Origin of the sequence: Gottfriedia sp. NPDC057991 (assembly GCF_042886615.1) — a bacterium.
Lineage (GTDB): Bacteria > Bacillota > Bacilli > Bacillales > Bacillaceae_G > Gottfriedia.
The window spans coordinates 115343-173013 of record NZ_JBHVQN010000008.1 but is presented as its reverse complement, the minus strand read 5'-3'; the positions used below and the strand labels follow the sequence as shown (position 1 = coordinate 173013).

At 31.6% G+C, this 57671-nt stretch carries 59 protein-coding genes and 3 pseudogenes (1 of these 62 cut by a window edge); 18 read left to right on the top strand and 44 right to left on the bottom strand.

Features of this window, described 5'->3' with window-relative positions; all coding sequences use genetic code 11:
* From ACFVR2_RS23040 to ACFVR2_RS23005, 8 genes are all read right to left on the bottom strand, one after another.
* A protein-coding gene (locus ACFVR2_RS23040) for a hypothetical protein (RefSeq protein ID WP_387367327.1) crosses the window boundary here: on the bottom strand, positions 1-56 show its beginning. The gene continues 214 nt to the left of window position 1, outside the view; 56 of the gene's 270 nt are visible here — the first part of the coding sequence; the start codon lies at positions 54-56; its stop codon lies off the left edge, out of view.
* 3 nt (positions 57-59) lie between these two features.
* Complete coding sequence (locus ACFVR2_RS23035; RefSeq protein ID WP_387367324.1) at positions 60-446, bottom strand: hypothetical protein; 387 nt, start codon at positions 444-446, stop codon at positions 60-62.
* Positions 446-817: a DUF2089 domain-containing protein gene (locus tag ACFVR2_RS23030; RefSeq protein WP_387367321.1), complete on the bottom strand. Its 372-nt coding sequence runs from the start codon at positions 815-817 to the stop codon at positions 446-448. The genes ACFVR2_RS23035 and ACFVR2_RS23030 overlap by 1 nt, the downstream gene beginning before the upstream one ends.
* A 317-nt stretch (positions 818-1134) precedes the next feature.
* On the bottom strand, positions 1135-1983 hold the full coding sequence (locus ACFVR2_RS23025; protein WP_387367318.1) for a MerR family transcriptional regulator: 849 nt from the start codon (positions 1981-1983) through the stop codon (positions 1135-1137).
* A 77-nt stretch (positions 1984-2060) separates the two neighbouring features.
* Complete coding sequence (locus ACFVR2_RS23020; protein WP_387367315.1) at positions 2061-3227, bottom strand: MFS transporter; 1167 nt, start codon at positions 3225-3227, stop codon at positions 2061-2063.
* Between the two features lie 242 nt (positions 3228-3469).
* Positions 3470-3769 (bottom strand): hypothetical protein, encoded by a 300-nt coding sequence (locus ACFVR2_RS23015; protein ID WP_387367312.1) that lies wholly within the window; start codon positions 3767-3769, stop codon positions 3470-3472.
* A gap of 132 nt (positions 3770-3901) precedes the next feature.
* The gene (locus ACFVR2_RS23010; protein ID WP_387367309.1) at positions 3902-4294 is read right to left on the bottom strand and encodes a cupredoxin domain-containing protein; all 393 of its coding nucleotides are present in this window, start codon (positions 4292-4294) and stop codon (positions 3902-3904) included.
* Between the two features lie 114 nt (positions 4295-4408).
* Entirely contained in the window at positions 4409-5458 is a 1050-nt protein-coding gene (locus ACFVR2_RS23005; RefSeq protein ID WP_387367306.1) for an LLM class flavin-dependent oxidoreductase, read from the bottom strand.
* A gap of 287 nt (positions 5459-5745) precedes the next feature.
* Here ACFVR2_RS23005 and ACFVR2_RS23000 point away from each other — a divergent pair, with 287 nt between their 5' ends.
* Positions 5746-6729 (top strand): glutathione S-transferase family protein, encoded by a 984-nt coding sequence (locus ACFVR2_RS23000; protein ID WP_387367303.1) that lies wholly within the window; start codon positions 5746-5748, stop codon positions 6727-6729.
* Positions 6730-6751: 22 nt separating this feature from the next.
* Positions 6752-7273 (top strand): GNAT family N-acetyltransferase, encoded by a 522-nt coding sequence (locus ACFVR2_RS22995; RefSeq protein ID WP_387367300.1) that lies wholly within the window; start codon positions 6752-6754, stop codon positions 7271-7273.
* A gap of 107 nt (positions 7274-7380) precedes the next feature.
* Here the strand turns inward: ACFVR2_RS22995 and ACFVR2_RS22990 are convergent.
* From ACFVR2_RS22990 to ACFVR2_RS22980, 3 genes and pseudogenes are all read right to left on the bottom strand, one after another.
* Positions 7381-8208 (bottom strand): annotated as a pseudogene (locus ACFVR2_RS22990) (tyrosine-protein phosphatase); the annotation flags it as partial.
* Between the two features lie 38 nt (positions 8209-8246).
* A pseudogene (locus ACFVR2_RS22985) lies at positions 8247-8498 on the bottom strand (DUF4158 domain-containing protein); the annotation flags it as partial.
* 4 nt (positions 8499-8502) lie between these two features.
* Positions 8503-9069: a recombinase family protein gene (locus tag ACFVR2_RS22980; RefSeq protein WP_387367297.1), complete on the bottom strand. Its 567-nt coding sequence runs from the start codon at positions 9067-9069 to the stop codon at positions 8503-8505.
* Between the two features lie 540 nt (positions 9070-9609).
* On the opposite strand from ACFVR2_RS22980, the gene ACFVR2_RS22975 reads away from it, so the two are divergent.
* Positions 9610-9900 (top strand): hypothetical protein, encoded by a 291-nt coding sequence (locus ACFVR2_RS22975; RefSeq protein WP_387367294.1) that lies wholly within the window; start codon positions 9610-9612, stop codon positions 9898-9900.
* Between the two features lie 319 nt (positions 9901-10219).
* On the opposite strand, the gene ACFVR2_RS22970 is transcribed toward ACFVR2_RS22975, so the two are convergent.
* From ACFVR2_RS22970 to ACFVR2_RS22940, 7 genes are all read right to left on the bottom strand, one after another.
* On the bottom strand, positions 10220-11059 hold the full coding sequence (locus ACFVR2_RS22970) for a hypothetical protein (protein WP_387367291.1): 840 nt from the start codon (positions 11057-11059) through the stop codon (positions 10220-10222).
* Between the two features lie 276 nt (positions 11060-11335).
* Positions 11336-11851, bottom strand: coding sequence for a hypothetical protein (locus tag ACFVR2_RS22965; protein WP_387367288.1), 516 nt, complete (start codon positions 11849-11851; stop codon positions 11336-11338).
* 20 nt (positions 11852-11871) lie between these two features.
* Positions 11872-12234 carry a hypothetical protein gene (locus ACFVR2_RS22960; protein ID WP_387367285.1) on the bottom strand — a complete coding sequence of 121 codons (363 nt, stop codon included), beginning with the start codon at positions 12232-12234 and terminating at the stop codon, positions 11872-11874.
* Between the two features lie 743 nt (positions 12235-12977).
* On the bottom strand, positions 12978-13307 hold the full coding sequence (locus ACFVR2_RS22955; RefSeq protein ID WP_387367282.1) for a hypothetical protein: 330 nt from the start codon (positions 13305-13307) through the stop codon (positions 12978-12980).
* Between the two features lie 9 nt (positions 13308-13316).
* Positions 13317-20024, bottom strand: a complete 6708-nt coding sequence (locus tag ACFVR2_RS22950; protein ID WP_387367279.1) for a DNRLRE domain-containing protein — start codon at positions 20022-20024, stop codon at positions 13317-13319.
* A gap of 317 nt (positions 20025-20341) precedes the next feature.
* On the bottom strand, positions 20342-20584 hold the full coding sequence (locus tag ACFVR2_RS22945; protein ID WP_387367407.1) for an RHS repeat-associated core domain-containing protein: 243 nt from the start codon (positions 20582-20584) through the stop codon (positions 20342-20344).
* 644 nt (positions 20585-21228) lie between these two features.
* Complete coding sequence (locus ACFVR2_RS22940) at positions 21229-21393, bottom strand: hypothetical protein (RefSeq protein WP_387367276.1); 165 nt, start codon at positions 21391-21393, stop codon at positions 21229-21231.
* A gap of 740 nt (positions 21394-22133) precedes the next feature.
* On the opposite strand from ACFVR2_RS22940, the gene ACFVR2_RS22935 reads away from it, so the two are divergent.
* The 3 genes and pseudogenes from ACFVR2_RS22935 to ACFVR2_RS22925 form a co-directional block, all read left to right on the top strand.
* Positions 22134-22883, top strand: a complete 750-nt coding sequence (locus tag ACFVR2_RS22935) for a hypothetical protein (protein ID WP_387367273.1) — start codon at positions 22134-22136, stop codon at positions 22881-22883.
* Positions 22884-23193: 310 nt separating this feature from the next.
* Positions 23194-24084 (top strand): CPBP family intramembrane glutamic endopeptidase, encoded by an 891-nt coding sequence (locus ACFVR2_RS22930; RefSeq protein ID WP_387367270.1) that lies wholly within the window; start codon positions 23194-23196, stop codon positions 24082-24084.
* Positions 24085-24741: 657 nt separating this feature from the next.
* Positions 24742-25395 (top strand): annotated as a pseudogene (locus tag ACFVR2_RS22925) (IS110 family transposase); the annotation flags it as partial.
* A gap of 313 nt (positions 25396-25708) precedes the next feature.
* Here ACFVR2_RS22925 and ACFVR2_RS22920 read toward each other — a convergent pair.
* The 3 genes from ACFVR2_RS22920 to ACFVR2_RS22910 form a co-directional block, all read right to left on the bottom strand.
* The gene (locus ACFVR2_RS22920; RefSeq protein ID WP_387367267.1) at positions 25709-26146 is read right to left on the bottom strand and encodes a hypothetical protein; all 438 of its coding nucleotides are present in this window, start codon (positions 26144-26146) and stop codon (positions 25709-25711) included.
* A gap of 99 nt (positions 26147-26245) precedes the next feature.
* On the bottom strand, positions 26246-26977 hold the full coding sequence (locus ACFVR2_RS22915; protein WP_387367264.1) for an amidase domain-containing protein: 732 nt from the start codon (positions 26975-26977) through the stop codon (positions 26246-26248).
* Positions 26978-27550: 573 nt separating this feature from the next.
* The gene (locus ACFVR2_RS22910; RefSeq protein WP_387367261.1) at positions 27551-27766 is read right to left on the bottom strand and encodes a hypothetical protein; all 216 of its coding nucleotides are present in this window, start codon (positions 27764-27766) and stop codon (positions 27551-27553) included.
* A gap of 74 nt (positions 27767-27840) precedes the next feature.
* Between ACFVR2_RS22910 and ACFVR2_RS22905 the strand changes: the two genes are divergently transcribed.
* Entirely contained in the window at positions 27841-28524 is a 684-nt protein-coding gene (locus tag ACFVR2_RS22905; RefSeq protein ID WP_387367258.1) for a hypothetical protein, read from the top strand.
* Between the two features lie 97 nt (positions 28525-28621).
* Here the strand turns inward: ACFVR2_RS22905 and ACFVR2_RS22900 are convergent, their stop codons facing one another.
* From ACFVR2_RS22900 to ACFVR2_RS22870, 7 genes are all read right to left on the bottom strand, one after another.
* Positions 28622-29296, bottom strand: a complete 675-nt coding sequence (locus ACFVR2_RS22900; protein ID WP_387367255.1) for a hypothetical protein — start codon at positions 29294-29296, stop codon at positions 28622-28624.
* 262 nt (positions 29297-29558) lie between these two features.
* Entirely contained in the window at positions 29559-29732 is a 174-nt protein-coding gene (locus ACFVR2_RS22895) for a hypothetical protein (RefSeq protein WP_387367252.1), read from the bottom strand.
* A gap of 25 nt (positions 29733-29757) precedes the next feature.
* On the bottom strand, positions 29758-30480 hold the full coding sequence (locus tag ACFVR2_RS22890; RefSeq protein ID WP_387367249.1) for a hypothetical protein: 723 nt from the start codon (positions 30478-30480) through the stop codon (positions 29758-29760).
* A gap of 450 nt (positions 30481-30930) precedes the next feature.
* Positions 30931-31884 carry a hypothetical protein gene (locus ACFVR2_RS22885; RefSeq protein WP_387367246.1) on the bottom strand — a complete coding sequence of 318 codons (954 nt, stop codon included), beginning with the start codon at positions 31882-31884 and terminating at the stop codon, positions 30931-30933.
* Positions 31885-31949: 65 nt separating this feature from the next.
* Positions 31950-32486 carry a hypothetical protein gene (locus tag ACFVR2_RS22880; RefSeq protein WP_387367243.1) on the bottom strand — a complete coding sequence of 179 codons (537 nt, stop codon included), beginning with the start codon at positions 32484-32486 and terminating at the stop codon, positions 31950-31952.
* A gap of 644 nt (positions 32487-33130) precedes the next feature.
* A complete protein-coding gene (locus ACFVR2_RS22875; RefSeq protein ID WP_387367240.1) occupies positions 33131-33625 on the bottom strand; it encodes a hypothetical protein in 495 nt (164 codons plus the stop codon).
* A gap of 92 nt (positions 33626-33717) precedes the next feature.
* The gene (locus tag ACFVR2_RS22870; RefSeq protein ID WP_387367237.1) at positions 33718-35208 is read right to left on the bottom strand and encodes a beta propeller repeat protein; all 1491 of its coding nucleotides are present in this window, start codon (positions 35206-35208) and stop codon (positions 33718-33720) included.
* A gap of 556 nt (positions 35209-35764) precedes the next feature.
* On the opposite strand from ACFVR2_RS22870, the gene ACFVR2_RS22865 reads away from it, so the two are divergent.
* Positions 35765-36577, top strand: coding sequence for a hypothetical protein (locus ACFVR2_RS22865; protein ID WP_387367234.1), 813 nt, complete (start codon positions 35765-35767; stop codon positions 36575-36577).
* A gap of 28 nt (positions 36578-36605) precedes the next feature.
* A complete protein-coding gene (locus tag ACFVR2_RS22860; RefSeq protein WP_387367231.1) occupies positions 36606-37031 on the top strand; it encodes a hypothetical protein in 426 nt (141 codons plus the stop codon).
* 79 nt (positions 37032-37110) lie between these two features.
* Here ACFVR2_RS22860 and ACFVR2_RS22855 read toward each other — a convergent pair whose 3' ends face one another.
* On the bottom strand, positions 37111-37632 hold the full coding sequence (locus ACFVR2_RS22855; protein WP_387367228.1) for a carbon monoxide dehydrogenase: 522 nt from the start codon (positions 37630-37632) through the stop codon (positions 37111-37113).
* A gap of 784 nt (positions 37633-38416) precedes the next feature.
* Here ACFVR2_RS22855 and ACFVR2_RS22850 point away from each other — a divergent pair.
* From ACFVR2_RS22850 to ACFVR2_RS22840, 3 genes are all read left to right on the top strand, one after another.
* Positions 38417-38932 (top strand): hypothetical protein, encoded by a 516-nt coding sequence (locus tag ACFVR2_RS22850; protein WP_387367225.1) that lies wholly within the window; start codon positions 38417-38419, stop codon positions 38930-38932.
* A 25-nt stretch (positions 38933-38957) separates the two neighbouring features.
* Entirely contained in the window at positions 38958-39239 is a 282-nt protein-coding gene (locus ACFVR2_RS22845; protein ID WP_387367222.1) for a hypothetical protein, read from the top strand.
* Positions 39240-39475: 236 nt separating this feature from the next.
* Positions 39476-40243 carry a hypothetical protein gene (locus ACFVR2_RS22840; RefSeq protein ID WP_387367219.1) on the top strand — a complete coding sequence of 256 codons (768 nt, stop codon included), beginning with the start codon at positions 39476-39478 and terminating at the stop codon, positions 40241-40243.
* Between the two features lie 43 nt (positions 40244-40286).
* Here the strand turns inward: ACFVR2_RS22840 and ACFVR2_RS22835 are convergent, their stop codons facing one another.
* Together ACFVR2_RS22835 and ACFVR2_RS22830 are read right to left on the bottom strand one after the other, a co-directional pair.
* Positions 40287-40871 carry a cell wall hydrolase gene (locus ACFVR2_RS22835; RefSeq protein ID WP_387367216.1) on the bottom strand — a complete coding sequence of 195 codons (585 nt, stop codon included), beginning with the start codon at positions 40869-40871 and terminating at the stop codon, positions 40287-40289.
* A 567-nt stretch (positions 40872-41438) separates the two neighbouring features.
* Entirely contained in the window at positions 41439-41576 is a 138-nt protein-coding gene (locus ACFVR2_RS22830; protein WP_387367213.1) for a hypothetical protein, read from the bottom strand.
* A gap of 569 nt (positions 41577-42145) precedes the next feature.
* Here ACFVR2_RS22830 and ACFVR2_RS22825 point away from each other — a divergent pair.
* Positions 42146-42670 carry a GNAT family N-acetyltransferase gene (locus ACFVR2_RS22825; RefSeq protein WP_387367210.1) on the top strand — a complete coding sequence of 175 codons (525 nt, stop codon included), beginning with the start codon at positions 42146-42148 and terminating at the stop codon, positions 42668-42670.
* Positions 42671-42844: 174 nt separating this feature from the next.
* On the opposite strand, the gene ACFVR2_RS22820 is transcribed toward ACFVR2_RS22825, so the two are convergent.
* A complete protein-coding gene (locus tag ACFVR2_RS22820; protein ID WP_025569137.1) occupies positions 42845-43039 on the bottom strand; it encodes a hypothetical protein in 195 nt (64 codons plus the stop codon).
* A 114-nt stretch (positions 43040-43153) separates the two neighbouring features.
* Between ACFVR2_RS22820 and ACFVR2_RS22815 the strand changes: the two genes are divergently transcribed.
* On the top strand, positions 43154-43768 hold the full coding sequence (locus ACFVR2_RS22815; protein ID WP_387367404.1) for a LysE/ArgO family amino acid transporter: 615 nt from the start codon (positions 43154-43156) through the stop codon (positions 43766-43768).
* Positions 43769-43825: 57 nt separating this feature from the next.
* On the opposite strand, the gene ACFVR2_RS22810 is transcribed toward ACFVR2_RS22815, so the two are convergent.
* The 6 genes from ACFVR2_RS22810 to ACFVR2_RS22785 all read right to left on the bottom strand — a co-directional run bounded on the left by ACFVR2_RS22810 (position 43826) and on the right by ACFVR2_RS22785 (position 47762).
* Positions 43826-44521, bottom strand: a complete 696-nt coding sequence (locus tag ACFVR2_RS22810) for a helix-turn-helix domain-containing protein (RefSeq protein WP_387367207.1) — start codon at positions 44519-44521, stop codon at positions 43826-43828.
* 218 nt (positions 44522-44739) lie between these two features.
* Positions 44740-44934 (bottom strand): protein tyrosine phosphatase, encoded by a 195-nt coding sequence (locus tag ACFVR2_RS22805; RefSeq protein ID WP_387367204.1) that lies wholly within the window; start codon positions 44932-44934, stop codon positions 44740-44742.
* 142 nt (positions 44935-45076) lie between these two features.
* A complete protein-coding gene (locus ACFVR2_RS22800) occupies positions 45077-45592 on the bottom strand; it encodes a YfiT family bacillithiol transferase (RefSeq protein WP_387367201.1) in 516 nt (171 codons plus the stop codon).
* Between the two features lie 75 nt (positions 45593-45667).
* On the bottom strand, positions 45668-46600 hold the full coding sequence (locus ACFVR2_RS22795) for a manganese-dependent inorganic pyrophosphatase (protein WP_387367198.1): 933 nt from the start codon (positions 46598-46600) through the stop codon (positions 45668-45670).
* A 240-nt stretch (positions 46601-46840) separates the two neighbouring features.
* On the bottom strand, positions 46841-47002 hold the full coding sequence (locus ACFVR2_RS22790; protein ID WP_387367195.1) for a hypothetical protein: 162 nt from the start codon (positions 47000-47002) through the stop codon (positions 46841-46843).
* Between the two features lie 67 nt (positions 47003-47069).
* Positions 47070-47762 carry an SDR family oxidoreductase gene (locus ACFVR2_RS22785; RefSeq protein WP_387367192.1) on the bottom strand — a complete coding sequence of 231 codons (693 nt, stop codon included), beginning with the start codon at positions 47760-47762 and terminating at the stop codon, positions 47070-47072.
* A gap of 106 nt (positions 47763-47868) precedes the next feature.
* Here ACFVR2_RS22785 and ACFVR2_RS22780 point away from each other — a divergent pair, with 106 nt between their 5' ends.
* A complete protein-coding gene (locus ACFVR2_RS22780; RefSeq protein WP_387367189.1) occupies positions 47869-49218 on the top strand; it encodes an MATE family efflux transporter in 1350 nt (449 codons plus the stop codon).
* 49 nt (positions 49219-49267) lie between these two features.
* On the opposite strand, the gene gpmA is transcribed toward ACFVR2_RS22780, so the two are convergent.
* Positions 49268-50059, bottom strand: a complete 792-nt coding sequence (gene gpmA / locus ACFVR2_RS22775; protein WP_387367186.1) for a 2,3-diphosphoglycerate-dependent phosphoglycerate mutase — start codon at positions 50057-50059, stop codon at positions 49268-49270.
* A gap of 152 nt (positions 50060-50211) precedes the next feature.
* Positions 50212-50946 (bottom strand): GntR family transcriptional regulator, encoded by a 735-nt coding sequence (locus ACFVR2_RS22770; RefSeq protein WP_387367183.1) that lies wholly within the window; start codon positions 50944-50946, stop codon positions 50212-50214.
* 395 nt (positions 50947-51341) lie between these two features.
* Between ACFVR2_RS22770 and deoD the strand changes: the two genes are divergently transcribed.
* Positions 51342-52055, top strand: a complete 714-nt coding sequence (gene deoD / locus ACFVR2_RS22765) for a purine-nucleoside phosphorylase (RefSeq protein ID WP_387367180.1) — start codon at positions 51342-51344, stop codon at positions 52053-52055.
* A gap of 215 nt (positions 52056-52270) precedes the next feature.
* Here the strand turns inward: deoD and ACFVR2_RS22760 are convergent, their stop codons facing one another.
* On the bottom strand, positions 52271-53716 hold the full coding sequence (locus ACFVR2_RS22760) for a DEAD/DEAH box helicase (RefSeq protein WP_387367177.1): 1446 nt from the start codon (positions 53714-53716) through the stop codon (positions 52271-52273).
* A gap of 474 nt (positions 53717-54190) precedes the next feature.
* On the bottom strand, positions 54191-54697 hold the full coding sequence (locus tag ACFVR2_RS22755) for a GNAT family N-acetyltransferase (protein ID WP_387367174.1): 507 nt from the start codon (positions 54695-54697) through the stop codon (positions 54191-54193).
* 189 nt (positions 54698-54886) lie between these two features.
* Here ACFVR2_RS22755 and ACFVR2_RS22750 point away from each other — a divergent pair, with 189 nt between their 5' ends.
* On the top strand, positions 54887-55303 hold the full coding sequence (locus ACFVR2_RS22750; protein WP_387367171.1) for a hypothetical protein: 417 nt from the start codon (positions 54887-54889) through the stop codon (positions 55301-55303).
* Between the two features lie 46 nt (positions 55304-55349).
* Here the strand turns inward: ACFVR2_RS22750 and ACFVR2_RS22745 are convergent, their stop codons facing one another.
* On the bottom strand, positions 55350-55925 hold the full coding sequence (locus ACFVR2_RS22745; protein ID WP_387367401.1) for a class I SAM-dependent methyltransferase: 576 nt from the start codon (positions 55923-55925) through the stop codon (positions 55350-55352).
* A 371-nt stretch (positions 55926-56296) separates the two neighbouring features.
* On the opposite strand from ACFVR2_RS22745, the gene ACFVR2_RS22740 reads away from it, so the two are divergent.
* A complete protein-coding gene (locus ACFVR2_RS22740; RefSeq protein WP_387367168.1) occupies positions 56297-57364 on the top strand; it encodes a pyruvate kinase in 1068 nt (355 codons plus the stop codon).
* 45 nt (positions 57365-57409) lie between these two features.
* Here the strand turns inward: ACFVR2_RS22740 and ACFVR2_RS22735 are convergent, their stop codons facing one another.
* Positions 57410-57640, bottom strand: coding sequence for a hypothetical protein (locus ACFVR2_RS22735; RefSeq protein ID WP_387329316.1), 231 nt, complete (start codon positions 57638-57640; stop codon positions 57410-57412).
* Positions 57641-57671: the final 31 nt, after the last annotated feature.

Sequence of the window (57671 nt, the reverse complement as noted above, 5' to 3'; positions counted from 1 at the left end):
TAAGGAACGGGAATGGAGAATCGCTTTCCATCTATTTTCAACTTGACCTTTAACATAATTTACTCGATCACAACAAAAACTTTATCACCGTTAGATGAAGTGATGTCAACGATTTGTCCGACCATTTCGTTTTCGATCGCTTCGATTAGCAGATCAATGTTAATATCTTTTACATATTTTTCAGCCTCTGGAATTTTTTCAGCAATATTTGTACCTACTTTTAAAACAGCCTTTACAAGATTAATCGGTACATTCACATTAACATTATCTCCTACTTCAGAGTTAACACGAATCTTTAACATTTTATTTCCATAGGCTTCTTTTTTTAGTGATACGCGTTCTGGCTGATCTTTATCTTGTAAAATATTAATTAATTCACTTGCTTTATCCTTATCAATCTTACCATCTTCCATCAACGTTAAGATTCTTGAAATCTCGTCTTTCATTATAAGTCCCCCTCTTTTAATAATTGAATGGCTTTTTCAGCCGTAATTTCGCCTTTTTCTAATAACGTTACAATTTTTGATTTATCTATTTCTGGTTTCTTTTGAGTGGAATATCCAAGAGTAGAAATAATTTCATCTAATTTCCCTCTGACAGTCGGATAAGAAATTCCTAGTTCCTTTTCGACCTCTTTGATATTTCCACGACATTTAAGAAAAATCTCAATAAAATGAAGTTGTTCTTGACCTAGAGCCGCTAATCTTGATACTTCAAATTCATTTTCGATCGTTGTCTGACAATGATTACACTGTAGCTTAGTAATTTTAAGTGCCTTGCTACAAACAGGACAATTAGTGAGTAAAGGATACGACATACTGTTCTCCTTTCTTTTATTTAATCATATCATACACTATATATTTAATTTTTCAAACAAAAATTTAAAATTATTTATAAAAATTTATATTTAAATTAAATAATTCAATTTTTATATTAAATAATTTGATTTGCCGATCGTATAAATTAAATTTCTCTATAAACCTTTCACTTTTTATTCAATATTTCAATTTGTATATTAAATAAATTTATTCTTGGATCATAAAAGTAAAAAAAAGACTCTTTAAGGAGTCTGTCTAAAATCTTTAATAAGCTCGTCATTAATCTAAGAGCTTTTAAGATCGTATTTTATTCTATCTATTCTCTTTCATCATCGACCAATACTCTCATTTCAATCAAAAATTCTTCTTTTTGATTCGGTGAATAATTATTATGTATTAATGACTCATATATATCACTTTTTATCGTTATTTGATGTTTGTCTATATAGTTAATAAGTCTTTGTAAGTTTGTAAAATAATCATCAGATGATACGCTTTTATAGGTAATGCATATGAATTTTCCTTCGGGGATTGTTGAAACCTCTGTACCCGGCAAAAGTAGTGTAGTTTGTTTTTTTGTTAAAACGGGTGTAAATAAATATTGATATGATACTTCATTAACATGTGTATAAAATTTATATGGCACAATGGCACCATACCCATTGTTCCTAAAACCTTCTGTAGATGCAGCAAATTTCTTCAATTTACTGTATGAAGCATTTAAAATATTTTTCGGGTCAATCCCATTAGCTTTCGTCTGAATGATTTGCATTTCTTCTTCATACGAAAAAAACACTTCACCAAAATGTGGATAATCCTTTTGTTTTAGTAATCCCTTTTTTGCATTTGCGATGATTTTTTTAATTTCGATTAATGAATCAATTTTTTCTCTTACAATTTTTTCTTGTTCTGTTAAAAAGGAGAAAAATTCATCTCTTTGTAGCCCCTGTACTTCTTTCATCTCTTCTAAAGGAGTACCAATATATTTGAGTGATTTTATTAAATCGAGAAGATGAATTTGTGAGTCTTTGTAATATCGATAATTCGTATCTGGATCGACATACGCGGGTTTAAATAAGTTGATTTTATCATAATAACGGAGTGCTTTAATCGAAATATTAACTAATTTAGATACCTCACCTATTGTATATAGTTTTTCCTTCACTTCAATCACCTCCACATTCTTATTTTAGCAAAAGAAGCATATTCTTTATTCGAAAATATAGAATATGCTTTGTTAATTTATTGTGCTGTTCGATACACTGGCATTTTCCAAGCGATTGTTAAACCAACGCCACTCGCTAATAAGACTGTTGCAAAATAAAAAGGATAGTTTAAGTCTATATCAAATAGGATTCCACCTATTATTGGTCCTATTACATTCCCAAAACTAGTGAACATTGAATTCATTCCACCCACAAAGCCTTGTTCATTACCTGCAATCTTAGATAAATAGGTTGTAACAGCTGGACGCATTAAGTCAAAGCCTAAAAATACTGTAATCGTCACTAGTAAAATCATAAAATATGAGTTTACTAGTGTCATCATAAACACTAGTATTGTAGAAAGGATTAAACTATATCGAATTAATCGTATTTCTCCCATCCATTTTGTTAATCGATCAAATAATGCTAATTGAGCAATCGCACCAATAATCCCACCACCAGTAATCATGATTGCTATGTCTTTCGGTGTAAAACCAAATTTATGATTAGTGAACAGTGAAAATAATGATTCAAAAGCAGACAAACCAAATTGTGAGATCAATATGACCATAAACGAGATAAAATACATCGGTGCAAAAACACGTTTAAATCCTGGTTTTTGTCCTTTTTCTTGAATACTTTCTTGATTTCGTTCAGGCTCAGGAAGAACTGTAATAGATAAGATCACTGCGAAAATGGCCAATCCTGCCGCAAAGAAAAACGGAATGCGTGGACCATATTCTGCTAAAAATCCTCCAACACCTGGTCCAACAATAAAACCTGTTGAAATTGCAGCCGACATATAGCCGAGTGCCTTTGCTCTTGTGTCGACCGTTGTAACATCTGCTATAAATGCTGTTACAGCTGGCATAATGAACGCCGCACTTATTCCGCCTAACATACGTGAAATAAAAAGGACCTCAATCGTTTTACCCATTCCGAATAAAAACTCTGAGATACTAAAGATTAATAAACCAATTATAATCATTTTTTTTCGTCCGAACTGGTCTACCCAGCGACCTGCAATTGGTGAAAAAAATAATTGTGTAATAGCAAATGCAGCTACCATATATCCCACAATTGTACCTGATATATTTAACTCATTCATAATTGATGGTGTTACTGGAATTACTAATCCAATCCCTAAAAAAATAATGAATAAATTCATTAATACTAAAGATAACATTATGTTTTGTTTTTTCATTTTAACTCAACTCCTTTTAAAACTCTACAAAACATAATGTAAAGCCTCCTCTGAGGGGAGAGTCAATCGTTTTTTTTTATCACTTTTATTACTATTTTTATGAATTCGCTTTCTTAAATTTATTTATTTCTTGAAATATAAAAAAGAGCCTCTTTGAGAGAAGCTCATAGTTATTGGTACTTTGCATTCAGCTATATAAAACCATTGATAGCTTTTAAAATGTTCATATAACAAATGATGTCTTATTTAACGTGAGGAGTTTTTTGAAACACTCCGAGTATGCTCGATGTGGCAAAACCAAGGATTAGTGCAAAGGTTATATGTTGGTACAGCCCAACGTTATCAACTGCACCCATATGATGCCATATATCATTTGGGAGCGTTTTCCAAATAAACCACAAACATGAAGTTACGATAACTGTAATAATTGGTATAGTAGGGCGTTTCCCAAGCGATGATGCAATAAACATCATTAATGTTAAACCAAGAATCGGTGTACTACCGAAAAACCATTGAAGTATATGAAAATCGATATTCTCCATCCATATCCCTCCTCATTTTAAGTGTATGAGGAAGTAGTAATGAAATACCTTCTTAAGTTGGAATTTATGGCATTTCTTTACAGTGTAAAATTAGCATTACATAAATAAAAGCAAGGCCCTGTGGCCTTGCTTTTATTTGACGATTACTTTTCCTACCATTCCAACATTGAAATGGTATTTACAAGTAAGATCATATGTATTTGCTTGTTTTGGTTGAACGGCAATGGATGTTTCTTTTCCCGGTTGAAGTTCTACATCAATATTGAGCATTTTCACAGTAAAAGTATGTGGTTTACTCCCTTTATTTTTCAATAATAAAGTTGTTTTTGTTCCATTTGGAATCGTGATGTTTTTAGGATTAAAGTAATCATCATTCAATTCTACTACGATTGTTTGTGCGCGATCATTTGCATCTGATCCCTCAGATTCAGCAAAAGCTTTAAAATTACCTGGTGTTGCTATCAATACAATCGTTGCCAAAATAACAATTAGACCTGATAACCAATTTCTTATTAACACTCGCATACCCTCCTTTCCTACGTTCTATTCTTTTCCATTTGATGGAATATTATCACGATTTTTTATTTGGTATAAAAAAACTGTCCTCTTTATAGAAAACAGTTTTTCATTTATTTCAACTTATTGATTTGCTTCCCACTTAGAGATCTCTTCCCGAACGATTGGTGCAACTTCTTTACCTAATAGATCAATTGCTTTCATTACGTCTGCATGTGGCATTGAACCAACTGGTACGTGAAGCATAAATCTTGTAATACCTACATTTTTTCGAAGGTGGATGATTTTTTGTGCTACAGTTTCGGAATCCCCAACATAAAGTGCACCTTCAAAGCTTCTTGCCGCGTCGAATGCAGGTCGGTCATAAATCCCCCAACCTCGTTCTTTTCCAAGCTTATTCATGACCTGCTGTGTTGATGGGAAAAATTTATCAGCTGCTGTCATTGTATCCTCTGCAATGAAGCCATGTGAATGGGATGCAATTTGTAGTTTGTTTACATCATGACCGGCATGAGCAGCTGCTTTTTTATAAAGTTCAACAAGTGGTGCGAACTGAATTGGGCGTCCACCAATAATTGCAAGTACTAGTGGAAGTCCTAATAATCCAGCTCGAACGACTGACTCACTGTTTCCGCCACTTCCAATCCAAATTGGGAGGGGCTTCTGAACTGGACGTGGATAGATTCCTATATTGTTAATAGCTGGTCGATGTTTTCCACTCCAAGTTACGAATTCAGATTTTTGCAAGGTTAAAAGTAAATCCAGTTTTTCTTCAAACAATTCATCATAGTCGTTTAAATTATAACCGAATAAAGGAAAGGATTCGATAAAAGAACCACGTCCCGCCATGATTTCTGCTCGTCCATTCGATATACCATCAAGCGTAGCAAAATCTTGAAATACTCGTACTGGATCTGCCGATGAAAGTACAGTTACGGCACTTGTTAACCGAATTCGATTTGTTTGTGATGCAGCAGCTGCTAGTACGACAGCTGGCGATGATGCTGCAAAATCATTACGATGATGTTCTCCTACTCCAAATACATCTAATCCAACTTGATCTGCAAGAACAATTTCCTCCACAACTTCACGCAATCGTTCCGCATGACTTATTACTTCACCTGTCTTTGCATCAGGTGTTGTTTCAACAAAAGTACTGATTCCTATTTCCATTAAGCTATTCCTCCGAATTTCTGTCATTTTTGAAGTGAATTTTGAATCGACTTACAAGGTTCTATTCCTATATTTATTAATCAACTTAAATATACCTCAAATTCGAGATAAATTCTAACAAAGTAGTTTAACAGTAGTTAAAGATATAGTATTATCATCATTTCTATTTCCAGAAAAAATACATTTTCTGAATTTTTAGAGTATAATAGAGTATTAGAATTACTTCTATATACCCCATTCTGAGCAAAAGAAATATTATCCAAATTAGTGAGAAAGGAAGTTTAAGTATGAATCAAACTAAACCAACTGAAATATCAGTTGATGGTTTCTTTAAACGCCAGTTAAATCGTTTTTCTACACCATTTGGAAATAAGCCAGAAGAACTCCCTGTTGAAGCAGGTCGATATCGACTCATTTGGTCAGCTACTTGTCCATGGGCCCATCGTTCTGTTATTGTACGAAAAGTTTTAGGGCTAGAAAATGCGATTAGTTTGGGAACCGTCAGTCCAATGCGACCAAGATTGCCTCACGTCGATTGGGAATTTTCTTTGGATTCAGGAGGAGTTGATCCAATATTAGACATCCGATATATGAGTGAAATTTATCATAAATCTGATCAAAACTACTCCGGACGTCCGACAGTGCCTGCAATGATCGATATTCGTTCTGGTAAGGTAGTTAATAATGATTATTTTAGACTAACAAATTATTTCGAAACTGTTTGGAAGCCTTATCACAAAAAGAATGCACCAGATTTATACCCAGAATCAATCCGCCAAGAAATTGATGCCCTAAATGATATCATTTTCACTGATGTAAACAATGGCGTATACAAATGTGGTTTTGCACAATCTCAGAAAGCTTATGAAGATGCTTATGAAACATTATTTAATAGATTAGATGAGCTAGAGCAGCGCTTATCTAAACAACGTTTTTTATTTGGTGATAAAATTACTGATTCAGACGTTAGGTTATTTACAACACTTGTACGGTTCGATGCTGCTTACTTTACGGCCTTTAATACGAATCGAAATTTAATACGTGAGTATAAAAATTTATGGGGCTATGCACGAGATTTATATCAAACACCAGGGTTTGGGGATACGACTGATTTTGATGCGATTAAGCGACATTACCATTTATCGATTACCATTTCGCCCGATAAGAAAGAGCCAAAAGTCCTACCAAAAGGTCCAGAAGTTACGATTTGGAATTCGAAGCACAATCGCGAAGATTTAAGTGGTCAAAAAGAAAAATTCCTCATTCATTGAAGCAAAAGGAGATGCCATTGAAATGGTAAGAATAGAAATTTGTAATGCTGAAAAAGAGATGTTTCAGTCAATTCGAGAACAAAGAATTAACGCTTATTATGAATACGGAAACTTGTTACCAGTTAATCATTGGAATGCTTTAAAGAAGTCCCTCTCTTCGAATGTTGATGAACAAGAAGGTGTGGAAATAATTGTTGCGACGGTTTTAGGAAAAATTGTCGGAAGTGTCGCTTTATTTCCGGCTAAAATAAATGCCTATGGAGATTTTATCGACGAGCTTGATTACCCAGAAATCCGGATGCTTGCTGTAGAGTCAGACTGCCGCGGTCAAGGAGTTGCTTCTGCGCTAATTTCAGAATGTATTAATCGTACGAAGGAAAAAGGTTTCGATGCGATTGGATTACATACCGGTGAATTTATGAAAAATGCCATAAGTTTATATGAAAGATTAGGATTTAAACGATTGCCAAAGTTTGACTTTGAACCAGCAAATGATGGGATTATCGTCAGAGCTTATCAGATGAAAATTACTGAGCAGGACTAAATTTATTAATAAATAAAAATAAACTTTAAAAGGCTGTCCGAAGTTTTATTAACTTCAAACAGCCTTTTTAGTTAAAGCAGAATTTTCTTTCAGAACGCTCTTTCGTTCTAATATAAATACATATCTTTTAATTTTTGGCGATCTTTTGCAGTCAATCCAATAACTTTTTTGAAATAATTATCATATGATCCATAATGTTCTTTAATTTGATTTAATGAAGCTTGTAGCCATTCTTTTTTTACACCATATATTGCAGTAACAACTTGTCTTTGTTCATCTGTTTTCAATAATGGTTCGAGGGCAGCCAATTGTTTCTCAATATAAGTTGGGTTGTTACTTAACAAGTAATCATTAAGTACAGTGTTTTCTGGAACTCCCAGTGCTAGTAAAACTAGTGCCGACCCAACCCCAGTTCGGTCTTTCCCCGCTGTACAATGCTGTAAAACAGCTTCATTTTTTGAATTCAAAAGTAACTGAAATAACGTTCGATACGCATCTACATGTGGGTCCTCAACCATTTCTCTTTGCATCTGTTGGAAAGTTTTATCCAATCCTGTCATATCTAGATTAAAGATATCTAAGCTAGTACTACCAGATTTTATAACCGGATCATTGATATTTTTTACTCCAGGTATAACAGGATCTGAACTTTTCTCGATTTCATCTGCACTACGATAATCAAGAATGGTTTTTAAACCTAAATTTTGCAGGTATGAAATATCTTGCTTAGTTAATCCTCCTAGGGCATCCGAACGATACAATTTCCCACACTCAACAGTTCTTCCATCTACTGTTTCATATCCACCCAAATCTCGAAAGTTAAAAGTTCCTTGCAGTGAAATTTTACGTTCTGCAACTACTGTATATATACCATTTTCACTAATTAGATGAAAATAGGGTCTAGTATTTGGACTTGGATCATCAATTGTTATCGATGTACCTGAATTTACTTTAACAAGTAATTTGCCGATTTTTGTCTAGCTATGTATTCGATTATGTAATCTGGAATAGGCCCAACATCTGAAAGGGACCATCCTGGATAGCGTAGAACACATAATTGAACAGCAAAGCCCAGTCGATTGTGCTCTCTTCTGTGTCGTTTAATAATTTCAAGGTCATATTGTGAAAAAGTATAATAAGTTTCTAGTTCACTTTCGCTCATATCAGCTGGAATTCGTACAAATTCCGTTCTTTGATCATCTGTTAGTAATTCTTTCCCTCTCATGCTATTACTCCTTGCTAGGTATCTTTTTCTTTTCTAGATAACGATATAAGGTTGTCGCTCCAATTCCTGTTGCCGTCTTAATTTGAGATAACGAGTAATCTTTGCTTTCATACATTTTTATAGCAAGTTCTACTTTTTTAAAATCAACCTTCGGTCTGCCTCCGTTTCTTCCTCTAGCTCTAGCAGCCGTCAATCCATCTTTCGTTCGTTCACTAATAATATCTCGTTCTAATTCTGCTATGCTGGCCAACATTCTAAAAAAGAATCGTCCCATAGCAGTTGTCGTGTCAATCTTGTCTTGTATGGAGACAAAATGAATATCCTTTACTTCAAAATGTTCCATAAGCTCAATTAAATGTTTGGTACTACGACTGATACGGTCTAATTTATAGACAACTACCGTGTCGCCTTTACGCAAAACTTTAAGAAGCTCGTCAAGCTGTGGACGGTTTTTTCTCTTGCCTGACTCCTTTTCTTCAAAAGTCTGGTCCACTCCGTAGTGAGTCAATGCATCTAGTTGTAACGATAATGACTGATCTTGTGTACTGACACGTGCATATCCAAATTTCAACAAGAATCCCCCCTTTTTTAATATCCTAACTATACCAAAAAGGGGTTTGTAATAGATATATTGGTATTTAGATTTTGGTTATATTTTTGGTTATGTATTTTAAGTAGTTTTTGAGGTTTTAGAGAAGTTCCCTGTTTTTAACCAAAAACGGTCGTTTGTGGTATTTTTTAAAAAAGGAAAATGGAAAGTCAAATCGTATAAATTGGAGCAAAAAATGTAAGTCCCCCAATAGTTGGGGGATTTTTTTTGTACCAATTTCTCCAATTGAAACGCTAATTCCAGTGTAGGGACAATTAAAGCTTGCATTTTCTGAAATGAATAGCTTACGTTGTGTCTGTAATCATAGAAAACTCTGTTTAAAGGTTATAGGGATTAATTGCGCGCGCTTAAATTGGTCCGTGTCATACCTAATAAGTGGTTTTTACAAGCCACTGAAATTCATTTGCGAAAAAAATAGGACTACATCCGGCTAAGCTTGATGCGTTTTTTGCATCTGGTCTATTATCATCCGGAGAGGAATTATGGTCTGGAAGTTTGATAATGGATGTTACAGATGAGGTTATGTTATCCAAAACGGTATCTCAATGTAGAAACGGTATTACGCTTGTTTGGGCAACGACTTCAAATACGGATTTTGCATATGTGAACGTTCCAAAATACCCTACAAAGCAATTTCCAGGTGAAGGTGTATGGAGTGTGTTTGGGAATTATTCGTCGGATCGGTTAATCAAAAAATATGTGCGTGTATTTAATGATAAGGTAAATGGTGATAGTTTAAATATAATTGGAACTAGAGTTGGATTTGCATTAGTGCGTATATTAAGTTATTAAGAAGCCCCTACCTAAAAAGGCAGAGGCTTTTTTTATGGAACGGTGTTAATTTACAAAAAGAATAATAATTCCAATATAAGCTACTATGTTAAAAATTATAAATTTTGTTTTTCGAGTAACGTAGAACATATAGAAATATAATAGAGTCAGAAAAATAAATAAGGCTTTTTCTATGAAACTGCCACTGAATGAATGTAGAGAATGCAAATTAAGGAAAAGCAAGGTAAACGCAAAACAAACCAATGGAAAAACTGAATTCTTTTTCATGATGTCCGCCTTTTTCGTCTTTTATTTCTATTATATAAAGATTTACTAAATTTTACAGGTCCCACAACCAAATGCGGTTAGCAGCGCCTACATCATATGCTAAAGTCATCATAGGTAATACTGCACTTAAGCTAAGACTTACAGCCGTACAAAACGTAATTGCAAGACTTTTCATAGCTGCAGCTCCGGTATTTGGTGCAGCCATTGATTTAATAGTACCAATAAAAGTAGCACCTGCTATGACTGGGGCTAATGCAGCTGACATCGTATCCTTAGCGATATCATCAACTTGGTTTTTAAAGTTTGTAATGTCACCATAGTTATCTTTTGTTTGATAACGTTGTTTCGTTGCACCATAAGAAGTCATGTCCCACCTAACTTTTCCATTAACGACATATCTTTTCCACATTGCAAAATATGGTAAACCCTCTTTACCTGTTAAATATGTACCGGTAGTAGGATATCCACCGTCAGTTGCAATAACTTCTGTTGGCGGTTCCGGAATTGGATTAACGATTTCACCACTAGATTCAGAATCATATGCTTGGTCACCTTCTACATAAAAAGATTCCCCACCATCAATAGAGTAATCAAGGCTATTGCTTCCTACCCATTGAACAGCTGTTACATCTGGTACACTTATATCACTTAAATTTTTTACAGTTATTGTTGTAGAAAGGGCATCTTTAGTCTTCGTGATTTGATAGACTTCTCCATCAACTGTTTGTTGCCAAGTCCCATTATTAAGGCTCATAGGATTAATTGAGACTCCTCCATTTTCTGTGCTTGTGTTTGTAGGTTGTTTTACTTGTGCATAGGATGAAATAGGTGCAGCTAATAATGATCCGGCTAATGCGATTGTAGTTGCTCTAGCTAATGGTTTTTTTAACATGATGAACCTCCGGTTGTAGTAGTTTATGAAGTCTTCTATTGGACTTGCATTTATTAGTGTAATATGTCGAATAATATAATGTCCACAATATTCAGAAAAATAATAATATTGTCACGATTTATTAATGAAAAAGAGTAGTTTGGACTTTTATTTATAAAAACTAACAAAAGCTTTATCATTTCATAATCATTTTAATAAAACTCTATAAGTAACATTGTCCCTTTGCTTTTTTAAGTAGGGGTATTTGAAAAAGCTCCTCTAAATGGGGAGCTTTTGTTATTCTTCAGTGGATTGATTTGCTTTTTGCATTCTGTTAATTTGTTCTTGCAGTTTCGTGATTTGATCCGAACTTTTTGCTAATTGTTCCTGCAGATTGGTTATTTGCTGTGAACTGGTTGTTACTTGATTATTCAACTGCACTTTGTCATTTTTCATTTCGTCAATTTGTGCTAGTAACTGTTTGATTTGTTCCTCAAATCCATTCTTCTGGAGGTCGAGTGCGTTTTTATGTGCTTTTTTCGAATCGGTGTTAACTTGCTCTAATTGCTTTTTCTCTTGTTCCAGTAATTTGCATTTAGTTTCTTCTTTACCTAATTTCTCCTTTAAATCTTCGTTTGTTTCTTCAAACGCTTGCAGCTCGGAGATCCGTTTATCTTTTGTCAGATTTAAGTCTTGTAATTGCGCTTTATCAGCTTTTAGTTCCTCAATTGTTTCTTTTTTTTCCGTTTCTAACTTGATGTAACTTGTTTCGATTTTCTCTTTTTCAGCAATCGCGTTTGTAGCATCTTTCAATAGACGTTCGTTTTCATTACTTATCTTTGTGATTTCTTCAATGCTTTCACAGCCTCTTCAGCCGTTTCGAGATTCTGATTTGAAGAAGTTAGTCTTTCTTGAAGCGTCTGAATGCGTGCTTCATACCCAGCAACTATACTTTCTTTTTCCTTTTCAAAATCCTTTGTGACATTATCGACTCTCATTCCGACTGTGTTAAATATGTCTAAAAATTTGTGTTTAATCGTTGAAATTGCAACCTCTACGCTCTCGTAATCGGATTCGAACGATGAACGGATCGCAGGAGAAGCTTCTGCTAAGATCGAACCGACTGTGTTTTTTTCTTTTAGTACATATAAATAATATAGAAGGCAAATGGGATTGTAATTTGTACAATTGTACAAAACATTTAAATTAACTTAACTCTTTTTCTTATTCAACAAGCAAGATTATGAAGGATTATACTTAAACTATCGAATGCGTTAGCTTAACAAGCCAGATTAAAAAGTCGGTTCCTTAGCGTACAGGAATTCGACTTTTTTTAGATTGGAATTTGCTTAGCGTATGTTTTACGCGTTTTGTTGGTAGGACCCCGTATGAAGTCTGTCCATTTAGTCGGAAATTTAACACCACCGACTTCCTTCAGATTTCGCGTCGCCACAGACACCCTCATTTTAGGCTAACACTACCCGGGACTTGCACCCTATGGATTATGCACATGATGAGTACACTAGAAAAAGGAGCAAAACCGTAATGGTCAGCTCCTTTTTTTTAGATATCCATAATCATTTTTAGTAATAATTTTTTGCAAATCATAAACAAAGCTACTTTATTCTAATAATTGATTTTACCTTTAATATACTGAATACAAGTATTAAATAATTATTAGAAGATTTCTATATTTTTTAGTCACCTAAAGTAATAATTTTAATGTATCCCTTATTTTTATTAGATAACTATTCAATAAATAGATACTGTATCAAAAAATATAACCTCATCCTTATAGATACCTATTTTTTTGATTGCCATCAAAACTAGCAATAATCTGATTTTCTTTAAATGTAGTCTTCATTTCATACTCACTTGCCCAACTATATCTCCAAGGCTTAATTTTTAAGTCCATATTTGAAAACATTTTATTTGTTTGCTATATGTTGAATTTTTTTTTTATATCCTCATAAATATTTCTATCTTCTCTTTTTATAAGTCCCATAGCCTCAGAAAAGGCAATTCCCTTAAGTGATGACAATTTGTTATACTCGAATACTTTTCTAGATAACCATATTTGTGCTAGAGACTCTCCACAGCTTGCTCTAATCATCTCATCGGTGTTTTGGTTATTCGCTATTTGTAACAATGCGTCTTCTACAAATTCATCATTATATATGTAGCCTAATTCAATAGCTGCATCATCTCTTTCAGCATCACTACAATTTAAATCTAGTAAAATCTTTATTAAAAAGTCAGCTTTTTTCATTTAAATACCTCACAATGGTAAATGGGTTCCGACAGATTTTCCACCTACATGCCCTGTAAAAGGATTTACATAAACCCCTTCTTTTAGACGAGCGTCAAACCTTGGCTTATTACTACCTTCTTGTAAACCTGGTCTATTACTTGCTTCTGGTTTTAACTTAAGCCTCCACTTAAATTCACCATGTTTCTTAACACCCCACATTTCTACACCACCATCAGTGTACTTTCTAATCCACCCTTTACTTTTTGCCCATTTTCTTAAAGTTCGCATATTTTTATATACACTTTTAGAAAATTTAAGGGGTTTAGCTATTCCCTCATTAGAAGAGGTTTCTTCACTAGTATTTTTAAAATTTACAGGACCTTCTAATGGTATTTCTCCACCATATTCCTCTTCTTCAGGTAGCTTCCTAACATTACCATTTGGATCAACATAGGTTACAGGATTATTACTTACATAAATATACTCATGTTGTCCTAATACATCGTCTATATCACCTGAAATTGGATCTATAGAAAGAAAATTCCCATTTAATGAATTATAATATCTAGCTATTAAATAATATAATCCAGTTTCATTATCAAAATAGTATCCTGCATATCGAATTGGATTTTCATCAGCGTATGCTCCAGATTTCTGTACAACATTCCCCCAAGCATCGTATTCATACGATGCCACAACAGATCCATTATTATCAGTAACTGCAATTACATCACCATGCTTATTTAATTGGTAATAGTACTTTTTAGGATTATTAGGATCAGTTACATTATATCTTGCGATTAATTGTCCATTCGCATTATAAATATATTTAAACGTTATATTTCCACTTTCATCAGTTTCATAGATTGGTTGAATACTATTTCTATCATAAACAAATTTCGTAATCTTACCATCTAGGTTTTTATAAATACGTCGATTTTGATCGTCATATTTATAATTTGCAACGTCCGACGAATCTGATGCTTTTTTTACAGTAATTAGGTTACCTAAAGCATCCCAGACATAGATAAATTGACCATCATTTGTTAAATTACCATTTTTATCATACATATAATACTGCCCATCAACTTTTGTTAATTGATTTGCTGCATTATATTCGTAATTAATTGTTTGGTTTGTAGAACCAGAGACGCTTTTTTTAATACGATTACCTACTTTGTCATAGTCGTAATGAACAGCTTGACCAGTCGTTGGAATCGTTTCATCTGTTAATTGATTATCTTGATCATATTGAAAACTTGTTATGTTACCATTATCATTTGTGATTGTTTTAATGTTATTACGCTGATCGTAATCGTATTTATATCCGGCAATCTTCGTTCCATTATTATCGGCGATTACTAATTGCGTCATTCGATCTAAGTCATCATATTCCATCGATGCTCCTACTGAGTTTGCAGATACAAACGTGTGAAGAGTACCAGAATCATTATAACTTAGATGAAATTCTTTTAATTCATTATCAGTGATTAAAGTATTACGTCCACCCGAATCGTAAGTGTAACTTACTCCATTGTTTTCATTATTTTTTCCATCATCAATTTTACGATTACTTAATTGATCATTATCGTAAGTCCAACTAGTTTTTATTCCATTCACCGATTGACTAGTCATTCGATTCGCAAGGTCATACGTAAAACTTTTTGTCTGGCTTGCTTGAACATCTTGGATGCTAGTTTTATTACCATTTTTATCTAACCCATATTTGTACCAACTAACATCATTCACTTTCAGTTCCGTTTGTTTGTTAGTACTATCGTATGAATTCGTAATTTTATCTCCATTTGGTGCCGTCACAGTATCAAGATTTCCATTTTCATCATATGTTGACTTTGTTTCATTATTTAAAGGATCTAATACAGATACCAACTGATTTAATTCATTATAAACATAAGTAGTTTTATTATAAACTGTTGTGCCATCTTCATTTGTTAATTTCTTTTCAATGACATTTCCGTTATTATTATACTGATAAACAGCCTTTGTACCACTTGGTAAAGATGAACTTGTTAATTGATTATTATCGTTATATTTAAAATTATTTGTGTATCCTTCGCCGTCTGTCGATGATAATACATTTCCATTAGCATCATAAGTAGAAGATGTTTTTATTCCTAATGGATTCGTCGTTCCAGTTACAAATGTTTTTGAACTATCATAATCATTTTTTGTCCAGACGCTTCCATCTTGAATTCGAAGATTATCAAACCAAACACTTCCAACTTTCCCACCTAATTGTGCCTTTAATGTAATAATTTTAATTGGTTTTGCAGTACTTGGATTATCATTTAAAGTCGATGCATTCCTTTGCCAATCATGAGTTCCTTTCGCAAAAGAAACTATACCATTGCTTATTGTATTATCCGTATAAGTAACATCATAATATAATCCGTAAACAGTTGAGCCTGTTCCTTCATTCGTAATATTACTCTTACTCATCCCAGAAATTGTTAGTGGTTTTGCTTTTGTTTGGTAGACTGGAATTGTTTGGCTATATGATGTTGTTGTTAAATTCCCCGTCTTTTTAGTAATTTTTAGAGATTGTAACCCTTCAAAGTATACATCAGTGTCAAATAATGCATCGGTAGCATTTGTAGCTGTCCAACTTGATGCACCCTTTTCAAAATTGCTATTTTCAACAGGATTATAAGCTGAAAGTGTTTCATTTTCTTCAAATTGAACATCATCAAACCATGCAGTTCCACTTGCTGAATCACTTGTATGATCCATTTCTAAATATAATACGACGTTTTTAGCGTTTGGGCCTGTTGTAAATGATATTTCTCTTCTTGACCAATCAGCTGTTCCCTTTACTGGATAATATTTATTGTTGTACCAGAGTACTGTAGAGTCTTCTGTATTTGTCTCTCCTATATTTAAAAATGCTCTTGAATTTTTAATGTCATTTGATTTGATATAAGCACTAAATGTATAAGTTGTATCAGGTTTAACAATAATTGACTGTGTTAAAGCATGATAACCAAAAGTTGCATTTGCGGAACTAATATCAATTCTCTCGGATTGTTTTCCACTATGAAATTGATTTGTATCAAGTGTATGTGTACCAGTGCTATTATTATTTGCAAAGCCCCAACCATCTAAAGTTGTATGTTCCATACCTGGATTACTTAATAAATTGTTTGAAACTGAAATCTCAGATGAAGCGCTAATTAAATTTCCAGTCGCAGTATCATAAACATTAGCTGAACTCGATGTATCCGGGTTTACAGACGATACATTTTGATCATCCTCTTGTGTATATCGAAATACTTTTTGGTTTTTCTTTTGATAAATTGTAGAATTATTTAAATCTGGACATATAGACGAGTCACTAGCATCTTTAAATGTATCCGTTAGTTTCGTTAAATTGTTATCCTCATCATATTGATAGCAACTTTCTTCATTAGTACTAGTATTAACTTCGTTTGTTTCACGGGTTACATTTCCATTATCGTCATATGAGGTATTAGTATCTACTGAATTTGGATCGGTTGTTTCTACTAATTTATTTTGTTGATATACAGATTTTGTAGTAATATTTACCCCATTCGGATCAATCGTTACTTTAGATGGGCTCGTATATGAATCATAATAATAGTCTGTAGGGACTCCTTTATAATCTGATATGCTAGCCTTTAGATTTGAAGGATCATAAGAAATATTGATTACCTTATTAAACGCGTTTGTGACGTTTGAAATTTTGCCATTTACGTACGTATATTTCGTTACATAAGGCTTTGCAGCTGTATCATTTGGTTCTCTTATTTCAGATATTAAATTGTTTGTATAATTATATTTTGTTACATTTCCAAGCGAATCTTTTACTGAGTTTAGTAAGTTATTCGTATATGAATAAGTCCATATTATTGAAGAGCTTCCAGTTAAATATGTGATTGTATCTACCTTACCATTCGAATTATAAGCATACTGTATTTTTTTAGTTCCATTTAATGAAACGGAATTTAAATGACCACCTGTTTGGTCTAGTGTAATATCAATATGCTTCTCACTATCGTTAATTTCAATTAATTTACCAGTTGTATTAAACGTCCTTAATGATCCAGATGGATCTTTAAGTGTATATGTCCCATTATTTTGTAGTTCTAGGTCATCAAATTCTCCAACAGGTGCTTGATACAAATCCTTACCTGCAACTTTTATTTTACTATATCGAAGTTGTGTACCAACATCGTCAGTCAAAATTAAATCCCCATTTGTATCAACGGTTATTGCCTGTTCATACGAAGAAGTCCAACCATACCCGAATATACCTTCTTTGTTTGATTGACTGTTATAAGTTCTGGTTGTCCCCAAGCTCTCACTTCTTGTTTGCAGAGAATAATCAGTATTACTAATTACAAAGTTTCCATTTGATAAATTGACCTGTCCACCTGGTATTTCTCCCATTGACCAATACTCTTTAGTACCTAATTGAAGATTCGTAGCTTGTGAAGGCATTGAAACCTTAAAAACATCTGATATATCACTCATTATACTGTGGTCATCGTCATAATACGCTGTTACTCTAAACCAAAAGTATGGACTATTTGCATACATAGTTGAGCCAGCGTTACGATAAACCGGCGAAGGATCTCTTGGTAACTCTACTCCTTTGTTATCATTTAAATGAAGTAAATACCTACCAGATGCTATTTCTTGTTCTGTTGGCCAAATCTTCATGTTTTGACTACTCCATGATAAAGCATTACCAACATCGATTCCCTCGTACCCTTTACCATTAAACGCCCAAATAAAGTATCCTTTTGCTTTTGGATCTTGTCTCCAATTAAATTTTACATAACCACTATCTGGATCTGTCGGAGTAGTATCAACAATACCAGTTGGCTTTTCTATTGGAAGAATTGGAGTTAAATTTGTTGAACAATCTGATTCTCCTCCATCAAAATATGCACTAATGCTCACAAAATAATTTAATGTATCTGCATTAGTTACACTTTTTGCAGCTGTATATGTTGCAGATGGATCTCTTGGTAATTCTGCACCGGTTTTATCTGTATGAAGATTTACTATACCGTTACTAATTTCACTTGGTGTTGGCCAAATTTTTTGACCATTTGTACTCCAAGACGTAACATTTTTCACATCAATTGACTGGTATGTCGCTCCATTATAAAACCAAACTTTATATCCTTTTGCTCCAGGAACAGCAGTCCAAGATAAGTCCATATAATTTGTATCAGTTCCATCGTTATGTGAATATGTTTTTATCGTTGGTTGACTAGGAGTAGGATAACTATAATTAATTGTTAATTTAGGTTGATTTGTACTATTTTCTTCTGAATAAAACTTCTTCCAGTAAGTACTTCCTTGTCCATTTTCATGTACCTTAAATCCATAATTTGGTATTGAGCCATTTACCCAGCCTTTAACTGTATTTGTTACATTAAAACTTGCAGTATCCCCCTTAGCAACACTGTCGGTTGCTATATTCGTAGAACTAGGTTGATTATTCCAAGTTATTGTACTAGCACTCCAATCTGCACTTGTCACTTTATCTAGCCATACAGTAGTAGCCGAAGAAGATGCTGAATGTCCAGTATATATATCAAACGTAGCACTACTAATGTTTGCACCTGATAAACCAGATATTGAAGGTTTAATAAACGAATAATTTGTTCCTGAAGATGCATCATAGTACCCAGATTTTAAAGCGTAAAATCCATAAGTAGAATCCCAAAAATTATCATAATTTGTAGTTTTATATGCATCTGAAGTAAAACTATCAGTAAATGTATAATTACTTTGCTTATAAACTGTCGGATCAATATAAACAGGATATTTGCGAGAATCATCCTTTAACCATTTATCATCTGCAACCAATGATAAATTATATCCGTCATCAACTTTTTTTAATTCATAACTAACACCATATGAGGTAGCGGGTTCACCTGATTCCTCGTTTAAATTTGAGTCACTCATATGAGGTGCCGGAATATAAAATAATTCATTATTATTTTCATCAGAGAAAATAACTTTTTTATTATCATCAATCTTTGCATTCAAATCAGTTTTAATAAAGAAATTAAATTTATTAACTCCATTATATTTTGATAGAATAATATCCTCTTTAACTGATTTATTAAAAACAATGTTTCTAATATCAACATCATCAATGATATTTTCATATGTAATTCGATTTTCAACTACATTAGGTTTTATACCTTCATGCGGTTCTAAAGTATTAGCTTCCCCCTCAGCACCCAATAAAGAATAATCAATTTGGTGATTATCTATTAAAAATGTTGAATACAATCCTTTTTCTACAGAGTCTTTAAAAGTTACATCTAAATCGGTATTCACTGGTTTTGCATCTTCATCACTAGTGGTACTATCAACTAGTCTTGTAGAAACCGGTTGCAGCTTATTTGAATCTGACTCGTTGAAAATTGGTTCACTGTAGACTTGTTTACTATAATTACCATTCCCTAATGAGAAAGATTTAGTAAATTCAGTCCTTTTGTCGGTTAATTCTTTAGTGCCTTTTGCTTCATTAGACGGTGGAATCGCAATCTTAGTAGCAATTTGTTTCTGAAACTCCGAATTCATTTGTTGCGCTTTTTCAGCTTCAGTAAGTTCTGAAGTTGATGCATGCCCAATTATCTGATTAAAAGGTATTGAACTAATAATCAGAGTTGAAATTAAAGAGGCACTTAAAAGTCTTTTAAGGTCGTTACTTAGTTGTCTTAATCTCATCTTCTCCTCCTATGTATTTATTTTTATGTATTCGCTACTTTATGAGTAAAGCAACTCTTTAATTTTACAATATATAATTTTAATAACAATTTAAAATTTTCTGATAATTAACTATATAAATTCTAATTATTGGATATTTTCTCAAACAGTAATAAAAACACCGGATTAACAATTAAAACTAATTTTTAACCCAGTATTAATAAAAATGATCATTTCTTATAACCTTATTCCAGTTGAACCATTTAGTGCATGAGCAACTGATGAGATTGTTCCTGTGGGATCGCCAAATGATGCAATATCGAATAACAACATACCTGCTAATGCAACTGTTGATGCTTTATATATTTAGCTATGTCCCAAGCTAAAAAAGCAGCATCAACAACCCATTTGCCATTTGAATCAACATGGTTTACTGGATTGTTTCGAGCATAAGCAAAAATATTATGAGAAAGTAATTCACCTGTTTTCCCCACAATATCATCAGCACTAATTAATCTTCCCCAGTCAGCGTTATAATAACGACTTTGTAAATAATATAAGTCTTGTAGCTCTACATTTATTTTGGGTAGGCTTTTTGATTACTACCATTCTTGCCAAGTGCAACCTACGATAAGTAAAATGGAGCCGTTTCGTTCATTATGACTATACTATGTTTTTTGTATCGTAAAAGGAGACAGATTAGAATATTTTCTTTCCAATCAAAAAAAATGACCCTCTCTTAAAAAAGGATCATTTTAAGTTTACTTTTAAGTTTTCAGGAAAAAATCGTTTCTTTCTTCTTTTTTAGTTACCAATTTGTTATGGTTCATGATTGACCGAATTTGGCTAATAACAATCAACGTACAAAATAAAAAACGATAACAAGAAGCCACTGGTATCCATTAAAATTTGCGAAAGTTTGTTGGACCTTTTCGAACGTATGAGAGAAGACCTACTAATAAGATTCCTTCGATATATGGTAGACTTGAAGATTTTTTTCTCGATTTTCTACGTCCCATATTGAATCCTCCTAGAACTTAGCCCTTTATAAAAACCGCCTAAAAGGCGGTTTAAATATATTTCCGATGCATGTTCTTACCATCATAACTAAACAATACGTTTTTCCCCTCAATCTTTCCAAACATAGCTGACTAAACTATGAATCTTTGAAACTTCATTTTCATTAATCTCAGAAATTTCAACAGTATGTTCTATATTTTTGCCTTTAGCATAAGGCAAGAAACACATCTCTATCCTCATTTGAGATAAAGGAAGCTGCTAAATTTTGTGCATCTTCTGGGCATTTAATACTATAATTTACAAACGGTGCTGATACTTCTCTAATTTCTTGTTTGATACTTACAACTTCAAAGATTGATGTTAATTCCATGTTTCAAAACTCCTCTTCACTTAGTATTTTTTTCTTTTGATTCACGAAGCGAATAGGTTCCCCAAAAGGAGGGGATTTTTCCCTTTTGCAAGTAGAACGAAAACTACACATAGGCAAATGGTCAAGGGAGTTCTTCGCACAAAAAGTTTTTTACGTTGCGATAGCACTCTTAAAAAAAATTTTTTACCCCTTGACCGATTGACCAGCTGCTAAGGTACTTATTCAGTACCATCGATTAATCGAGTTACATAATTGATACAGGAGCTCATTCTTCTCCCATCAACTAAATTAGCTGATAAGAAAAGTTTACTTTTTATGGTAAATCAAAACTTCCCCTGAAATATCTCCATTTTATCTAAATTATGTCAGTATATTTTCGAAAAAATTATAAATATATATTCCAAGTTAAAAAATATTAGTAAAATGCAAATTCTTTCATTCTTTATTTTTTATAAATTCTTAATATTATACTAATAATTATATTGGGTTATTTTAATACTGATTTAATAACGTTTTGGTTCACATTCGACAACAATCTACAAAAATAACCATAAAAGTAGCTCAATATTACCCAATTATCTAGAAAATAATATCACTTTACCCTCTTTAACTTTAGGCTCAGAAAAAATTACTTTGACATAAATAGTTTGAAAATTCTAGAATTAGTTATGCGCATTTAAAATTACCAAAAAATGGAAACAGGTAACGATATCGAACTGTAATATTAGGAGGAAAACTTAATGAAAAAGAAAATTTGTTCAATTGCATTAGCAGCAACTATAGCAGGAACAGGTATCAATGGAACTGTGGCTCAAGCAGAAACAAAACCTTTAAACGATTCGTCACTAAGTGGTAATTATGTATTAAATAAAAGTACAGAAGAAAATACAGTAGGGGTTGTTACTAGAACAGTAGGACCAGAAGAGTATTGGATATATAGACAGAATATCAATGGAATCATAACTGAGACTGTATTGGGTTCAGTTGCAGATCAACCTGTACCTCCTTCAATAGAGCCAGAAGTCATTGAAGAAAACACTGCATCAACTCAAGCCTTTATGAACACGATTCAGTCAATCCCTGATACTGGTGTAACTGATCAAGTAGAAACTACATCTATCCCGGTAGAAGGCGGAGGAACAATAATCGCTACTTACAACAATACTTTTAGTAATGTAGCCAAGGATGTACTCAATGCTGCATTAACCTCAGCTGTTATAGCTGTTACTGACGCTGCTGGAAAACTAACTAGAGCATCTGCTATAACATACAGAGCTTATTTAATTGCAGCTGCTACAAATTACATCAATACTCAAACAGCACCAGAATATACAAAAACATACATAGTTCGCTCTTGGAGTAGTTACTATAATAGATATGTATATAACTGGTATACTACTACTTACACAGATTCTTCAAGATCAACAGTCAAAAAGGTTCATATTTCTCATCTTTTGTTTAACGATTCTTCAGATTACTTATACTATTAAAATAAAATAGCATGAAAAAGTTAATCTTTATTATTGTCCTCTCATTTTTAATATTTAAGAGTGATGTAATTGTTCATTACACAGAGAAATATATGCATAACTCAATGGTTTCATCAATCTTTGTAGCTCTTATGTTTGGAATCACTATTGAAATACTTAACAAAATTAATTCTAATGAGGATAGTAAAACACTGCATTAATTAAAAAGTAAAAGTACATCTAGCATGTACTTTTACTTTTTTCCGTATATAAAAATAACTAGTATATTTTTAGTTCTTTTCTTTCTACTTTTTCCTTTGGAGGTCTTAAATTGAAAATCATTAATGCTAATCTAACTTTGAAATTTTTGCTATTAATGTATTTAGCCATTGAATTAAGCCAAATACTAGTGTTTATGTTATTAGCAATGGTAAATATAAATATAAATAATGGAATAATGTTGTTTACTCAATCACTTCTTTTAATTCTCCCTACTCTTTATTTATTTAAAAAATATAAAATTGATTGGAGAAAGGATTTAAGTTGGAGTAAAATTCCTTATTATCAATATTTCTACTTGGCAATATTTGTAATTTTATTTCAACCCTTTGCATACAAATCAGTGACATTAATTGAAAATATATTGAATATTCATACTTCACCTGAAAATGGCTCATTTTCGTATGGTTTTTTTGTATATGCCTTAATTTTTGTAGGACTACTTTCACCATTATATGAAGAAGTATGGTATCGAGGTGTATTGTTTGAGAACACTAAACATATGGGGGTAAGAACGGCAATTATATGGAATGGGCTAATATTTGGATTAATACATTTTGATATAACAGCCCTTGTTTATACATTTTTATTTGGGATGCTATGTTGTTATGTAGTGCATAAAACAAAATCTTTAATTTCCTCTTTATTCATGCATGTTTTATATAATTGTTTACAACTGATCCCAAAAAAAACTTCAACAGAATCATATTTTCAGTTTATAAATAATTATACTACCATTCTTTTTTGCACTTTACTCTTAGTTTTAATTATCTACTTATGGAACACTAATTTTAATAAAAATAAGAAAGATAATTCCATAAAGGAATATAACGATTTTGTAAAACCCACTAATAAAAAAACTATACTAAAAGAAATAATAAACATCTATTCTATTACAATAGTTATATTGTTCATTTTAATTAACTTTTTCATACCAAACTAACTTTGACTATTGAATATGCTATGGACCGATTATTTGTGCTATCTCTTCTAATTAATAAGCACTCAAACAATGTTGAGTGCTTCGGCAATAGAAAAAATAGCCTGCTTTTTTTATTCGTAAAATTGGTCCTTAGTTTAATCCAAGTTCTGGAAAAATATTAATATCTTTTACCTATTTGGAGACAAGTATTTCTTTTCAATTATTTCACGTTCAATATCATCTAATGCATATTCCTTTTGCTTGACTTTAATTCTCTTTTCCTTTTCTTTATCAACGATCTTAGGAAAATCACTACACCTTCAGCAATTTGTTCATCTTTATTTTGTATTGCAACCCTTGATGCCTTAAATCGTTTTAACTATTTAATAACTACTTTTCTAACCTTCTTCTCATCTATTTCATCAATAAATGAAAGTTGTTCAAAGTTCATGTTATGCCTCCTTCAACTTAGGAGTTGTCATTTATGTTGGCATTAGCGAACTGTGTCGATTGTATTGGTTTACTTGTTTAGGATACACCATTTGATATGACTGAGTACATGTTTGAGGCTGGTTGGGACTTGATCCCGAATAACAAGCGAAGTTATGAAACTATAAGAAGAGCTAGAGGTTACTGGTGTAAAAAAGAGTGAAGGAGAGATGTTAATGAATCCAGTAGTTGGATATTTCCAAAGGAGAAAGTGAAGTACAAGCCTTTTTAAATAAGAGTATTCCTTACGGAAAAAGCTTCAAAATTTATCACACAAGCGAGGGTTTAAATTTCTTTCTACAATTTTTAAAGGATTTAGAAAACAAGACGTTAGTTAAACCTACTATCATTCTAGAAGCCACAGGACATTATCAAGCACCTGTCATTCAATTCTTAGAGAAATACAATTACTTGTATATTATGATTAACCCTTTAGTGTCTCATCAGTCTAAAAAAACAAGCTTAAGAAAAGTAAAAACTGATGCCATGGATGCCTACAATTTGTGCAAAATGTTTTATAAAGAAGAATTAGAGTCCTATAAAAAGCGAGGAATTAATCTTTTAAATCTACGCCATTTAACAAGACAACATGAGGCTGTAACTGGTCTGTATATTCAAGCAAAGCTACAATTTCATACTATGTTAGATCAAGTATTCCCTGAATATAGACGTGTATTTGGTGATATATTTTCTAAGGTTTCTTTAAATCTATTAAAAGAATTCCCTACCTCTGAAAAAGTTCTGGAAGTATGCGAAGAGGTGTTAACTGATAAAATTCATACTTTATGTAAAACACGATCATATCAATTGGCATTAAAAAAAGCAGCATTATTAAAAGAATCTTAGGAAATGGATTGGCTACACCTTCAGCTAATTGTTCATACGCAGACCAGCTACTAAGGTACGTAGTACCATCGATTATTCGATTTACATAATTGAGACAGGAGCTTATGCTTCTCCCCTCAACTCAATTAAGCTGATAAGAAAAGTTTACTTTTTATGGCAATTCAAAACTTCCACTGAAATATCCCTAGTTTTGTCATCACTTTCATCTAGTTTTTGTCGGTTTTTTGTCGAAGAAAAAATAAAAAAAGTCACTCTCAACGAGAATGACTTAAATCCTTAATATATTTTGGACTACATGTATTTTTACCTCTTATGCATATCCAGAATCTTTAACTCTCCATTTTCCATTTTTATTATCTCTAACCAGAGTCCAACTAAAATCATCCATTGTTTTATTCGGTTCCCAACCTCCAACAACAGAAGGACCTGTTTTAATAGCACCAAAGACCACAATAACATTTTCATCATGCATATAATCTTCAGTCGTTCCAATCGCTATCGCTTCTTTCTCTGAATAACGTAGATCCGTAATTGTACATCCTTTGTTGTCTTCATTCTTCTTGAATTCTTTCTCGACGGTATCAAATGCTGTGTTAATATCATTCTTAGTCAACTTTTCAGATTGTCCTATTTTTTCCTTTACCGTTTCAGCATTTGTATTAGTATCCGTTTGATGCTGATAGATTAAAACTGAGATTCCTACAACTAGCAATAGAAAAAGTGCGAGAAAACGTTTCTTATTTTTCATAAACAGAACCTCTATTTTAATTTTTATTTTTTTAAAAGCGACTTTCCCAATTTAATTAATTAGGGTTTCCTACTACCCGAACTTGTGGGAAATCTTTAACTAAAACTTAATTACCCTATAGTCATTATTTTCATCACTAATGGTGAATAGTGAATAGCGTAATCTATCAATTGAATGAACATCGTATGTAACTGTACCATTACTATTATATGCAATTACAATAGTATGATACCAACCACGTCCACCTTTGTCATACAATTGAACAATATCACCTGCCAGGGAATATCCCATTACTCCTGATGCATAGCTATATTTTTGTGTTGAATGACCTTGGCTACCTACCCAATAATTGTAAAAACCAACAACAGTTGACCAGCTATTTGAGTAATGTGTTGAGTCTTTATAATACCAATATTCTGCACTTGGATCTACACCAGAATATGTTCTACTTTCAATAGGGTAACCACCAGCTTTGACTACTTGAGACGCAAAATTTGTGCAATCTGTATCACCAAAGTCACGGTAAGCTGGATTACTACCTTTTGCCCAGTAGTCAGCATAACTTATAGCTGCACTTCTGCTATAAGTAATTGTAGGAGTTACAAGAGATGATGCTGGCTCTTTCGTCTCTGACTCGTAGTTCATTACTTGGTTTTCATTTCTAATCTCATTAATCGTTTTACTAGTAATACTTGGATCTAACTGAAAATTTCCGCCAGTATTTCCAGAATTATCTAACTCTATTAAATATGTACTTGCGTAAGTTCTTATAAAGTTATAATCAGGATTTGCTTCAAGTTCAGAAAATTCCCCATCTTCTTGAGTACTCATAAGCATATCTAGTAGAAAACTTGTATATTCAGTTGAACCGATTGGGGGGAATTCAAGCCTCTTTCTACAAAAAACTAATTATAATTGCTCAAATATTCTGCATTTAATTACAAAAGACCTTAACTTAATTGCATTTATCCAAAAGTAGAAAGCACTCAAACAATGTTGAGTGCTTCAGCGATTGAAAAGATTGCTTGTCTTTTATACTCATAAATAATATTTAATTTTATTAAAATTTTCAAATCTATTTTACTATTAACTTATCAAAACGAAATTTGAATGCCTCAGCTGAAGAACTTACTTCACTTTATGGTCGTACCTATCAATCTATACTCCTACTCCTGAATCCGAAATTTATCTCAATTCATCTATACAGACCATTCAAAATGAAACATATGATGAATCTACTATTGAAGAAAGAGATTTAATAAACCAAGGATTTCTTTCAATCCGAACTAGTCCGAATTTATTTGGGGCTAGTGATTATGCAATTGATGTAAAGTACGTAAGAAATAATCCTATAATTCAGGAACAACTTTTTGACTGCTTAAGATTAGGTAAGAAAGTTTATCTTTATGGCGGATTAACATATGCAGAGTATGCAGAGTTCACAGGGATACTTATTACAATTGGGGATGAAGAATTTGGTGCCGCACCGGATTTAACAGACAAAGGAGGTACAATTGAAGAAAACCCTGATAGTATGCCGTTTGAAGATGAAGATATACATGATATTATTGGGTATACATTGAATACAAATAATCCAGAACGTTTATTTACGTCTGCCATTTTTACAACAGATCCTGATACAGAAATAACCACACGTGTTTTTAGAGGTACTCCTTCTATTCCAGAACAAACTAATGAAACCAAGTATTTACGTGATATTTTATATAGCTTATAGCTTAAATAATACAATTCAAACACAAATAGAGTCGATACAGACTACCGAGGTTACAGGAGAAAAAAATACTTCATTTTTGAATAAATCTGTTGCTTATGCATCGGATCAAGTGAAAAGTATTCCTAAAACTGATATAATATCAATTTATTCAGGTAGTTTAAAGATAGGTGAGGCTTGGCAAGATTGGGCGTTAGATCAAGTTTTTTCTGAACACGACAAAACCTTTGATCTTTTTGATGTAAGACACAAAGTACAATTAAAAGGATTTAATAATTCATGGCCGTACTATTTAAAAGTAAGTCATGTTCTTCCACTTAGTCCGGACGAACTTGATGAATGGGATCCACATGATGACAGCAGTAATCCATACAATGTTGAAATTGCTTATCCATGGGGAGTTGCTTTTGGTTTTAATATGAACGGTGAGCCAAAAGTAGATGCAACTGGAAATATTGATACTGATTATGCACAATGGACTGTAAGTAAACCAGTGACTGCTGCTGATGATATGAATGGCGACGCTTTTAGACCTGTCATAAGTTGGAAATCTACTGGAACATATGCAACGATGGATATTCGAATAGAGGCTAAATTTGCACACTTTGTTGGCGGCAAATACCTATTCATATGGAACAGGGACTAGAAAATTAGATGTTGATTACGATTATACTAATCCAGTAAAATGATATTTGAATATACAATAGACAAGGACTAGTGTAATTAAACTAGTCCTCTTTATTTTAGCGTAAAAGATCAATTATTTCTTTCTCTGGCTTCATCATCTTTGTTCCTTTTTCAGAAACGAAAAAAATAGGACCGTTTTTCTTGTAATATATTTTTATTTCTACATCATCTATTTTTAAGTATCGAAATAGTTCTCCTAATGGTTTTTCTTTGGTATCGTATGCATCCTCATTAATAAAATTAATTAATTGATTGATTTTGTTTTTATTCTTTATAAGCTTCTCTGTAATTTTGTTTTCATTCATTACTTCTACTGTAATTGGAATAATGGAAAACCATGTGGTAGCTGCAGGTGGAAAGTATAAATCAAATCTAATCTCAGTTTGGTTATCATTGTGACTATATCCACCAGAAATGTTTAATTTTCCTTGATTTGGCTTGGTCCAACGGGACATAAAACCTGATTGAAACACTTCATCGTATTCTAACTCCCATCCGGATTTTTGGAGATCTTTTAAATAAAAATTATGAATTTCTTTCAAATGATTTCTTTTAACGACATAGTGGCCATCTTTTAGTTCTAATTTTTTGTAAAGGCCAATGTCTTTACGTTGTTCTGGAATCACACTCATTCCTTCGTGAGGATCACCTTGGATTTTCTGATAAACTATAAATCCCCCTACAGCAATTAATATAATAAGGGCTAGCCATAGTAAATGAATTTTTTTCATCTGCTTCATCCTCCCTTATCAATATATAATATCTATTCTATTTCAATGAAGAAAAATCCTATTGTATATTACATACATTTTTAGTTTACATAATGGACCTTATCGGCAATAAAAAGAAGGTTCCTTAATTAAAGAACCTTCTTTAGTGCTGCTTTTAAAATCTGAATACTACTGAAAGAGAAAAGTTTATCAATGGAGATTAATTTTTATTTATTATGTAATATATTTGTAGTTTCATAGTAGCTTTATTAGAATAGTGTAATTATAAATATTGTATAAATACAAAACCGGCTAATAATTGAAGTATACATAATCCCATTACTACTCTGGAAATTAATTTCCAAGTTGATTTGTTTTGTAAAAATTTTCTTAATAATAACCAAACACCAACATAGAAAACTAAAATAATAAAATAAACTAAATAAAACCCATTCATGAACTAATCTCCTTTGTTTAAATTTTTATGGTGTAAAAAACCTTGCGTCACATCCATTAGGATCAACATTCTTCATTTCAATACGTTTTGTAAATGAAACAAACCCCAAAGTTGCTACTGATGCAATACGAAAATTCCCATTTGCAAAACCATAACCACCATCAGCCCAACCTACAGCAGATCCATCAGTAATTATTACAGCTGGATTAAAATTTTTATGGGCTGTCAAAGCTCCATTTGTAGATGTAACATAATCACCATTTTTATAATTGTAATACAAAGTTAGAGAAAATGAACTTACAGATAAACCAAAGATTGTCATTTTGAATGTAACTGTTTTATAAGTACCACCTATAATACGTGAATCAGGAGGAGCAACTACTGATGAATCTTCTCTAACAAGCTCAATACCTTGTCCCAATTCAACTTCTCCTGGAGCTTCTAGTTCATCTATTGCATTTACAGTGGTTGTAGTTACTTCAGGTTGATTTAAATAATTTAATGAATTAATAAAGTTTGTTTTTTCCTCATCTGTATAATTCATATATTGATTATAAGCTGCAGTCAAATCAGGATCTTCATAACCAGAAGAAATATTTTGCTGAATTTGCTCTTCTAAATATTCTTGATAAGAACCTGGTGTTTGAATTAATTCGTTATCACCACTATCAGCTTTCACAAATCCTGGTTTAACAAAAACAGTTATACTTAAAACAAACACCAGCAAAAAGGCTATAAACTTTTTCATTAAAATTCCCTCTTTCTTATTAAATATATAGATAATATAAAAATACTTAAAACATCCACCTCCTTTTTTATTACCAAATATATTTTTTGAAAATTATGTCATTTATTAAATTATCTATAAGTTTTAAATAGTAATCAATCGGGTTATTTATTCCCTCAATATATAGATAATTCGGGTGTTTTTGAGTTTTAAACGACAAAAAACAACATAGTTAATTAGGTAAAATTGGGTTAATTTTGTAAAAAAAGGAATTTTTAATTAAAAAAAGCCTACCAGCAATTGGTAGACTATAAAAAATGATGTAGTTTACATAAGTACGATTATAGGTAATTAAAAGGATCTTGCAGTTGTTATTAACCCTTATAGTAGACAGTCAAAAGAAAGGTTTGCACTGTCTACTATAAGGGTTAATAACATACATAGATCCCATTTTGTTTCTTTTTGAATATTCTATTCAATAATTACCCTATTACTTGACATAAACTCAGCATCAACAAAAGGTGTATTCTTATTTAGATTTTTGTAAGGACTTGGTAAGAATAAACTAACTAAAACATTTCTGCCTTCTTTTAATTGATTTTTTTGGATTGAGGAAGTGATTGATTTTTCTTCCCCTGATTTTAATTTATCATAAACATAAAGGTGTTTAGAGTCGATTTTGATTTGCTTCCAGTTCAAAAGAGTGACTACATAAAAATCAACTTCTTTGTCCCATTGATTTCCAAATACTAATTGGTAATCAAAACCACCTAAATTTTTACTTAAAATTGGTTTATATTTTTCCTTATTTTTTCCTATTAGTACACCTGATACTGTCCCTTGAACTTCAAAATCTTCATTTTTCGCCTGAAAAATTGGAGTATTGTTAGATGGAATTTTACTAATGTTTTTTAAAATATTTACTCTTACCGAATAAATTTGTGAATCATTAAATGCTTCTTCTATTGTTTCATACTTCTTATTAGGGTTCTTTATAATTAGGTAACTAAGGGAGTGAAAACCATCATCAATTCCTTTTTCAATATGAATAGGGGTTATGTTTCCTGACTTCGTATGAAAAATATAGGAATCCATTGATGTCCCATCTATTTTAAATTGAACCTGTTTTCCATTATCAAAAAGTAATAAGATAAATTCAAGATCTTCTGAGGTTTTATTCTCTAAAACTAGCGTCTTTTTGAAAAAGTCTTCTTTTAATGTAAAAGTTCTTTCTTTTTCAATAGTTTTATTTTCGCTATAAAAGGATAGACCGATACCTTCTGCTCCCTTAGACACTGGAAGCTCATGTCCCCTATAATCATCGTCGTGTTGTTTTATTTGAATCTGCTCCTTTTGGCAACCTGAGAATAAAAATAAAAAGATTAACAAAAATATATTGGCGGCTACATAGGCATGTACTTTCATAAATTTCTCCTATCTTAAAAATTTTAGAAGCATAATATAGCCTAGCTATATTATGCTTCTAATTTTTACCAGGCTGATTTAGCTACGGTTGTAGGGTACCAGCTTTGGTATCCAGTATGTTCAAAAGTATGATTGGACGTATCTTTCAATGTGCCATCTCCAATAACATTTGCTTTTGAAGCAGTTGCGACAGCAGTGGATGCATGTTGATTCGACACACTCTTTTGAGCCAAGACCGTTGATCCCATGGTTAAGGTAGTAAATACGCCAACTTTATCAATAGATTTATAACCACTTTTACTTTTACTAGTATAAGATTTAGAAGATCCTGTGCCATTGAATGTCATAGTAAAATTGAATTCATATGTTCGAGCTACCTTTGATGATGCCACCCAGAATGGAGCTCCTAGAGGTACTACTTGTAGCTCTTTTTCTACCTCGACTGATTCTATACCATCACTATCATATGTAACAGTCTCTTTTACTGTATCACCATATTCATCAGTGTAGTACGTTGAAGCATAAGCACTTTTTGTGCCCAATAGTAAGCTCAATGATACTAATGAAACTAGCACTCTCTTTTTTAGTACAACATTCTTCACCTGACACCTCTCCTTTTTCCATAAAATGGTAATACATATAAATAGTTACATTAATTCGTAAATTTAGCAAGGTAGGAAATTAGACATAAATTTTGTTGTTTCTACAAAAATCTTTCAAGTCTGAGGCTTAATAGTCAATTAGGAATATTAATCAAACGTTGTAAATCCGTATTTTCAGGACGCTACCCATCAAATGTTTAAATTTGATTACATTATTTATTTAAAATAGGAGTTTCATAACTAAAACTCTTATTTTGTTGTCTTTTTTCTCTTAGTTTAATAGCAATAATCATAGTATGACTATGATAGATTGTAATTCCGTTATATTTAATATTTATGAGAACTAAAAGAAACTTTAGATGTATATTATATTCAAATCTAGTTTACATAAAAAAGCTTATCGGCAATAAAAAAAGGACCTTCCAAGGAAGATTCTTTTTTTTGCTGCTTATATAACTATCGCAGTGATAGCTGAACATGAGCGTATTAAAAAGTCGATTTCTGCGATTGTTGGACATATAAGGCAAGGAAAATAGTAATAAAGAAACTAAGAATCAGAATTTTTGTAGTTTGTAAATCCTGGAATTGAACTTTCCAATTGATAACGGAAAAGAGTTTGTTTCGAAAAAATTTAGATGTCTAATCTAATTACTATTGGTATAAAATTTAAGATTCATTGGTGGCTTTCCCCAAAGTTTTGCACTTTTATAAGTAGCATCACTCGTAGAGCAACCTAAATTAACGCTTGAATACGCATCAGTACGACAAAAACCCCACCAAATATCTATAGCATAAGTTGTTAGAGTAGGGTCAACCCCTGAATCTTGTAAATAATAAGTGTCGGTAGTATACCCACTATAATTTGTTATTAATTGTGGTGTAACAACCTGTGATCCAAATGGAACCCTAGCATCAATTGTGGATTTTTTCATTGCAACAATACCATCAGTTGGAAGTTTATTAGAAGCTGTATACCTTTTTACACCTGGTGTAATATATTGGCTTGCTGTATAAGCAGTTACATTTTGAGCAGGTTCCGTAAAGTAACCAGGAACTGAATCTGTACTGGCAGATGCCAACGATGGTGTTAAACCAAAAATTAAACTTATGATAAAAAGTATGTTCAATTTCTTTCTCATGTAATTTCCTCTCCCACTTAAAAGTACTTTTATTTAATTTTTCTTCCATCTGATTTTATTAAAAATATATACTTAAATTAATGATTTTACTTTCAATTCATGTTTTCCCAATAAAAGTCTGGTACAGTTGCAATAAATAAATTATTATGGGTAAAATCTAAATCTGTAATAATTCCTTTTTTAAATTTATATATACTTTTTGTTATCCACTCATTATTATCACCTCCTAAATTAATTAAATAAATTGTTCCATTTTCAGAGATTCCAAATAAATTGTTTCTCTTTTTAATTAATATACTTATTTGATCATTGATTTCAAGTTTGTGCCAACTGTAATCTTTTAAATTATGAATCCATATTGATTGCTCTGATTGAACAACTAAATAATCATCACCAATTAGCCGTAGATTTGAGGGAGCACCTAATTTATGAGGTAAATTTAAATGAATCCATTTATCATGGTTTTTGAGAATTACTTTCCAATCATTTGTTAAAAGTATTAAAGTACCCTTATCAGAAATTTGAAGTGAAATGATAGAGAGAGATTTAGGCACACTATTTTTCTTCCAATTTTCACCATCATCGTTTGTTGTGTATATATAATTGTCAGATAAAACAGCAATGTTATTGTTCTGTGAATAATCCATTTTCTCAATTTTTGTCTTTAATGTTAAAATTCTCTTCTTTTTATTTCCAGATGAGTTAAGTCGTAAAATCTCTGATTCAGTTGCAACATATAATTCGTTATTGGAATTAATCCATGCATTGAGTATATTTTGATTAAAGTCAAGTTTATCCCATGTTTTTCCGGAATTTCCACTTAATTCTACGAAAGGTTGCACTGCAAAATTAAACACTCTTGGCTTTCGATCTCCCCATTTAACCAAATTTTTATTATTAGTTGAAATCCCCTTAATAGCCCTTCCTTTTTCATTTAAAAATAATTTAGGTGAACTGGAATTTAATGATATAGTATATAAACCTCCTCCGTGTGGCACTTTGTGCATTGCGTCTGTAACTTCCGCATTTTTAGGGTCGAAGCTAATTCGTGTAAATAATTTATTTCTATCAGTACCCAAAATGGTTATACTTGGTTTCCCTTCGATAAGATCAAGAGTATACTGGTAACCTGTAGCCCAATCCAATCCTTTCTGGAGACCATATTTTTTTTTTGCTATATTTAGTAGGTATGGACTATCAAACTTAATATCCTCCAATTTTATCGTTCCATTATTATCCCCTACATGCTCACGGCTAAAGGATATTTTCCCTTGAGAAATTCCTATAGATAATAATTTTTGATTTGATGCACTAAATTCCATATTCCAATTATACCGTTTCCCAGTTTCTCCCTTTGAACCTTCCAAATTTTCGTCGACACTTGTTATCCTCGTTAAAGAAGCATTTTTATTCCATGTTTTTGCTCTATTTAAGCCAAGATATATAGCCTCCTTAAGTGTTAATTCTTTGTTATTACTCTCGTTATGCACGGTTTTTTTTTCACTATTTATCTCTATGTAAAAGAAACTGAACACTATTAAAATGGTAACTAAAAAATAAATTAGAATTTTTCCACTTTTCATTTTTGATTAATCTCCATTCTGAATTTGTTAAAAACTGGTATTTAGTTTCATTATTTACAATGTTAATACTCCTGTCCATAAGTTAAATTGCTGAATTTTATCTTCTTTTGTAGAATATGGGGTAGCTTCAGTATTCCTCACTGTACCCCTCTTTAAAATAGAATTTTTTTCACTATCCTGAACACCAAACGAACGAAAATCACTTTTTTTCTAATGAATATCACATTCATTTCTAGTTTACATAAATAAACTTATGGGCAATAAAAAAGGAACTTCATTTGGAGTTCCTTTTTTAACGCAATAACCATTTAATAATTTAATAGAGAGATAGTTCACTTACATAATATCTAAAAAATTACTTTTTTGTAAAAATATTCCAAAAAAGGAGGTAAAACGATTAGAATTGTTTAATAAATAACATTAGGAATTTATTAAACAACCAAAATTATTCAGAGGAAGGAGAGCTATTATTAATTTTTTTAAAAAGATATTTATACTCTTAGCAGTGTTGTTAATTCTAGTTAGTTGTAATAAAAATACTAATACGGTTAAACAAATGAAAGTACATAAAGATACCTCAAATGCAAGTTTTATGGGAATGAGATTTGAAGATGAATCAATGTCAGCAAGTTCCAAATCTATTTTCAACATAAAGGCAAATGAACAATTCACTCCCACCTTGGAAATATTAAATAGTTTTGATACAAAACAAAAATATAGAATTCTATTTCTTTTTGATTACCAACAGCCTGTAGTTTTTTCAGTTGATGGAAAAGAACATACATATATCGATTTAAATATCAATTCGAATTCTAAAGAAAAAATTGATATTATTTTTCCTAAACTTAGCATTGGTCAACATGATATGACTACTATAATGATTCGAGATCCTGATAGGGTATTAAAGAAACCAAATTTTAAAATGGGTGCACTGAATGCGGTTGTTACTAAAAAAAATATTATTGTGTCAACTAATAAAATTAATCCTCCCCAATTTATTAATGTAGAACCTGAGCCTAATACAGCTAACTACGGCAACAATATTATCCTTAATAATGGACCCTCTATAGATTTAAAAAAACCTTTAAGCTTAATAAATAATAAAGTTACCGACAATATTTGGGGAAGTTTTGAAAAAGAAATAGAAACTAGCAAATATGCCGTAATTACATTGAATTTTGACCAAATCAAATCAGTTACAAAATTTATTTCAACGAATTCTTCAAAAGGAGTTATTAAACTTCCAATTGAAGTACCAAAAGGTAATCAAGTTCCATCAAAATTTGTTGTAATAGGTATTAAAAATCCATTTACCACAGATAATAGGCCACCACTATTATCAAATATTATTTCAATTGTTGATAATTAAAGATTAATATAATAGGGAGGAATTTATTATGATTAAAAAAGTTAAGCCATTACTTCTTGCTGGGGTATTAGTTTTTAGTTTTGCATCTTCAACTTTTGCAGCATCTTATTCACCGAAATGGCAACTTAGACCAGATACTATTGGGGATACAGGGGCAGCACAGGTTGACTTGCCAGGAACTGATAGTGCAGTTACTGTAATTGTGTGGCAACAAGGAATTAATGCAGGGAAAAAAGCGTATACTTATTGGCAAATTAGACATAAAAGTACTGGGTTAATCGAGGGGGCTAAACCTCTTGACGGGGATTACGATGGTTCATTTGTTTTTAGTGGATTAGATCATCCAGGTGGTATATACATAGTAGAATGGGAATCTTTTACAAGTAATGATACTGAAGGATATTATCAATTAGCTACTAATTCTAGTGGAGCTTCTTTTGCTAGAATAGAATAATAATTAAATATTAGTAATTTACTCCCCATACTATTGTTTACTAAAGAATAATTATGGGGAGTTTTTATATATTTAATATTTATACGGATTCAGCTATTTTAACTAATGTAGATAGAGCATTATCTAATAATTTTTCTTGAATACTTAATGTATAGTTCCATCCGTTTTTATCAAAATTAAAAACAATTAATTTTTTTTGCCCTTCTCTAATGGTATAATAATCGGCTTGTTTTCCATCTTTTAAATTTATTTTGGAACTTAATGGAAGTTTTATTTTATTTTTTAAAGGGCGAACATTAATTATGTAATTGAAATGTTTACCATCATTTAGGTATTCAACCTCGAGTCCATCATTAATATTATTATTTCCAATAAACCTTCCAAAAGAATGTGTAAAAGTTAATGGTGGTAATTTTTGAGGTAAATTTAATTTGGTTTTAAAATAAGATTCAGCTTCTTTTTTGGCATCTGAAACAGATTTATATCCTAAGTTATAGTAACTTTTTTCTAAGCTCTTTTGTTGAACTGCTTGGACTGACTGCCAACTACTGAACCAGAGGCTAAATCCAAATAATAAAATAATTAGTTTCTTTTTAATCAAATCTATTACTCCTTTTTAGTTTTTTTTAGTATCTCCCATTTCAATTATTAAATACGGCTTCAAAACAAATCTGAAGAATAGTGCATAAAACCTAGTGATGTTTTTATTAAAGCTTCTTTTTTTTATAACTTTGACAAATAAAGTTTATATATCGTATACAAATCTAGTTACATAATGGTTTTTATCGAAAAAAAGGATCCTCAACATGAGGAAATCCTATTTTTGTTGCTTAAAGTGTACTTTTATAAAAAATTTAGAAGTGACAGTAGATAGAAATTTTTTAGAATTTCGAATAGACGATCTATATTAATTCTTCAAACTTTTCTTACTCGATATTTTGGACATTTTTTAGAATTAGCGCTATAAGGATGTACATCTTGAACATAACCAAGAGTCCTACAGAAAAAGACCCCAAGAGACAAAAGCTAACGTTTTTCTAATAAATACTTAAAAATAGAGTCCAATTACTATGTTTAAAGGGACTTCTAGTTTACTAAGTACGCTTATCGGCAACAAAAAAAGGATTTTATATGGAAATCCTTTTTTTTGTATAGAATTAATTCTATTAATGAGTATTCCATGTGCCATTAGAATCCGATTTTGTATAGAAGAACGTGATGAAACAAAAGATGATAACTTCTTTTAGTTAAAATATTGTGGGGATTATCCGCCATAGGTTATCTATTCCTTTCTTGAAAAAAGGAGAACAGCATAGAGTTGTCATATATATTTTAAATAAGAATATGAATTTTATATGTTTTTATTTTGGATGAGGAGGTATGCTATGCGTTTTAAAATCATTAGTTTTTTTGTTTTATTCTCATTAATTCTCTCTACATCAGGAATTGTTGCTGATGCACAGTCCAAAACGGAAATTTCAACAAATATAGTTCAACCAATGGATCCTACTTTTCCATCTTGTAATAGGTCATGGGTAAACGACCCATTGGGTATATTACAATGGAATTCCCAAGTTTCTCCGACAACATATACTTTCCAATGGGAGTTTGAGCTCACTCCACAAGGTGTATCAACAATAGGTAATCCTGCAACAGTAACTATGACAAAAGCTTTAGTAACAAAGACAAGTGGTACTACTAGGACACTATATCCACTATCCCTTTACTCACCACACACTCAGGCTTATCCGTATACATTTCATGGTAGTATAACAAGCTATTCATATGTAGGTTCATCAACTACAGCAAAACTTCAATCAGGTGACGTAATTGATTTATGGTTTGATATTGATGGTGAATTTTCTACGGGTCATCTTTTTAATGAATGTAAGGTACCTTAAAAACTATTCTTTTTGGAGGTAAATGATGAAACAAGCTAATGAAGATAACATAATTCGTTGGCATGAAGATGGAATGAAATTTGAGACAATTAGAGAATCACATGAATGGGCATATAGTGTAGTTTTCAATGAAATTGGTAATTTGTATGATGGGTATATTACAAATGATGAAAAAATTGCTTATTCGCTAGTTTATGAATTAATTAGGGTAAATACATTACATGGTGAGAGATTTCAAATATTTTCAGATTATGGAAAAGTAAAAAATAAATTTGTATATAAAGTTTGGGTAAAAACAATTAAATAATGGAGAAATCAACTCATTTCACATGAATATTACATACAAATCTAGTTTACATAATGGACCTTATCGGCAATAAAAAGGATCTTCACAGGAAGGTCCTTTTGTTGTTTCACCATTTACAATTACAAGTAAAAAAACTCACTTATAATAAAAAATTACTTTACTTGAAGAAATGCTGTATATAATTTTAAAAGAAAATTAATACTACTAAAAAATTCCTTAGGAGAATAAAGAACTTCATGTATAAACATCTACTAAAAATCCCATTTTTTTTGATAATAATAGTATTATTTTTCATTCAATTAAACAAAACATATAATAACGAGATTAAAACAAACACAACTCCAACCCCGGTTACTACTGAAGTGAAAAATGTTGGAAACCTACCAGAAGCTAAGACTAAATTAATTGCTACGGAAATAAAGGGCAATTTAGGTGCTTATTATACAGAATATTTAACTAATTTTTATATTACAATAGATGGCAAGACACAAAATTTTCCCTATTGGGTAAATGTAAGTAACAAAACTTGGTATCCATTTATTTACTTTGATAACATAAATCAAGATAAAAAAAATGAAATAATTATTATATTAACCACAGGACAAGGATCTGAACTATTAGAACAAGAAGCTCATGTGTTTAATAAAGTTAAAACTAACATTGGAGAATTATACGAAGAACGACTTGTTGAAAATCCAATGTCCATTATTAATAAAAATGTAAAAACTAAATTAACAAAATCTGATGCAATAATTAAAATTGGTAACAAAATTACTAAAATCAACATTAAAAAGTTTGGGATTGAACCGACTCATATATTTCCTGATGTTTCTTTAGGAAATATCTTACGTTTTAAAGTTATTAATAATAAATTAAAAGCAGTTGTTGGAGCAACGATATCACCTTCTGGTGGGTATATAGGTAACATTTATATTACCTATACATTTAAAGATAATATGTATCAAGCAGATGATATTAAGTTTGTTGAAGAAAGTTTTCAATAATATTAATTAAAAAGTATCTTACCAAAGGTAAGATACTTTTTAATTAATATCCAGATACTCGAAAAAATGTATGCCCTCCAACAATATATTTTTCAACAACTGTTTGGTAATATGATATATTAGGGAATTTATATGTATCTTTACCTTGAGAATCTTTAATCACACGACTACTATATACACTGTTTGTATTGAACCATAATGTTTTACCGACTGGGTTTGGTTCGGTTCCATAAATATTTGCTGCTTGTAGGGCTGCTCTCCATTCTGCACCTTGTGCACCATCAGTATAAGGACATCTTGCGTCCACTGTTGTCATACCAACAAAACCACCTGGTGTTTTTAATATTACTCCCTTAACTGAACTACCACCAAATTCAGTCAAATTTTTAAGCACTCTATTATGGACTACACGAGCAACGCCATATAAACCTTGAGTTGTTTCTCCTCTAGCCTCAGAATAGATTAAACGCGCTAATAGGTCGAGATTACTTAACCCATCAAATTCTGTGAGACCAGTTTTATCTGCAACACAAGCTCCTTCACCAGCTGCAGATACAGTTGCATCTGTTTTAAATAAAGAGAATAATAATACTAAAACTAAAAATGCATTTAAGGCTATTTTTTTCATTTCGTTTCCTCCTTATTTTATCTTTTTTATTAATTAGACAAAAAATAAAGAAAAACCTTTTGAATATACTTAATTTTTAAAATTATTGTAATTTTTAGTTCGTTTATTACGAATATAATTAGTTTTTATCGAATTTTGGTTTTAATTATATTTTCAACTACATTTCATGTAATATTTTCTCTTAGGCACAATCTAAAAGACATTTTCATATTGAATTTCTTTGCCTGTTTTCGAGAAAAAAGTTCTATTAAACTGATATCTCTAGCGTTAATTAAACAAGATCCACTTCGTTTTCCCGTGAATATCGTATGCAAAACTAGTTTACATAAAGATTCTTAACGGAAGTTGACAAAAAGCCAATCCCTTGTGCAGCAAGGGATTGGCTTTTTTGTGTTTTCTTACGATATACATTTTTTTATACATCGTTGATATTTATGGGCTGTAGGAGAATCTACCTTTATTTGATTCTCTGATTTTTGTATAAAATCCTGCATATTGTTTTACTTGGAATTTATTCACAGAAATACAATGGACTTTACGTCCCCATTCCTGGTCAATTTGGTTGATTTACGGTAACGAATTCGAAAAAATTGTAAACAGGTTACGTCGATGTCCTTTATCTTGATCAATAGACCAATCCATTAAATCCGTATATTGATGTATGTACTCTTCATTGCACCAAACCAGGTTTTCATTGTTTGGCATACGGAAGAACCCTAAATGATTTCAACATGAATCAATGCCTGGTAAAATTTCAGCAAGTGCTAGTCGAATATTTTCAGAGATTCGTTTTGCAGATTTTAATCCAATGAAATTATGTGTCTTAAAAAATGATCTCAGGTAATGAACACTTATCTATTTAACCAATAAACTACTAGTCTTCTATAAAACTTTATATATAAGTGATTTTTTAAGGCTTAGTGGAAGTGATGTAAATCTTCAGTAAAGAAACTTTAAAAAGGACAAAAATATTAACACAACTATCTGCTTTTAATTGTAGTTCTTTTTTTAATAAGCAAAATCTTCAGTTATTTTTGATTTGTATGTTGTTTGTTAATTATGACTTTGTTCAACAGAGAAAAAAATTGTTAAAAAGTAAAAAATAGCCCAATCTAGGAAAAACTAGATGAGCCTTTTTATTTTACTCATATTAAAAAAAATTCGTGATAAGAGTCTCACCTTTTTAATTTGTGTTTATTAATTAGAAATATCATCTTCACTTTAGAATACTATTTTATTATGACTGTTTTTAATATAATTTTGGAGTGAATTAATTGTCAAAAATAAATGAATCAAACATTCTAATCGAGCCTTGGAACGAAGCAGATCTTAATTTACTTCTGTCATCAAATACGAATAGTATGATGAAATATCTTGGAGGATTAGAAAGCTTGAATCAAATTATGAGTCGGCACAAGCATTATCTTGAAATGAGTAGAATCGGTTCAGGACAAATGTTTGTAATCATTTTGCTTCCGTACAGATCAAAAATAGGAACTGTTGGCTATTGGGATCGGATATGGGATGGTAAACTCGTTTATGAAATTGGTTGGAGCATTTTACCACAATTTCAACGAAAAGGGATTGCAACAATTGCAGTAAAAAAAACTATTAAGAAGGCCCAAAAAGAATCAAAGCATAAATACATTCACGCTTTTCCTTCCACTAATAACATTCCATCTAATAAAATATGTGAAAAATTAAATTTCAAGTTTATTAAAAAATGTAATTTTGAATATCCAATTGGTAATTTTATGGTATGTAATAATTGGCAACTAAGTACAAGGAAGAAAAAATGAAGTTAAGTCTAAAAAATGGCTTAACTTTTTTTTTTAGCTTCATTTTCAATCCGACTACTTAATTCAGTCTAAAATTCTAGTTTTCTCACAAACTTTTAAATATAATAAATAGATGATTTTTTTATGTAAAAAAAAGCCGATTCCAATATATATTGGCTCAGCTTTATGTATATTTTATTCAAAATAAAATAATGAATCGTGAGAAGTATTTGTCTGATAGTAATTTACTAAATCTTCTACAGAGATTCCTCTAATTTCAGCAATATCATTAAAACTCATATCATAGTGATATGACAGTTCATGTAAAGATAATGCTGGATTATTCGCTAATAATTCATAATCAGGTAAATTGTCAAATTGTTGTGACATACTCTTCACTTCCTTTTACAGTTTCTTATTATCCTTTCCTAAAATTTACAAATTTAGTCAGGATTCGTAAAAAAGAATTGAATTGTACATAAAATTGATTAGTTAGGTGGTTCTATATTTCAAACTATATTACACGCTATTTTATTATCTTTTGGATTAATTCTTCCTTTAGGGGTACAGAATGTCTTTATTTTTCAACAAGGTGCAACCCAGAAGAGATTTATTAATGCACTTTCTGCTGTAATAACTGCATCGATTTGCGATACTTTATTAATTACTTTATCTGTTACAGGGGTTTCAGTGCTAATTTTAACTTCACCTTATTTAAAAATTACCCTTTTAAGCTTTGGCGTACTGTTTTTAACTTATATGGGCTGGCAAACATGGAAAGCTAAATCTTCAAATGTAATTACCAGAAATGAACATTTTGCAGTAAAAAAACAAATACTGTTTGCTGCATCAGTTTCACTTCTAAATCCTCATGCAATTTTAGATACTATAGGAATAATTGGAACAAATTCACTTCAATATGACGGAATTGAAAAAATTGCTTTCTCGGTAACTTGTATTGCAGTTTCGTGGATCTGGTTTTTGTCACTTGCAATAGCCGGCAGAACGGTTGGAAAACTTGATCAATCAGGCAAATTTATGCTGATTATTAATAAAATATCGGCCATTATAATTTGGTGTATTGCGATTTACCTAATTAAAAGCATATTAGCTGGATAGAAAAATGCAGGCTAAAGGAGATATCCTGAATCCTGCATTTTAATTTTTTCTATATAATTAGAAAAAGTGTAAAGAGGACAATGTTAGAAAAGCTTCTATTAACCTTAATAATTTCTCTTTTTCTTCATTGTTTAGCATTGAATTAGCTTTACGTATGAGGTTCATACCTTCTATCCAATCATTTTCATCCATTGGTACATATCCAGCTAATTGAAACAACTGAATAAAAGGAACACCGAGTGGTTCTGCCAACTTTCGTATAATTTCTGTTGATGGAATACCTCTTTTACCATTTTCAATTTGTGAAATATATGAATGGGATACATTTGCTTTTTTTGCAAGGCATTTTATTGATAGATTTTTTTGTATTCGTGTCTGTCTAATAAATTCAGCAAATATCTTTGAACGATCATCAATAATTTTATCCGTATAGACCACATCAATTTTCAGATTACCTTCCATTTCTTTCTTTCCAAGGTTGAATACTTCTTCTGAAATGTTTCGTAAAGGAGTTTTCAATCTTTCAGGTGCATTAATAATATAAGCACACCAAATTAATTCTTCAGCATTTCCACCAGTCACTTTTGCAATCGCTCTAGTTAATTTTTCTTCAGGTGGAGTCAATTTCGCATTTTGTAATTTGCTTAAATAGCTCTTGTCTTTTGAAAACCCCAACTTATTTAATTCTTTGGCTATATCAGTCAAACTTAAATTTGAATTTTTAATATATTGCCTTAATAATTTGTAGTACATACTCACACCTTTTTCTTATTTTGCTCTATTTTTATTTTTATGTGTACGACATGTACTTTGACACAGGTAGAAATTGGGTTTTTTTGGAAATTTTTATTTTCGTGATAAAATGCTTATTATTTCAGTTTTCAAATAGGTAAAAATGAACTAAACCCACTCTTTTAGCTGAGTGGGTTCCTTAAAACTTATCTATTTTTTACGCTTCTTGCCCATTTTCCCTAAATTACTTCGGATACTCTATTTTGGAGAATCTCAATTAATTCTTCGTCCATAAACTGATAGTCATCAGCTGTATCTAGAATGATAATCTTTTTTTCATAAAGTAAATCACCGAATTTATCGCGAATTCTTCTTAAATGTTTTTTCTCCATTACAAAGATAATATCTGCCCAACCAATATGTCCCTCTGTCACTTTAATTCTAGCACCAGTTTCTGTCCCTGCTGATCTCGCCTGGTAGCCATTATATAAGTGAAAAATTTTTTCTGCTGTAGGACTTCTCCATTGATTTTTACTACAAATGAATAATAATTTAATTGTTTTTCACACCTTAGTATTAATTGTTTTTCACTAAATAAATATGAGCCAAGTGATGTTCACTATGCCAAGCGTATAAAGCTATGATGAAATCTATACTAATATTGATTTTAAGCTCAGGATGATAACAAGTTCGATTAAACTCTTCCTCTGTTAGTGATTCAAGCAAAACTACGTATCGTTCGTGAATACCTTCGATTATTTTTAAAGAACTATGAAAATCAAAATTCGAATCACTTAATGTAATCCATGCATTTTCATCATAGGCTTTGATTGTAGGATTTTCTTCAGTTAAAGCTAATTTAACTCTAATAAGACTATTCATATGGCTATCAGCAACATGATGAATAACTTGCTTTGGTGTCCAACCACCCTCACGATAAGGTGTGATTAATTGTTCATCAGTAAGTGACGTGATTGCCTCTTTATATTTAATCGGTGCATCTTTTAGTACTTTAATAAATTCTTTACGTTGTTGATGAGTGAAGCTTGATGGTATGTTAAATCTGCCAATCGGATACTTTAAATTTTCCATTTCAAATCCCCCATTTATTAACTATTATAAAAAAACAACAAAGCCTTTCAAAAGACTTTGTTGTTAAATTACGAATTAAAGTGTATTAAATGTTTCAGTTAATACTGGAACGATTTGTTTTTTACGAGATACAACACCTTTTAATAAAGCAGTGTTGTTTTCTAAAGTTACATTGTATGCTTTTTCAACTGCATTAGTAGCATTTCCTTTTGCAACAGCGATTGAATCATTCGTTAAAATATCAGTTACAACGAATAAGAATAAGTCTAATCCTTTATTAGCAACGATGCCTTCAAGTACATTTTCTAATTCAGCTTGACGAGAAAGTACTTCATTTGTATCAACTGAGTTAACTTGTGCGATTTCTACTTTATAGTTACCCATTTGGAATTCTTTAGCATCAAGTGAAACTAAAGACTCAATCGATTTATCAGCTAGATTTGCACCTGCTTTTAACATTTCTAGACCATATTCTTCTGCATTTACACCTGCTTTTTCTGCAAGTTCTTTTGCAGCAGCAACATCTTGATCAGTACAAGTTGGAGATTTAAATAATAATGTATCAGAAATAATTGCTGAAAGCATTAGACCAGCAACTTCTTTCTTAATCTCGATATTATTTTCTTTATACAATTTGTTTAAAATTGTAGCTGTACATCCAACTGGCTCACAACGATAGTATAAAGGATCGCTAGTTTCAAAATTAGCAATACGGTGATGATCAATAACTTCAAGTACACGAACTTGTTCGATATCATCAGCACTTTGTTGACGCTCATTATGGTCAACTAAAATTACATTATTTGTTTCAGATGCAACTTTTTCTACTAAACGTGGTGCTTCAGATTTAAACGTATCAAGTGCAAATTGTGTTTCTGCACTAACTTCACCTAAACGAATTGCTTCAGCATTTTCACCTAATGCCTTTTTTAATTCTGCATATGCAATTGCAGAGCAAATTGTATCTGTATCTGGGTTCTTGTGACCAAAAACTAGTACTTTTTCCATCTAAAATTCTCCTAACTATATCTTGTTTTTCATTTTTTTATGTATTTTAATGCCAGGAATTGGCTTTAATATAAAACGCTTCAATAATAATACCATATCAAAATAAAAAAAAATAGCCAAAATGGCTATTCTTTACAGTTTGAAGACAATGTCAAAAAAACATGCCAATCAGACTAATTGAAAACGCTTAATTTTCAGGTCACTAAGCCTACTCATCCTATAGAAACAAAACAAGTCTAATTAATCTTCAGCATTTTTGTATGACATAGTTTCTGTAATCGGTTCACTTTTTGGTAACCAATCGATTGGAATATCATCTGCAGTATTAAGATCTTCAAGTAATAATTCGTCAAAATTATTTTGATTTGAATCAGTTGATTTGTTCTTTTTTGATTTGCCCATCTTTTATACCTCACTTAGTCCTTAATGATTTGGATATAGTTTGTGTAAAAGATGGCTTGGTTAATACTTATTTTATGTTTTTTATAATAATTTCAGGTATGGATATATTTTTACGTGGTTTTATATTTTCAATAATGATTTCAGCGATATCTTCTGGATTCATCATTTTTGAAGTTTTATCTTCATCAAAAATACCTGCCCAAAAGTCTGTATTCATTCCACCCATATATGCTGCAAACACCGAAATTGGCGTTCCTGTTAATTCAACAACCAAACTTTCGGTAAAGCCTTTAACTCCAAACTTACTTGCGCAATAAACTGATTCTGTTGCTTTTCCAATTAGACCTGCGGTAGAAACAATATTGACGATCGTTCCACTATTTTGTTTTTTCATTTGTTTTAAAACTTCTTGAGAACAGAAAATGGTTCCCTTTAGGTTAATATCGATCATTTTATGTACTGCTTCTTCATTTAATTCTTCTGCAAGATCAAAAATTCCAACACCTGCATTATTAAATAATAAATCAACTTTTCCATATGTTTGAATAATTGTATCGAAGACTCTTTTTACATCTTCATTTTCTGAAACATCAACAGTATGTATTGAATAATTGTTAGGTAATTGTTTACCAATTTCTCTAAGTTTATTTTCATTTCTTCCTAACAAACAAATGTGAGCTCCATTTTCAGAATACTTTTTTGCTAATGACGCTCCTAATCCACTTCCTGCGCCTGTGATTATAACAACTTGATTTCCCAATCTAAGACCAACTTTCTTTATCAATATTTATTCGAATAATTTCATTATAGCTATTAAACCAAAACATGATACAATTGTAAAAGTGTTTGTTTAGGAGGTCGATAAATTGAATACTACTAAAACGGATAAAATTTCACACTTTTTTAAACTACTACTTCCGATTTTAATCACTCAAGTGACATTATTTTCGATGTCATTTTTTGATACTATCATGTCTGGTAATAGTAGTCCAGGGGATTTAGCAGGGGTTGCGATAGGTGTTAGTATCTGGACTCCAATCAGTACGGGGTTAACTGGCATTTTAGTCGCAATTACGACAATGGTTGCCAATTTAAATGGTGCAAAAAAGGATGAAAAAATAGCCCCACTTGTTATGCAGGCAATTTATTTGGCTGGGATTATTGCAATTGTCATTATTATTATTGGTATATTTTCAATTCATCCTATCTTGAATCATATGAATCTTGATCCGAAAGTTCATCGTGTTGCTCTTCATTTCTTATTCGCATTATCATTTGGAATTTTACCTTTATTTCTATATACAGTCATTCGTCAGTTTATTGATGGTTTAGGTAAAACAAGAACTACTATGGTTATTACGGTTGTTTCAGTACCAGTTAACGTAATATTGAACTATTTCCTTATATTCGGTAAAGCTGGCCTTCCACGTTTAGGTGGCGTAGGTTCTGGTGTAGCGTCTGCAATAACTTATTGGATTATTTTTGGAATTGCTTTTTACATTATTAAAACTAAAAAGCCATTTAGCACATTCAATCTATTTAAAAAACTTCCTCCAATTTCATTTGCAACTTGGAAAAGTATTTTAAAATTAGGAGTTCCAATTGGTCTTAGTATCTTTTTTGAAGTAAGTGTATTCTCGGTCGTAACATTACTATTAAGTGAGTTTGATACCGAAACGATTGCTGCACATACAGTGGCAATGAATTTTGCGAGTCTTCTTTATATGGTCCCATTAAGTATTTCGATGGCCTTAACAATTGCTGTCGGCTATGAAGTTGGTGCAAAAGAGTTTCAAAATGCAAAAGAATATAGCAAAATTGGCTTAGTAATGGCAGTTTCAATTGCTTCATTTTTTGGGATCATTATCTATTTATTCCGATATGATGTAGCTGGATGGTATACAAATGATCCATCTGTACAAATTTTGGCAGGCGGATTCTTAATCTTTGCAGTCATGTTCCAACTATTTGATGCAATCGCAGCTCCAATCCAAGGTGCATTAAGAGGTTATAAAGATGTGAATGCCACGTTAATTATGATGATTTTAGCTTATTGGGTAATAGCATTACCAGTCGGGTACGCACTCTCTAATACGAATCTTGGTGCAAAAGGATATTGGGTTGGATTAATCGTCGGTTTAGGTGTGTCTGCACTAACATTATCGTTCCGATTAGTGCAACTACAAATAAAAAAACTAAAGTTATCTGAAGCATAATCAAAAAAAGGATGGGAAGCACAATTGCTCACCCATCCTTTTTTGTATCCTAATCATCTTGTATTGTTATATTTGGATGATCATCATCAAATTGATCAAGTAATTTGCTAGGGATATGTTTTGGGATTACATCGGGTGGAAGTTCACCATCCATACCTAAATAGTAATGTCGAATAGGCTTGAGTTCGTCACTTAATTCATAAACTAAAGGAATACTTGTTGGAATATTAAGCGAAGCAATTCCGTCAACTGAGACTTGATCTAAATATTGCACGATCCCCCTCAACGTATTTCCATGTGCAGATATAATAACCTTTTTGCCTGCTTTCAAAGCTGGTGCAATATCTTCATCCCAATATTTTAATACTCTTTTTTCTGTATCCTCCAAATTTTCAGTAAGCGGAAATTCATCTTTTAATAAGGTTTGATAACGAGGTTCATTTATTTCATATCTTGGATCATCCGGTTTTAGAGCAGGTGGTCTAACATTCATAGATCTTCTCCAAATATTAACCTGTTCTTCTCCATATTTTTGGGCTGTTTCGGATTTATTCAGCCCCTGAAGTGAACCGTAATGTCGTTCATTTAATCTCCATGTCTTATAGACAGGAATCCACATCATATCAATTTCATTTAAAATAATCCATAATGTACGGATAGCTCTTTTAAGTACTGATGTATAGGCAACATCAAATGTAAATCCGTTTTTCCTTAAAATGATACCAGCTTCTCTTGCCTCGGAAAGACCGCTCTTCGTTAAATCAACATCTGTCCAGCCTGTGAACCGATTTTCGACATTCCATATACTTTGCCCGTGTCTGATTAATACAAGTTTAATCATATTGCTCTCCTTTAAAAACAATTAAATATGATATAGTTTGCTGAAATGTTCATTATTTGATTCACAATTGATTAGTAGTGCAAAATCTTATGTATTTAAAATTCTCAATTAAAAACTGTCATACTTCATCTGGTTTGCTTTTTTCATTTTTACTATTTGTTTATTCGATTTATTTTTAAAGAACTAAGTTCGATTGGGATATAAATTTTATTTTTAAGTACCATGTTCCCCATTGCGTCATATAGATTCTCAACTAGTAAAACGAAAAAATTATTAGTTGAAAGTAATTCATAGTTTGATGAGGGAAGGACTGATTCTGTATATTTTATTTCGATTGTTGATGAATGTATTAATTTATATATATCTTCTTCAAGTATTTTTAGTAAACTCTGCTGATCGCCTAGGTTTATTTGAAATTGGGAAGCTGTTTCACTTGGGAACATAGTATAAGCGTGGGCGACAATTTTATTTTTAGATTTGTACCATCTATTAAACCTGACCATTACTGCAGAATCTTGATTAAAAATCTTTTTAACATATTCATAATCATCTGAAAAACTAACTTCTAAATAAGCATCTACATCATCAATTGTTTCTGTACAGCATTTAAAAACTGAGTTATCAATTTTTTCTAAGCCAACACTTCTTACATTCACATTTTGTTTTATAAAATTACCTTGTCCATGGATTGTTTCAATATAACCGTCCTCTTTTAGTAAACTCAACCCTTGTCTTAAGGTCATTCTGCTAACATTCATCATCTTAGAAAGTTCTGGTTCAGAAGGAAGCTTACTTCCAATCGGATAGACTCCCTCATTAATTAGTTTAAATAATTTTTCATAAACCTCTACATATAGAGGTAATTTTTTTTTATTTTCAACGGACATAACAACACTCCTTATAAATATTATATCTAGTTATGAATTATTCGCAAACTTGTCTGATTAAGTGGAAATGGTAAACACGATCATTATTCATTTAAATAACGTTCCCGAAAATCGATAAGTATAAAATATTGTGTGAGTTTAAGTTACTATTGCTTTATCTATTTTATTGAAATATAATTTACTTGCAGAGAAATAGACAACTATGTATACAACTATACTTCGTGGTATTGATTCATCCTTTTTTGAACTAATTGTTTTGTTTTATTTTGTAAACGGAAACATATTAGGAAAGAATGATAATCTAAAGTTAAATTTCCGTGTGAAATAAGTAAGAATATTAGTTGTATTGGATTTAGTTAAGAAAATTAAAAGAATAGAAATGGAGAGAAAATAATATGACAACGCCACATAACACAGCTAAAAAATCAGGAGAAATTGCAAAAACAGTTTTAATGCCTGGGGATCCACTACGTGCAAAATATATTGCAGAAACTTATCTAGAAAACCCAGTGCAATTTAATACTGTACGTAATATGTTTGGCTATACAGGAACATATAAAGGAAAACAAGTATCAGTAATGGGATCTGGTATGGGCATGCCAAGTATAGGAATTTATTCATACGAATTATATAAATTTTATGATGTAGAAAATATTATCCGAGTTGGTAGTGCAGGAGCTTATACAGATAAACTAAACATTCACGATATTGTACTAGTAGATAGTGCTTGGAGTCAATCTACATTTGCAAAGACACAAGCAGGTGTTGAAGGTGACATTCAGTATCCATGTGAATCACTAACAAACAAAATTGAAGAAACTGCAAATCAGATCAATACTCCTATCGTTAAAGGAAGAATACATTCTAGTGATGTCTTTTATTATGAAAGTTCAGTTCCAAATTTTGTTGATTTTTATAAAGAGCATAATTGTATTTGTACAGAAATGGAAAGTTATGCACTTTTCCATAATGCGAAAGTCTTAGGAAAGAAAGCAGCTTGTTTACTTACTATTTCAGATTCTTTAGTTACTCATGAAGAAATTAGTGCTGAAGCTAGACAAACTTCATTCGATAAAATGATGAAACTTGCATTAGAAGCTTGTTTGTAAAATAAAATTGATTTAAAATAGCGCCACCCTTTTCTCAAATTATTAAATATTAATGTAGAACAAAAAGTCGATCTCCTGATAGGAAAATCGACTTTTTTCTGTAACTAAAGAACTCAAGATTTTAATAATATTTATGTTTGAATGCTTATGTCCATATTCACTATAGGTTAGTATTTTTAAAGTGCAAGGAATTTAAGGGATTTCTAAATCCTTCTTTATTTAATTGCTTTACTCACTTTTAATTTTTTTCCTTTAATCGTCGCATTATCCATGGCTTGTAATACTAGTGATCCTTTTCCATTCAGAATATCAACATATGACATCTGATCATGAATAGATATAATACCGATATCATCAACAGTGACTCCAGGGATTTTTGCGATTGTTCCAACAAAATCAACAGCACGAATTTTCTTCTTTTTTCCGCCGCTAAAATGGAGTTTCATAATATCTTGATTAATTCGAGCTGTTTTATTATTTCTTACTACTCGCTTGCTGTTAAGTTTTTCTTCGAATATTGCTTTTCGACTAACCACCTCTTGATGACTAGGAGCTTCAATAGTCGCTATCTCAAAGCCGATGTAATTTTCAATTGCTTTAACGAACTTACCTTCAAACTGTGTCGAAAACGTAATTGCTTTTCCTTTATTTCCGGCACGGCCAGTTCTCCCAGTACGGTGCACATAGCTCTCTTTTTCCATAGGTACATCATAGTTGATGACTAACGTTACATTATCAATATCAATACCTCTAGCAGCTACATCGGTTGCTACTAGATAGCGGAAGTTCCCTATTTTAAATCCATCCATTATAGCAAACCGGTCTTCTTGTTCCAGTCCTCCATGTAGTCTTTCACAAGAATAATTAGCTTTTTCCAGTTCACTATACACAGCATCAACGTGTTCTTTAGTCCGGCAGAAAATTAGGCAACTGTCTGGGTTTTCTACAACCGTGACGTCTTTAAGCAGTGCAATCTTTTCTTCTTCTTTCACTTCTATTAAATAATGTTCAATAGTATCGGCCGTTAAACCAGTGGATTCAATTTCTATATGAATCGGATCTTTCATATATTCATGGCAGAGATTTTCAACATCTTTAGGTAAAGTAGCAGAAAAAACCATGGTTACTCGGTTTAAAGGTAATTGGTTGATGATTGCTTCTACCTCATCTATAAAACCTCTATTAAGCATCTCGTCAGCCTCATCGATGATAAGATATTTTATTCGATCTATATCGAGGGTTTCACGTTCAAGATGGTCCTTCACCCTTCCAGGTGTACCAACTACTACATGTGTTTTTTGTTCCAATTCTACCTTTTGTTTACTAAACGGTTCTTTACCATAGACGGCCACCGCTTTAATGCGTTTAAATCTGCCAATATTCGTAATATCTTCACGGACTTGGGCTGCAAGCTCCCTTGTTGGAGTTAGAATTAAAGCTTGTGGTTTTTTTTCTTCCCATTCGATCATTTCACAAACAGGAATACTATAAGAGGCAGTCTTGCCGCTTCCTGTTTGAGATTTTACGATTAAATCTTGATTTTCCATCGCTAATGGAATAACTTCACTCTGAACTTCAGTTGGTGTTTCGTATTTTAAAACAGCGAGCGCTCTTTTAATTTCCTCACTTAGATGATAGTCCGCATAACTTCTTTTAGTCATTTCTTAACCTCGTTTTTAGTTTTTTCGATATATGTATAGAATTCTCAGTAAGAAAAATCATATTCATTTATTGAATATGATTCATTATACTTGAAAAATGCAAGACAAAACGGTTTTTATTTTCAAATTTAAAAAGAAACAGATTAAATTTGCAGGAATTTTAGGGATTGAACATCCAAAAATAAAATAAGAGTCACAAAAGTAACTCTTTTCGTTAAACTAATTATGTGTCAATACCTAGGAGTTACCCCAAACACTACCAGATTTGTGCTCTATCTGAAATTTACTCAAACATAAATCCTAGTAAACCATAAAACTCTAGATTTTTCAGAAAATTCATTTTATAATATTAAAAATGTATTTTTTAACATAATCAGGAAGAAATCTCCTTCTTCAAGCGTGTGAAGGACTTTAGTCCAACGGTAGGTGGGAGATGAAAGGTTGCTTTCGTCACGGAATCGAGAAGCCCCCACTTCAAGCGTTAGCTAAGTGGTGGGAGTAGTTCACTACTCCTTCAACTTCAAAGCCTAACTTTTCATATAGTTTAATTGCTTTTGTATTCGTTTCTAAAACGCTCAGATTTATTTTATGAAGATTATTAGTATCTGCCCAAGAAATTGATTGTTTTAAAAGATTTTTACCGACCCTGTGTCTCCAAAATTCTTTTAAAATGCAAACTCCGAACTCTACTTTATGGGAAAGTCTTTCTAATTGATTACCTTCACATCTAGAAAAACCTATTATTTTATCTTGCACTTCAGCTACTAAAAATAAATTTTTAATAGTTTCTGTATCAGAGATAATTAATTGTTCAAAGCCTTTTGGATCAATAAATCCTTCTCCTGCTTCTCTATCTAAATTTTCTGTCTCTCCATCAATCTGTACTCTCAAACTAGATAATTGTTTAGCGTCAGTAAGTACTGCATGTCTAATAATAGATTGAAGGCCATTTTCCGTAAATATCTGAGGTTGTATTTTCATCTTATACTCCTTACAATTGTATTCTTTATTTTAATAGAAAAAAAAGATTGTTTGATGACTACTTCTATTAGAGTGGATAAGATTCATTAATAAACCTGTTTTTTGATTCTTACTAAAAGAGATCATCCTAATGTTAATATTAAAAGTTTTTAGACCAAACTATATTAATATGAAAGAGGTGTATCAAAAGTGGAATTTAGAAGTAGTGGAAGGCTTTCCAATTTTTTAGTTTCGATATTGTTTGCGATTTGTATGGTCACTTTTATCTTTTATGTACGAAAGCATGGATTTTCTAATACGATTAAGTCATATATGATCATGACTATGGTAAGCTTAATTTTTCTAGCTTATATCGGTTATATTCGTAGTATGGTTATTAGGATAAACGATCACGGAGTTACATACGAACATTGGGGTTTTAAGCGAACGATTCCTGCTCATCATATTACACGTGTTAATTTACAATACCGCTATAAAGAAACACCATCACATAGTGCTTATCTAGTAATAAACCATCCTGAGGAATCGATTTTCATCCCTTCTATGATGTTTCAAGGTCAAATCGAACGAATAACGAAAGAAATTAGAGATATAATGATCTACTAATTTAATCTATTTTAAAGAACTGAAGTGATCCTTCAGTTCTTTGTATTTAATAATATGATTTTATCGCTTTTTTTGCATCTACTATGATTGAAGGAAACAGTACTTTTTCCCCATAATTTCTAGGATCATATTTTTTGGAACGGAAAATAACACCATCCTTACCATCCCATTCTTTAAACTGAAAATTTCCTTCTTCATCACAATATTCTAGTAGTTTAACTTTAAAACCCGCTGTTTCAAACATGTTAACTAGTGTTTTATAGTTATATACTATTTTATGGCTTGCAGCAGGATGATCTTTTGGTCCAGGTCCACCAACTTTAACGATACTTTGATAGGTTTCGTCTTGAAAAAATCCATCTGGTACAGCACAACGAATATAGCCTGATGGTTTTAAATATTCATAACAAATTTTAGCAGCTTCTAAACCTTCATCATATGTAAGATGTTCCCAAACATGTTCAGCTAAAATAGCTGAAACTGAATTTTTCTCAAATTTATTTTCCCAAGTTGACTTAACTAATAAATTAAGTTCTTCTTCCTGAGTTTGAATCCATGTTGGATTATTGTTATATTCACCTGCTCCAATTACAACCTTTATTTCATCTTGTTTAATCACCAGTAGATTCACCTCATACTAAATTTTGATCGAATAGTAGTGTTCTACAAAAGTTACATGAATTCCTTCTACGAAACGTAGAAAAATGTCAAAATTTAGAAATGTAGATTATTCGAGATATTCTTTTTTGAAACTGTTCAATCGTTTCTTCAACTGATTTATGCGCACCTTTAATTACGTTTACTATGACTCATTTCTATTAATTAATCGTTTTGTTTCAAATTTTTGAGTACCAGAATTGTTAATCATTTTGGCATCCTTTCATATAATTTTTAAAACAACTCATAGTCTTTCATCTATCACTTTAAAAATCATTTAGATTTCTTCTACTTAATCTTGGGTATAATAATTCCAGTAAATGGAGGCGATATCAAATGACCATTGATCGAATTTGTACGATTGGACCAGCTAGTTTTGATATAAAAATATTGTCTGAATTGATTGAGCATGGCATGACGATCGCAAGACTCAATTTTTCACACGGAACTCATGAAAGTCATCACGATGTGATCGAACTAATAAAATCAATTAGAAAAGAAACAGGAAAAGAAATCAAGATTTTAGGAGACCTCCAAGGTCCAAAAATTCGTTTAGGAAAAATTGAAGAGGAAAAAATCAATCTTGAACCTAATCAAACTTTTACACTCGTAATTGATGAGATTACAGGTGATCGTAATCAAGCAAGTGTAGATTATAAAGGTTTAATAAATGATGTTAAACAAGGAGATCGTATATTAATTAATGATGGTGCCGTGGAGTTATTTGTTGAAAATATTGAACAAAATAAGATTGTCACTTCTGTGAAAACTGGAGGCGAAATTTCTTCACATAAAGGGGTTAATTTACCCGGAGTCGTTACAAGTTTACCTGCTATTACTGAAAAAGACCGAAAAGACATCGAATTCATTTTGCAAGAAAGTTTAGATTATATTGCCTGCTCATTTATTCGACGGGCATCGCATTTACAAGAAATCAGAAGTTTTATGAATTCAAAAAGTGATAAAACACCTCAATTAATCGCAAAAATTGAAACGATAGAAGCAATAAAAAATTTCCAAGAAATTAATAAAGAAACAGATGCAATCATGATTGCTCGTGGTGATTTAGGTGTTGAATTACCTTATCAATGGATTCCTCTCTTACAAAGAGCAATGATTCATGAATGTAATTCAAATGGGACATATGTGATCACAGCAACTCAAATGCTACAATCAATGGTTGATCATTCACTTCCAACAAGAGCTGAAGTAACTGATGTATTTCAAGCTGTGATGGATGGGACCAATGCAGTCATGCTATCCGCTGAAAGTGCTGCTGGCCATCATCCAATTGAAAGCATTGAAACATTAAAACTTGTATCTCAATTTGCTGAGACCGTAAAATCGAAATCTCCATTTGATTTTGATGATATGCTTGAATTGATTAACTCAACTATCAAATAAACTTGATTTCAGACAAAAACGCCCCAAAAGGGCGTTTTTAAAATTTCACTTTTCTTTTTTATAAAAGCGTTCACCAGTATCTGGATTATAGTAAACTCTAGTTTTCTCCCCTGTTACAGGATCAATATTAACTTCGCTAGTCCGCCTAAATCCTTCTGGTATCTGGTTTCCATGATTTCGATTAAATCGTTTATCGTAAATAAAATAACCTAGCAATAAACAAATAATGAGAAATAAAATTTGGATACCATAAAAACCGAAAATAAATTTTTCCATTATATTTTCTCGACTATTACTGAAGTTATAC

What these genes read in the sequence shown, in the direction of transcription:
- ACFVR2_RS23035 (WP_387367324.1), bottom strand. Translation starts at nt 446, where the DNA reads ATGAAAGACGAGATTTCAAGAATCTTAACGTTGATGGAAGATGGTAAG.
- ACFVR2_RS23030 (WP_387367321.1), bottom strand. Translation starts at nt 817, where the DNA reads ATGTCGTATCCTTTACTCACTAATTGTCCTGTTTGTAGCAAGGCACTT.
- ACFVR2_RS23020 (WP_387367315.1), bottom strand. Translation starts at nt 3,227, where the DNA reads ATGAAAAAACAAAACATAATGTTATCTTTAGTATTAATGAATTTATTC.
- ACFVR2_RS23015 (WP_387367312.1), bottom strand. Translation starts at nt 3,769, where the DNA reads ATGGAGAATATCGATTTTCATATACTTCAATGGTTTTTCGGTAGTACA.
- ACFVR2_RS23010 (WP_387367309.1), bottom strand. Translation starts at nt 4,294, where the DNA reads ATGCGAGTGTTAATAAGAAATTGGTTATCAGGTCTAATTGTTATTTTG.
- ACFVR2_RS23005 (WP_387367306.1), bottom strand. Translation starts at nt 5,458, where the DNA reads ATGGAAATAGGAATCAGTACTTTTGTTGAAACAACACCTGATGCAAAG.
- ACFVR2_RS23000 (WP_387367303.1), top strand. Translation starts at nt 5,746, where the DNA reads ATGAATCAAACTAAACCAACTGAAATATCAGTTGATGGTTTCTTTAAA.
- ACFVR2_RS22995 (WP_387367300.1), top strand. Translation starts at nt 6,752, where the DNA reads ATGGTAAGAATAGAAATTTGTAATGCTGAAAAAGAGATGTTTCAGTCA.
- ACFVR2_RS22975 (WP_387367294.1), top strand. Translation starts at nt 9,610, where the DNA reads ATGGATGTTACAGATGAGGTTATGTTATCCAAAACGGTATCTCAATGT.
- ACFVR2_RS22970 (WP_387367291.1), bottom strand. Translation starts at nt 11,059, where the DNA reads ATGTTAAAAAAACCATTAGCTAGAGCAACTACAATCGCATTAGCCGGA.
- ACFVR2_RS22955 (WP_387367282.1), bottom strand. Translation starts at nt 13,307, where the DNA reads ATGAAAAAAGCTGACTTTTTAATAAAGATTTTACTAGATTTAAATTGT.
- ACFVR2_RS22950 (WP_387367279.1), bottom strand. Translation starts at nt 20,024, where the DNA reads ATGAGATTAAGACAACTAAGTAACGACCTTAAAAGACTTTTAAGTGCC.
- ACFVR2_RS22940 (WP_387367276.1), bottom strand. Translation starts at nt 21,393, where the DNA reads ATGGAATTAACATCAATCTTTGAAGTTGTAAGTATCAAACAAGAAATT.
- ACFVR2_RS22935 (WP_387367273.1), top strand. Translation starts at nt 22,134, where the DNA reads ATGAAAAAGAAAATTTGTTCAATTGCATTAGCAGCAACTATAGCAGGA.
- ACFVR2_RS22920 (WP_387367267.1), bottom strand. Translation starts at nt 26,146, where the DNA reads ATGAAAAATAAGAAACGTTTTCTCGCACTTTTTCTATTGCTAGTTGTA.
- ACFVR2_RS22915 (WP_387367264.1), bottom strand. Translation starts at nt 26,977, where the DNA reads ATGAGTACTCAAGAAGATGGGGAATTTTCTGAACTTGAAGCAAATCCT.
- ACFVR2_RS22910 (WP_387367261.1), bottom strand. Translation starts at nt 27,766, where the DNA reads ATGGCAGACGTAAATAAACGTTCTGGATTATTTGTATTCAATGTATAC.
- ACFVR2_RS22905 (WP_387367258.1), top strand. Translation starts at nt 27,841, where the DNA reads ATGAAACCAAGTATTTACGTGATATTTTATATAGCTTATAGCTTAAAT.
- ACFVR2_RS22900 (WP_387367255.1), bottom strand. Translation starts at nt 29,296, where the DNA reads ATGAAAAAAATTCATTTACTATGGCTAGCCCTTATTATATTAATTGCT.
- ACFVR2_RS22895 (WP_387367252.1), bottom strand. Translation starts at nt 29,732, where the DNA reads ATGAATGGGTTTTATTTAGTTTATTTTATTATTTTAGTTTTCTATGTT.
- ACFVR2_RS22890 (WP_387367249.1), bottom strand. Translation starts at nt 30,480, where the DNA reads ATGAAAAAGTTTATAGCCTTTTTGCTGGTGTTTGTTTTAAGTATAACT.
- ACFVR2_RS22885 (WP_387367246.1), bottom strand. Translation starts at nt 31,884, where the DNA reads ATGAAAGTACATGCCTATGTAGCCGCCAATATATTTTTGTTAATCTTT.
- ACFVR2_RS22875 (WP_387367240.1), bottom strand. Translation starts at nt 33,625, where the DNA reads ATGAGAAAGAAATTGAACATACTTTTTATCATAAGTTTAATTTTTGGT.
- ACFVR2_RS22870 (WP_387367237.1), bottom strand. Translation starts at nt 35,208, where the DNA reads ATGAAAAGTGGAAAAATTCTAATTTATTTTTTAGTTACCATTTTAATA.
- ACFVR2_RS22865 (WP_387367234.1), top strand. Translation starts at nt 35,765, where the DNA reads ATGAAAGTACATAAAGATACCTCAAATGCAAGTTTTATGGGAATGAGA.
- ACFVR2_RS22860 (WP_387367231.1), top strand. Translation starts at nt 36,606, where the DNA reads ATGATTAAAAAAGTTAAGCCATTACTTCTTGCTGGGGTATTAGTTTTT.
- ACFVR2_RS22850 (WP_387367225.1), top strand. Translation starts at nt 38,417, where the DNA reads ATGCGTTTTAAAATCATTAGTTTTTTTGTTTTATTCTCATTAATTCTC.
- ACFVR2_RS22845 (WP_387367222.1), top strand. Translation starts at nt 38,958, where the DNA reads ATGAAACAAGCTAATGAAGATAACATAATTCGTTGGCATGAAGATGGA.
- ACFVR2_RS22840 (WP_387367219.1), top strand. Translation starts at nt 39,476, where the DNA reads ATGTATAAACATCTACTAAAAATCCCATTTTTTTTGATAATAATAGTA.
- ACFVR2_RS22835 (WP_387367216.1), bottom strand. Translation starts at nt 40,871, where the DNA reads ATGAAAAAAATAGCCTTAAATGCATTTTTAGTTTTAGTATTATTATTC.
- ACFVR2_RS22830 (WP_387367213.1), bottom strand. Translation starts at nt 41,576, where the DNA reads ATGCCAAACAATGAAAACCTGGTTTGGTGCAATGAAGAGTACATACAT.
- ACFVR2_RS22820 (WP_025569137.1), bottom strand. Translation starts at nt 43,039, where the DNA reads ATGTCACAACAATTTGACAATTTACCTGATTATGAATTATTAGCGAAT.
- ACFVR2_RS22810 (WP_387367207.1), bottom strand. Translation starts at nt 44,521, where the DNA reads ATGTACTACAAATTATTAAGGCAATATATTAAAAATTCAAATTTAAGT.
- ACFVR2_RS22800 (WP_387367201.1), bottom strand. Translation starts at nt 45,592, where the DNA reads ATGGAAAATTTAAAGTATCCGATTGGCAGATTTAACATACCATCAAGC.
- ACFVR2_RS22795 (WP_387367198.1), bottom strand. Translation starts at nt 46,600, where the DNA reads ATGGAAAAAGTACTAGTTTTTGGTCACAAGAACCCAGATACAGATACA.
- ACFVR2_RS22790 (WP_387367195.1), bottom strand. Translation starts at nt 47,002, where the DNA reads ATGGGCAAATCAAAAAAGAACAAATCAACTGATTCAAATCAAAATAAT.
- gpmA (WP_387367186.1), bottom strand. Translation starts at nt 50,059, where the DNA reads ATGATTAAACTTGTATTAATCAGACACGGGCAAAGTATATGGAATGTC.
- ACFVR2_RS22770 (WP_387367183.1), bottom strand. Translation starts at nt 50,946, where the DNA reads ATGTCCGTTGAAAATAAAAAAAAATTACCTCTATATGTAGAGGTTTAT.
- deoD (WP_387367180.1), top strand. Translation starts at nt 51,342, where the DNA reads ATGACAACGCCACATAACACAGCTAAAAAATCAGGAGAAATTGCAAAA.
- ACFVR2_RS22760 (WP_387367177.1), bottom strand. Translation starts at nt 53,716, where the DNA reads ATGACTAAAAGAAGTTATGCGGACTATCATCTAAGTGAGGAAATTAAA.
- ACFVR2_RS22755 (WP_387367174.1), bottom strand. Translation starts at nt 54,697, where the DNA reads ATGAAAATACAACCTCAGATATTTACGGAAAATGGCCTTCAATCTATT.
- ACFVR2_RS22740 (WP_387367168.1), top strand. Translation starts at nt 56,297, where the DNA reads ATGACCATTGATCGAATTTGTACGATTGGACCAGCTAGTTTTGATATA.
- ACFVR2_RS22735 (WP_387329316.1), bottom strand. Translation starts at nt 57,640, where the DNA reads ATGGAAAAATTTATTTTCGGTTTTTATGGTATCCAAATTTTATTTCTC.